The organism is Flavobacterium sp. 245, from assembly GCF_004362055.1.
Taxonomy (GTDB): Bacteria; Bacteroidota; Bacteroidia; order Flavobacteriales; family Flavobacteriaceae; genus Flavobacterium.
The window spans coordinates 403,701-461,371 of sequence record NZ_SNXB01000002.1; the positions used below are offsets into that span (position 1 = coordinate 403,701).

Annotated in this window: 59 protein-coding genes and 1 riboswitch (2 of these 60 cut by a window edge); of the genes, 24 read left to right on the forward strand and 35 right to left on the reverse strand. The window is 34.7% G+C overall.

The features are described 5' to 3' along the window. The 3 genes from EV145_RS05020 to EV145_RS05030 form a co-directional block, all read left to right on the forward strand. Positions 1-1,064 carry the 3' portion of an OmpA family protein gene (locus EV145_RS05020; protein ID WP_133524123.1) on the forward strand. 865 nt of this gene lie to the left of the window's left edge, so 1,064 of the gene's 1,929 nt are visible here — the last part of the coding sequence; the start codon falls outside the window, past its left edge; its stop codon occupies positions 1,062-1,064. Positions 1,065-1,261: 197 nt separating this feature from the next. Further along, positions 1,262-1,837, forward strand: coding sequence for a phospholipid scramblase-related protein (locus EV145_RS05025; RefSeq protein WP_133524124.1), 576 nt, complete (start codon positions 1,262-1,264; stop codon positions 1,835-1,837). A 144-nt stretch (positions 1,838-1,981) separates the two neighbouring features. After that, positions 1,982-2,602, forward strand: a complete 621-nt coding sequence (locus EV145_RS05030; protein ID WP_166638410.1) for a conjugal transfer protein TraF — start codon at positions 1,982-1,984, stop codon at positions 2,600-2,602. A 262-nt stretch (positions 2,603-2,864) separates the two neighbouring features. Here the strand turns inward: EV145_RS05030 and EV145_RS05035 are convergent, their stop codons facing one another. Genes EV145_RS05035 through EV145_RS05055 form a run of 5 tightly spaced genes read right to left on the reverse strand, consistent with a single transcriptional unit; the run spans position 2,865 to position 8,711 of the window. Next, on the reverse strand, positions 2,865-3,959 hold the full coding sequence (locus EV145_RS05035; protein WP_133524125.1) for an AI-2E family transporter: 1,095 nt from the start codon (positions 3,957-3,959) through the stop codon (positions 2,865-2,867). Between the two features lie 36 nt (positions 3,960-3,995). Continuing rightward, positions 3,996-4,688 carry an ion channel gene (locus EV145_RS05040; RefSeq protein WP_133524126.1) on the reverse strand — a complete coding sequence of 231 codons (693 nt, stop codon included), beginning with the start codon at positions 4,686-4,688 and terminating at the stop codon, positions 3,996-3,998. A 40-nt stretch (positions 4,689-4,728) separates the two neighbouring features. Next, positions 4,729-6,300: an MFS transporter gene (locus EV145_RS05045; protein WP_133524127.1), complete on the reverse strand. Its 1,572-nt coding sequence runs from the start codon at positions 6,298-6,300 to the stop codon at positions 4,729-4,731. A 3-nt stretch (positions 6,301-6,303) separates the two neighbouring features. Then, complete coding sequence (locus EV145_RS05050; protein ID WP_133524128.1) at positions 6,304-7,365, reverse strand: HlyD family secretion protein; 1,062 nt, start codon at positions 7,363-7,365, stop codon at positions 6,304-6,306. A gap of 11 nt (positions 7,366-7,376) precedes the next feature. Then, the gene (locus tag EV145_RS05055) at positions 7,377-8,711 is read right to left on the reverse strand and encodes a TolC family protein (RefSeq protein WP_133524129.1); all 1,335 of its coding nucleotides are present in this window, start codon (positions 8,709-8,711) and stop codon (positions 7,377-7,379) included. 245 nt (positions 8,712-8,956) lie between these two features. On the opposite strand from EV145_RS05055, the gene EV145_RS05060 reads away from it, so the two are divergent. Further along, positions 8,957-10,030 carry a BamA/TamA family outer membrane protein gene (locus EV145_RS05060; protein ID WP_133524130.1) on the forward strand — a complete coding sequence of 358 codons (1,074 nt, stop codon included), beginning with the start codon at positions 8,957-8,959 and terminating at the stop codon, positions 10,028-10,030. A 22-nt stretch (positions 10,031-10,052) separates the two neighbouring features. Here EV145_RS05060 and EV145_RS05065 read toward each other — a convergent pair whose 3' ends face one another. From EV145_RS05065 to EV145_RS05080, 4 genes are all read right to left on the reverse strand, one after another. Further along, positions 10,053-10,790, reverse strand: coding sequence for a ZIP family metal transporter (locus EV145_RS05065; RefSeq protein WP_133524131.1), 738 nt, complete (start codon positions 10,788-10,790; stop codon positions 10,053-10,055). A 120-nt stretch (positions 10,791-10,910) separates the two neighbouring features. Beyond that, positions 10,911-11,978: a type II asparaginase gene (locus tag EV145_RS05070; RefSeq protein ID WP_133524132.1), complete on the reverse strand. Its 1,068-nt coding sequence runs from the start codon at positions 11,976-11,978 to the stop codon at positions 10,911-10,913. Positions 11,979-12,002: 24 nt separating this feature from the next. Then, positions 12,003-13,451, reverse strand: coding sequence for an aspartate ammonia-lyase (locus EV145_RS05075; protein ID WP_133524133.1), 1,449 nt, complete (start codon positions 13,449-13,451; stop codon positions 12,003-12,005). 819 nt (positions 13,452-14,270) lie between these two features. Next, positions 14,271-14,522, reverse strand: a complete 252-nt coding sequence (locus tag EV145_RS05080) for a hypothetical protein (protein ID WP_133524134.1) — start codon at positions 14,520-14,522, stop codon at positions 14,271-14,273. Between the two features lie 506 nt (positions 14,523-15,028). Between EV145_RS05080 and EV145_RS05085 the strand changes: the two genes are divergently transcribed. Further along, the gene (locus EV145_RS05085; protein ID WP_133524135.1) at positions 15,029-16,207 is read left to right on the forward strand and encodes a hypothetical protein; all 1,179 of its coding nucleotides are present in this window, start codon (positions 15,029-15,031) and stop codon (positions 16,205-16,207) included. Positions 16,208-16,291: 84 nt separating this feature from the next. Here EV145_RS05085 and metQ read toward each other — a convergent pair whose 3' ends face one another. From metQ to EV145_RS05145, 12 genes are all read right to left on the reverse strand, one after another. Continuing rightward, positions 16,292-17,110 (reverse strand): methionine ABC transporter substrate-binding lipoprotein MetQ, encoded by an 819-nt coding sequence (gene metQ, locus EV145_RS05090; protein ID WP_133524136.1) that lies wholly within the window; start codon positions 17,108-17,110, stop codon positions 16,292-16,294. A 213-nt stretch (positions 17,111-17,323) separates the two neighbouring features. Continuing rightward, positions 17,324-17,977 (reverse strand): methionine ABC transporter permease MetI, encoded by a 654-nt coding sequence (locus EV145_RS05095; RefSeq protein ID WP_133524137.1) that lies wholly within the window; start codon positions 17,975-17,977, stop codon positions 17,324-17,326. After that, entirely contained in the window at positions 17,970-19,001 is a 1,032-nt protein-coding gene (metN, locus tag EV145_RS05100) for a methionine ABC transporter ATP-binding protein MetN (protein ID WP_133524138.1), read from the reverse strand. The genes EV145_RS05095 and metN overlap by 8 nt, the downstream gene beginning before the upstream one ends. Before the next feature lie 257 nt (positions 19,002-19,258). Next, the gene (locus tag EV145_RS05105) at positions 19,259-20,734 is read right to left on the reverse strand and encodes an aminotransferase class V-fold PLP-dependent enzyme (protein WP_133524139.1); all 1,476 of its coding nucleotides are present in this window, start codon (positions 20,732-20,734) and stop codon (positions 19,259-19,261) included. A 226-nt stretch (positions 20,735-20,960) separates the two neighbouring features. Further along, positions 20,961-21,950: a TlpA disulfide reductase family protein gene (locus EV145_RS05110; protein ID WP_133524140.1), complete on the reverse strand. Its 990-nt coding sequence runs from the start codon at positions 21,948-21,950 to the stop codon at positions 20,961-20,963. 287 nt (positions 21,951-22,237) lie between these two features. Beyond that, positions 22,238-22,337, reverse strand: a riboswitch (SAM riboswitch). A gap of 291 nt (positions 22,338-22,628) precedes the next feature. Continuing rightward, the gene (locus tag EV145_RS05115; protein WP_133524141.1) at positions 22,629-23,714 is read right to left on the reverse strand and encodes an NAD(P)H-dependent flavin oxidoreductase; all 1,086 of its coding nucleotides are present in this window, start codon (positions 23,712-23,714) and stop codon (positions 22,629-22,631) included. A gap of 17 nt (positions 23,715-23,731) precedes the next feature. Further along, entirely contained in the window at positions 23,732-24,112 is a 381-nt protein-coding gene (locus EV145_RS05120) for a nuclear transport factor 2 family protein (RefSeq protein ID WP_243739201.1), read from the reverse strand. A 254-nt stretch (positions 24,113-24,366) separates the two neighbouring features. Next, the gene (locus tag EV145_RS05125; protein ID WP_243739202.1) at positions 24,367-25,113 is read right to left on the reverse strand and encodes a type 1 glutamine amidotransferase domain-containing protein; all 747 of its coding nucleotides are present in this window, start codon (positions 25,111-25,113) and stop codon (positions 24,367-24,369) included. An 84-nt stretch (positions 25,114-25,197) separates the two neighbouring features. Then, positions 25,198-25,932, reverse strand: a complete 735-nt coding sequence (locus EV145_RS05130) for an SDR family NAD(P)-dependent oxidoreductase (RefSeq protein WP_133524144.1) — start codon at positions 25,930-25,932, stop codon at positions 25,198-25,200. A 5-nt stretch (positions 25,933-25,937) separates the two neighbouring features. Beyond that, on the reverse strand, positions 25,938-26,156 hold the full coding sequence (locus EV145_RS05135) for a tautomerase family protein (RefSeq protein ID WP_133524145.1): 219 nt from the start codon (positions 26,154-26,156) through the stop codon (positions 25,938-25,940). Positions 26,157-26,160: 4 nt separating this feature from the next. Beyond that, complete coding sequence (locus EV145_RS05140) at positions 26,161-26,715, reverse strand: YceI family protein (RefSeq protein WP_133524146.1); 555 nt, start codon at positions 26,713-26,715, stop codon at positions 26,161-26,163. A 477-nt stretch (positions 26,716-27,192) separates the two neighbouring features. Next, entirely contained in the window at positions 27,193-27,765 is a 573-nt protein-coding gene (locus tag EV145_RS05145) for a Crp/Fnr family transcriptional regulator (protein WP_133524147.1), read from the reverse strand. 207 nt (positions 27,766-27,972) lie between these two features. On the opposite strand from EV145_RS05145, the gene EV145_RS05150 reads away from it, so the two are divergent. After that, a complete protein-coding gene (locus EV145_RS05150) occupies positions 27,973-28,371 on the forward strand; it encodes a DoxX family protein (protein ID WP_133524148.1) in 399 nt (132 codons plus the stop codon). A 203-nt stretch (positions 28,372-28,574) separates the two neighbouring features. Further along, a complete protein-coding gene (locus EV145_RS05155; RefSeq protein ID WP_133524149.1) occupies positions 28,575-30,164 on the forward strand; it encodes an ABC-F family ATP-binding cassette domain-containing protein in 1,590 nt (529 codons plus the stop codon). Between the two features lie 98 nt (positions 30,165-30,262). On the opposite strand, the gene EV145_RS05160 is transcribed toward EV145_RS05155, so the two are convergent. The 8 genes from EV145_RS05160 to EV145_RS05195 all read right to left on the reverse strand — a co-directional run bounded on the left by EV145_RS05160 (position 30,263) and on the right by EV145_RS05195 (position 38,236). Beyond that, positions 30,263-31,030: a LytR/AlgR family response regulator transcription factor gene (locus EV145_RS05160; RefSeq protein WP_133524150.1), complete on the reverse strand. Its 768-nt coding sequence runs from the start codon at positions 31,028-31,030 to the stop codon at positions 30,263-30,265. Next, entirely contained in the window at positions 31,011-32,027 is a 1,017-nt protein-coding gene (locus EV145_RS05165) for a sensor histidine kinase (RefSeq protein WP_133524151.1), read from the reverse strand. The genes EV145_RS05160 and EV145_RS05165 overlap by 20 nt, the downstream gene beginning before the upstream one ends. A gap of 363 nt (positions 32,028-32,390) precedes the next feature. Further along, positions 32,391-33,152 carry a DUF1223 domain-containing protein gene (locus EV145_RS05170; RefSeq protein ID WP_133524152.1) on the reverse strand — a complete coding sequence of 254 codons (762 nt, stop codon included), beginning with the start codon at positions 33,150-33,152 and terminating at the stop codon, positions 32,391-32,393. Positions 33,153-33,271: 119 nt separating this feature from the next. After that, the gene (locus EV145_RS05175; protein ID WP_133524153.1) at positions 33,272-33,682 is read right to left on the reverse strand and encodes an organic hydroperoxide resistance protein; all 411 of its coding nucleotides are present in this window, start codon (positions 33,680-33,682) and stop codon (positions 33,272-33,274) included. 59 nt (positions 33,683-33,741) lie between these two features. Then, positions 33,742-34,746: an alpha/beta fold hydrolase gene (locus EV145_RS05180; RefSeq protein WP_133524154.1), complete on the reverse strand. Its 1,005-nt coding sequence runs from the start codon at positions 34,744-34,746 to the stop codon at positions 33,742-33,744. A 318-nt stretch (positions 34,747-35,064) separates the two neighbouring features. Continuing rightward, positions 35,065-35,478: a cupin domain-containing protein gene (locus EV145_RS05185; protein ID WP_133524155.1), complete on the reverse strand. Its 414-nt coding sequence runs from the start codon at positions 35,476-35,478 to the stop codon at positions 35,065-35,067. A gap of 171 nt (positions 35,479-35,649) precedes the next feature. After that, positions 35,650-36,942, reverse strand: coding sequence for an epoxide hydrolase family protein (locus EV145_RS05190; RefSeq protein ID WP_133524156.1), 1,293 nt, complete (start codon positions 36,940-36,942; stop codon positions 35,650-35,652). Between the two features lie 550 nt (positions 36,943-37,492). Further along, positions 37,493-38,236: an SDR family oxidoreductase gene (locus EV145_RS05195; protein ID WP_133524157.1), complete on the reverse strand. Its 744-nt coding sequence runs from the start codon at positions 38,234-38,236 to the stop codon at positions 37,493-37,495. A gap of 285 nt (positions 38,237-38,521) precedes the next feature. Between EV145_RS05195 and EV145_RS05200 the strand changes: the two genes are divergently transcribed. Together EV145_RS05200 and EV145_RS05205 are read left to right on the forward strand one after the other, a co-directional pair. Next, entirely contained in the window at positions 38,522-38,938 is a 417-nt protein-coding gene (locus tag EV145_RS05200; RefSeq protein WP_133524158.1) for an OsmC family protein, read from the forward strand. A 198-nt stretch (positions 38,939-39,136) separates the two neighbouring features. Further along, positions 39,137-39,901: an alpha/beta hydrolase gene (locus tag EV145_RS05205; protein ID WP_133524159.1), complete on the forward strand. Its 765-nt coding sequence runs from the start codon at positions 39,137-39,139 to the stop codon at positions 39,899-39,901. A gap of 252 nt (positions 39,902-40,153) precedes the next feature. On the opposite strand, the gene EV145_RS05210 is transcribed toward EV145_RS05205, so the two are convergent. The 3 genes from EV145_RS05210 to EV145_RS05220 form a co-directional block, all read right to left on the reverse strand. After that, the gene (locus EV145_RS05210; RefSeq protein WP_133524160.1) at positions 40,154-41,125 is read right to left on the reverse strand and encodes a hydrogen peroxide-inducible genes activator; all 972 of its coding nucleotides are present in this window, start codon (positions 41,123-41,125) and stop codon (positions 40,154-40,156) included. A 269-nt stretch (positions 41,126-41,394) separates the two neighbouring features. Further along, positions 41,395-41,880: a MarR family winged helix-turn-helix transcriptional regulator gene (locus tag EV145_RS05215; protein WP_133524161.1), complete on the reverse strand. Its 486-nt coding sequence runs from the start codon at positions 41,878-41,880 to the stop codon at positions 41,395-41,397. A gap of 2 nt (positions 41,881-41,882) precedes the next feature. After that, positions 41,883-42,374 carry a GNAT family N-acetyltransferase gene (locus tag EV145_RS05220; protein WP_133524162.1) on the reverse strand — a complete coding sequence of 164 codons (492 nt, stop codon included), beginning with the start codon at positions 42,372-42,374 and terminating at the stop codon, positions 41,883-41,885. A gap of 194 nt (positions 42,375-42,568) precedes the next feature. On the opposite strand from EV145_RS05220, the gene EV145_RS05225 reads away from it, so the two are divergent. From EV145_RS05225 to EV145_RS05255, 7 genes are all read left to right on the forward strand, one after another. After that, positions 42,569-42,919, forward strand: coding sequence for a winged helix-turn-helix transcriptional regulator (locus EV145_RS05225; RefSeq protein ID WP_133524163.1), 351 nt, complete (start codon positions 42,569-42,571; stop codon positions 42,917-42,919). A 194-nt stretch (positions 42,920-43,113) separates the two neighbouring features. After that, positions 43,114-43,749 (forward strand): hypothetical protein, encoded by a 636-nt coding sequence (locus EV145_RS05230; protein WP_208110894.1) that lies wholly within the window; start codon positions 43,114-43,116, stop codon positions 43,747-43,749. A 116-nt stretch (positions 43,750-43,865) separates the two neighbouring features. Continuing rightward, positions 43,866-44,456, forward strand: a complete 591-nt coding sequence (locus tag EV145_RS05235) for a TetR/AcrR family transcriptional regulator (RefSeq protein WP_133524164.1) — start codon at positions 43,866-43,868, stop codon at positions 44,454-44,456. A gap of 166 nt (positions 44,457-44,622) precedes the next feature. After that, positions 44,623-45,063, forward strand: coding sequence for a PaaI family thioesterase (locus tag EV145_RS05240; protein WP_133524165.1), 441 nt, complete (start codon positions 44,623-44,625; stop codon positions 45,061-45,063). Positions 45,064-45,181: 118 nt separating this feature from the next. Further along, positions 45,182-46,732: a DHA2 family efflux MFS transporter permease subunit gene (locus EV145_RS05245; protein WP_133524166.1), complete on the forward strand. Its 1,551-nt coding sequence runs from the start codon at positions 45,182-45,184 to the stop codon at positions 46,730-46,732. 157 nt (positions 46,733-46,889) lie between these two features. Next, positions 46,890-47,477 carry a TetR/AcrR family transcriptional regulator gene (locus EV145_RS05250; protein WP_133524167.1) on the forward strand — a complete coding sequence of 196 codons (588 nt, stop codon included), beginning with the start codon at positions 46,890-46,892 and terminating at the stop codon, positions 47,475-47,477. A 107-nt stretch (positions 47,478-47,584) separates the two neighbouring features. Continuing rightward, on the forward strand, positions 47,585-48,397 hold the full coding sequence (locus EV145_RS05255) for an SDR family NAD(P)-dependent oxidoreductase (RefSeq protein ID WP_133524168.1): 813 nt from the start codon (positions 47,585-47,587) through the stop codon (positions 48,395-48,397). 72 nt (positions 48,398-48,469) lie between these two features. Here the strand turns inward: EV145_RS05255 and EV145_RS05260 are convergent, their stop codons facing one another. Then, entirely contained in the window at positions 48,470-49,483 is a 1,014-nt protein-coding gene (locus tag EV145_RS05260) for a zinc-binding alcohol dehydrogenase family protein (RefSeq protein WP_133524169.1), read from the reverse strand. Positions 49,484-49,968: 485 nt separating this feature from the next. Here EV145_RS05260 and EV145_RS05265 point away from each other — a divergent pair, with 485 nt between their 5' ends. The 6 genes from EV145_RS05265 (at position 49,969) to EV145_RS05290 (ending at position 55,206) form a co-directional block, all read left to right on the forward strand. Beyond that, positions 49,969-50,529, forward strand: coding sequence for a GNAT family N-acetyltransferase (locus EV145_RS05265; RefSeq protein ID WP_133524170.1), 561 nt, complete (start codon positions 49,969-49,971; stop codon positions 50,527-50,529). A 94-nt stretch (positions 50,530-50,623) separates the two neighbouring features. Continuing rightward, entirely contained in the window at positions 50,624-51,076 is a 453-nt protein-coding gene (locus tag EV145_RS05270; RefSeq protein ID WP_133524171.1) for a carboxymuconolactone decarboxylase family protein, read from the forward strand. A 266-nt stretch (positions 51,077-51,342) separates the two neighbouring features. Beyond that, positions 51,343-51,681, forward strand: a complete 339-nt coding sequence (locus EV145_RS05275) for a YciI family protein (RefSeq protein ID WP_133524172.1) — start codon at positions 51,343-51,345, stop codon at positions 51,679-51,681. Positions 51,682-51,935: 254 nt separating this feature from the next. Then, complete coding sequence (locus EV145_RS05280; RefSeq protein ID WP_133524173.1) at positions 51,936-53,183, forward strand: RNA polymerase sigma factor; 1,248 nt, start codon at positions 51,936-51,938, stop codon at positions 53,181-53,183. Between the two features lie 21 nt (positions 53,184-53,204). Next, on the forward strand, positions 53,205-54,077 hold the full coding sequence (locus tag EV145_RS05285; RefSeq protein ID WP_133524174.1) for a helix-turn-helix domain-containing protein: 873 nt from the start codon (positions 53,205-53,207) through the stop codon (positions 54,075-54,077). Positions 54,078-54,156: 79 nt separating this feature from the next. Then, the gene (locus tag EV145_RS05290) at positions 54,157-55,206 is read left to right on the forward strand and encodes an alpha/beta hydrolase (protein WP_208110895.1); all 1,050 of its coding nucleotides are present in this window, start codon (positions 54,157-54,159) and stop codon (positions 55,204-55,206) included. 228 nt (positions 55,207-55,434) lie between these two features. Here EV145_RS05290 and EV145_RS05295 read toward each other — a convergent pair whose 3' ends face one another. Continuing rightward, the gene (locus tag EV145_RS05295) at positions 55,435-56,313 is read right to left on the reverse strand and encodes an SDR family oxidoreductase (RefSeq protein WP_133524175.1); all 879 of its coding nucleotides are present in this window, start codon (positions 56,311-56,313) and stop codon (positions 55,435-55,437) included. Between the two features lie 81 nt (positions 56,314-56,394). On the opposite strand from EV145_RS05295, the gene EV145_RS05300 reads away from it, so the two are divergent. Both EV145_RS05300 and EV145_RS05305 read left to right on the forward strand, forming a co-directional pair. Next, positions 56,395-56,760: a winged helix-turn-helix transcriptional regulator gene (locus EV145_RS05300; protein WP_133524176.1), complete on the forward strand. Its 366-nt coding sequence runs from the start codon at positions 56,395-56,397 to the stop codon at positions 56,758-56,760. Positions 56,761-56,801: 41 nt separating this feature from the next. Beyond that, complete coding sequence (locus tag EV145_RS05305; protein WP_133524177.1) at positions 56,802-57,227, forward strand: DoxX family membrane protein; 426 nt, start codon at positions 56,802-56,804, stop codon at positions 57,225-57,227. 174 nt (positions 57,228-57,401) lie between these two features. Here the strand turns inward: EV145_RS05305 and EV145_RS05310 are convergent, their stop codons facing one another. Next, positions 57,402-57,671 carry the 3' end of a DUF5597 domain-containing protein gene (locus EV145_RS05310; RefSeq protein ID WP_133524178.1) on the reverse strand. 1,359 nt of this gene lie beyond the right edge of the window, so the window shows 270 of its 1,629 coding nt (coding positions 1,360-1,629); its start codon lies off the right edge, out of view; its stop codon occupies positions 57,402-57,404.

Genomic DNA, 57,671 nt, shown 5'->3' on the forward strand with positions numbered 1-57,671 from the left:
AGCCAACGGTCAGTAAAGACGGGAAAAAACTCTATTTTGTCTCTGATATGCCAGGAACAATTGGCTCAGCTGATATTTTTGTAGTTGATATTTTAGGAAAAGACAAATATTCTAATCCAAGAAATCTTGGCGAAAAAATAAACACCAGCGGACGAGAAATGTTTCCTTTTATAACAGACAAAGCACTTTATTTTGCTTCAGATGGCTTTTTAGGACTTGGTGGACTAGATGTTTTTGAAAGCCGTTTAAACAATGACGTTTTTGATTCTCCTGTCAATCTCGGCGCGCCTTTAAACAGCAGTATGGATGATTTTGGCTATATTGTAAAAGAAGAAACAAATAAAGGCTTTGTTTGTTCGAATAGAAAAACAGGCAAAGGCGATGATGATATTTATTCTTTCGAAAGAAGCTGCGTTCAATCTATAGACGGTTATGTTTTTGATGCTATTTCAAACAAAAATATTGCCGGAGCGATTGTAACGATTAAAAACAATGAAAACCAAAAACTGCAGGAAACCGTTTCTAGAATTGATGGAAAATTTGAATTTACTGAAAATATTGACTGTCGCACTCCTTACACAATTGAAGCTGCAAAAGATAATTTCACAACCAGCACCAAAGCAATTGTTACACCCGAATATTCTGGTATAACTGAAGTTCCTATTGGGCTTGATCCTGCTCTTATTGAGCGAAAAGACGGTTTGCTGAAAATCAAAATCGGAATCATTTTCTTTGATTTAGATAAATCGGAAGTTCGTTACGATGCTGCAATCGAATTGAATAAAGTAGTCTTATTAATGACGCAATATCCAACGGTTGTCATCAAAATAGAATCTCACACTGATTCTCGTGCGAATGACCAATACAACCTTGAACTTTCTGACCGAAGAGCAAAAGCAACTCGAGATTACATTATTTCGCAAGGAATTGCTTCTGAACGTATAGAAAGCGCTATTGGTTATGGTGAAACACAACTTATCAATAATTGTGCAAACGGAGTTCCGTGTACCGAAGCACAGCATCAAATGAACAGACGAAGCGAATTTATTATCACTAAAATGTAATTTCACTTGTAAAGATTCTTTATAAAAAAAGTTTGCATCTCCCATTTTAATACAATGATTATCAGTGTAGTTATTTTCTTTCAGCACTGCTGTTTATTTTATTTTTTGACATACAAACAGGTATTTATACTTGTTTCTAACTGTAACTTAAATTCTATTTTTGAGCACCAAAAAAAATAACCAACCAGTTCAAAACTATGATTTCAGATTTCTTTGAAACGAATAACTATTTTGTAGACAAAAAAAATGGCTTTCAGGAAAGTTGCCATATTTATAACGATAAAAAAGAAAGGATCGGCCGAATTAAACAAAAATTCAGTTTCCTTCAAAAAATGCTCCCAACGACCATTGGCAAATCAATACTTCCTTTTACTATTGAAATTAGAAGCGCAAATGGCGGTTTAGAAGCTACTATTTCAAAAAGAGGCGGTTTCTTAAAATCCGAAATTGTAATCCAAGATGCTACTGGAAAAAAAATTGGAGCAATAAATCCAAAATTTAGCTTTTCTAAACCTGAATTCAAGATTCTAAATACTTCCAATCATGTTATTGCAGAAATCTGTGATGTCTGGAAAAAATCTAATTTTATTATTAATGATTCTTCCGAAAATCAGATTGGATCAATAAACAACAACTGGAACGGAGCTATGAAAAAAATAACAACAGCTGCAGACAGTTACAGAATAAGTGTCATGCCAAGTTATTCTCAGTATGAAGAAAAGATAGCTGTTTTATCTAGCGCCATTGTTCTAAATATGTGCTTTTTAAGCTAGTAAAATAATATTTTTCTATTCTAAAGACGATTAGGGTTGTAAAATGTCATTCTGCTAGTGGCCTGAAAATTGGCTTAAAAGGCAATAAATGCTTTAATTATATGTTTATACTTATTGAGATAAACAAATTAATTTAAAGAATATATGCATTTATTACAATTGAAAAATAGAATAGGATTTTTGTCTTTAATTCTGGTAATCGGAACTTCGCTTCAAGGATATTCGCAAAAAGAACTGGATAACAAATACAAGCCAATTCCGGCGAAAACTCCAAAAACAAAAGAAGTTGTCCCACCAAAAGAAGAAGCTCCAAAAGTTAATCCGCCTGCGCCTATTGAAAAACCAGATCCTTCGAAAATTAATCCAGAGGAATTGTTCAAGGATACTAATTTGTACAAAACGCCGGCAAATACAGAAGGTATTTTTTACAGACAAAATCAATTTTTGGGGAGTTTTAAAACTTCGACCTTTACCTCTACAATTCGTTATCGTGATGCCGCCTTTGTTGATGGCGATAAAATTAAAGTGTATTTAAACGATAAGGTAATTGAGCCCGAAGTTACAATGAATGGAGAATATCAGGGTTTTAAAATTACTTTGGTTCCCGGAATTAATAAAATCGATTTTGAAGCCTTAAACGAAGGTTCTGCTTCGCCAAATACAGCCGAATTCCAAGTTTATGATGACAAAGGCGCTGTAATTGAATCCAGCCAGTGGAATGTAGGAACTGGTTATAAGGCTACAATTGTTTTGTATAAAGAATAGCTTTAATCCGTTGAGAAAAATTTTTTAACACATAGAAACATAGATTTGGAGTGCTAAAAAAAGGCGTTTCACTTGTTTAAAACAAACATAGTTGGCTATGTGTGAGAAACTAGTTTCTTTCTGATCTCTTTCAGCATAAATAAAATCTATGTTTCTATGTGTTGAATAATGTCCCCAACGAGTCAATTTTATTAGCTAAAATTAAAAATCCCACTTCGGTCAAAAAGTGGGATTTTTCGTTATATACTAATTCAAAACTAACTTACTCTAAAGGTTCTGGAATTTCTAAAGGATCAACCACCGGCTCTTGATTGTCATTTACCCAGGCAATGAACAATTTATACCCAATTGAAAAAACTATTGGTCCTACAAACAGCCCAATAAAACCAGACATAATAAACCCGCCTATAACCCCGAGGAAAATAACCAGCATGGGTACAAGAGCTCCTTTACCCAATAAAAGCGGTTTTAAAACATTATCAGATAAACCGCTGATGATGAAAAATATCGTCCAGAAAATGGCATAGCCTGAATCACCTGTAGAGAACAAATAAACGATGACGCCAATATTTATAATAATTGGCCCAATCTGTAAAATTGAAAATATCAGGCAAATCAAGGTCAAGATTCCGGCATATGGAATATCGGCCAAAAATAATCCTATCGCTTGAATAATCGTTTGAATAACGGCAACTCCTAATATTCCTTTTACAACTTGATAAATTGTCGAAACTGAAATGGTCATGATTTCATCTGCTTCATTTCCAGCAATTTTTTTAAGGAATTTCATAGCAAAAATTTTAGCTCCAGGTGTAACCAACAAAATACCAGCAATTATAACCGATAATATAAATTGCAGAAATGCCATACCTGAACTTAAAATACTGCCCATAATTTTTGCCGAAAAATCTTTTATTTGGTCTTGATATTTAATGACACCTTGCTCCAAGTCTGTCGACATAGTAAGCAAAAATTCATATAGAGGCTTCCCTATTATAGGCCACTCTTTTATAGATTGTCCTGGTGGCGAAATTTTAAGCGTTCCTGCTTCAAAACTGCTTTTCAACTCTAAAAAATTAGCTGTTGCCGCTTTTAAAAAATAAATTAATGGCAGTAACATGATGGCGATAATAACAAGAGTTATGATTATCGAAGCCAATGTTTTTCGCCCTTTTAAAACTTTCTGCAGAAAATCAAATAAGGGAAGAAATACGACCGAAAGTATAACAGCCCAAAGAATTGGCATAAAAAAAGGCAACAACAATTTAAGACAAAATCCGACAATAAGGAAAATGAAAAATAGCTGTAAAATAGTATCAAAGAGCTCTTTGCGTTTATTTGAATTTGAAGTTTCCATGTTTATTTTGATTTAGATATGATTGGTTAAATTTGATTATTCTTGTTTTTTGATAGAAAAGTTGGCATCAGAAACCAATCTTCCTATTAAGATGACGGGATATAAAACTCCTGTGAGAACTTCAATCTGAACTAAAGAGCGTGCCAAAGGATGCAGCGGCACTATTTCACCAAAACCTGTTGAAGTAATACTGATATAACTGAAATACATAAAACTTGCCTGATCGCTATTGCTTTCAAATTGAGATTTGACTATGTTAAAAGAACCCTCGATATGCCTAAACAGAAATAAATACAAGGTGCACCAAAGATGAACCAGCAGCATATAAACCACAACTGATCCTATAATACGATACGTTGTTACAGGTCCGGGCTCTAAAACTTTTCTTAAAACCAGAGAAATTAAAAGTCCCATGACCGCTATAGTCAAAAAGAGGTCTGCAAATAAAATAATAATGTTTCTGTTGAAATAATCAATCCACTGAATGATGACAAACAAAATGGGAATAATTGAAATAACAAGAGCCTGCTTTTTGTGCTTTGAAAGCGAAAAAATTCCCGCAAACAAAAACAGCATCCAGAAAATATTGAGTCCGACCATAAAACGCGGATAACTTCCAAAAAATGGAATGGCAATAAAATGCATTATAAAAAGCAGGATCAGCATACCTCCCAGCCCACTTTCTTCAGCCCATAAGCGATATAAAAAGCGATTCTTTTTTTCCATCATAATAACTCATTTTATTAATTTAAATGCTTTGTGCTAAAACTCAAATTGGTATTGGCTCTACTTCTACTTTTCCTATTGGCCTGCGCCAAAGTTTAAAAAGAAGAATTATAAAAATGGGCAAAAAACAAATTGCCGACATGACGAGATAAATATCTTTATAGGCTAATAATATTGAAGCTTGCGATGTTTGATTTGAAAGGCTTTTTTCTGCTTTTTTTTGGGCCTCAGCATCTGATAATCCCATATATACAAAGTTTCTTTTTGAACTAGCCAGTTGATTTTGTGCCATTTTATTCACTTCTGTCAATTGCTGACTTAAGCCTGTTTTGTGCTGTACATTCATATTCGAAATAAAGGTTGCTAAAACAGCTCCACCTAAAAGTGAGGCAAAAACGGCCTGCGCTATAATACCGCTCATCATTCTTGAAGTACTTAATTGTGGTGGCACTCCTTCAGAAATATATAATAAGGAAACTGGAAAAAGAAATCCCATTCCGATGCCTTTAAAGACTAATGGCAGAAAAAAATCAGAGGAATCTATCCCTGGATAAAATCTAAAAAAGAGCACTATGTGATATAATCCGTAGCAGGCAAAGCCAATAATCCAGATGGTTGCCAGATAAATTCGTTTATATAACAAATAGGTTGAAAGCGGAATCGACAAGCATAAACCAAACAGCAATGCCAAATGCGTCAATGCATTAAGCACAGAATCAAATCCCAAAACATTGGTCATATAACCGGTTACAACACTTCCTGTTCCATTAATTATTCCGATATAAAACATCAAAAAAGCACCAATAACTACATTTTTATGTTTATAAACATCTGGATTGATGATTGGATCAGCTGTAAAACGAACATGAAGCAAGTATATTCCGGCTGTTATAAATAGAAATCCAATTGCCAATGCTATTTTTGGATCGCTTAACCAATTTCTGGTTTGACCTTCGGCACACAAAAAGAGAATAATGATGAAAAATAAAATCATGATCATCCAGCCTCTCCAGTCAAACTGAAATGGTTGTTTCATTGGCGCAACATCTGCTTTATAAAAAAACCAAGCCAAAATAATACAGATTAAAAAGTTGACATTTAAAAAGTAAATTCCGAAAGTCCAATCATGAAGACTGGTAAAATGCGCGCCCAAATATTGATAAAGATGCTGGCTTCCTTTTTGAATAAACTGAAGAATCCCATACAGCAAAGCCATATTAAAAACCGGATTGTACTTTAATAAAATAGGTACCATTGATGCAAATATTCCTATTACCGATATTATAGCCAGAAGCGATCTAAAAAAAACAAACCATTCGATCGTTGATACAAATAATAAAGCCGTATTGAAAATCAGCGACAAAAAACCAGCCGACAAAATCATGGTCCTGATTTTGATTTGCTTTCCTAATTTTAATCCTAAAGGCATAAAGGCAAGCATAGCGAAAATGGGAATGTAAATCGAATAGGTAAAAACCGTCGTCGAAGCTCCAAAATGACCCATAATCTGCGAATTATCATAAGTTGTGATATTCAGTCCATTAAAAAAAGGAATCGTTAGGATATACAATCCTAAAAGGGTAAAAAAAATGCTTCCTTTTTTTCCTGCAATCATCTTTTATTTTTTTACATCGACAGTTACATTCATTCCTGGTCTTACATCTTGCAAGTCTTTTGCAGGATTTTCAAATTCTATTTTTACTGGAATCCGTTGTGTGATTTTTACAAAGTTTCCTGTTGAATTATCTGGTTCTACCATCGAAAACTTCGCGCCCGTTGCGGGAGAAAATCCAGTTACTTTTCCTTTAAACTCTTTTCCATCAAGCGCATCAATTGTAATGGTAACTTCTTGACCGGGTTTTATTTTTTCTATCTGAGTTTCTTTGAAATTGGCTGAGACCCATAATTTTTGATTTAAAACAATAGTTGCTATCGTTTGATTTGTATTAATTAATTCTCCAATAGACAAATTTCGTTCACCTACATATCCGTCTCCCGGCGCAATAACAGCTGTATAGGACAATTGCAGTTTTGCAGCATCAAGATCAGCTTTTTTGCGTGCAACGGTTGCTCTGGACGCTTCGAGATTAATATTGCTTTGTTTAGTTACTGAAGTACTGGCTTCCAAACTTTTTTGACCGGCTTTTACATAAGCTTCTTCCGATTTTAATTTTGAAATTACTTGATCATATTGGTTTCTGGTCACGGCCGAATCAGCATACATATTTTTGAAGCGCTGATAATCTTTTTGCGCTTTTTCAAGACTCGCCATATCGCCCGCCAGTTTCTCTTTTCCCGATGCTTGATTGGATGCCGACGTTGTAATATTTTGTTCCAACGAATGAAGATTTCCTTCGGCTATAGCCAAATCCGCTTCGGCCTGTTTTACTTTTATTATATATTCTGAATCATCAAGAATCACCAGCGTATCGCCTTTATGAACAAACTGATTGGCCTCAAACCTGATTTCTTTAATATGTCCTGTTGCTCTTGCTGCAACACTGTTGATATAAGCTTCAACCTGAGCGTTATTAGTGGTTTCATAAGTACTGAAATCAAAAAACAAACTCAAAATCCACAAACCTCCTGCAATCAAAAAAACAAAAGACAGCACAGTAAGAATGGTATTTCTCTTTTTATCTTTCAGATTGGTTTCATTTTGTGCATTTGCTTCGCTCATAAACGTATATTTTAAAGTTTTCCCATTGCATATTGCAACGAATAATATTGAATTATTAAATCGAGATTGGCATTCACCAATGAAATTCGGGAGTTATTCAATTGTAATTCGGCATCAACTATTTCGCTGATTAATGCAAAATCATTGTCATAACGGCTTTTTACTATTTTATAATTACTCATTGACAGCTCAACATCCTTTTTAAAAGTCTTAATATTTTCTTTGCTTTCGGCATATCTTACATAAGCATTTTTAACCTCTGTACTTATTTGATCTTTAGTTACCTGCAGTGCAATATTGCTTTTATCAATCTCGAGTTTGTCTCCTGAAATGCGGTGTTTTAAATTATAAAAACTTGAAACATCCCAATTTAATGAAACACCCGCCGCCCAATAATTCAGAATATTTACATAACTGGGCCATTGTGCAGGATATTCAGTATTCAAAATCAGATTGGCGTTTATATTTGGCATAAAACCGCTTTTAGTTAAACTCAAAGACGATTCAGATAATTTAATTTTAACTTCGGCTCTTTTTATTTCTTCTCTATTTTGATAAGCTTCAGCTAAACTTTCCTGCAGATTTAGATTTTCTGTCGGCAGCATACTTTCTGTAACTATCGGTCTTAAAATTGTATTCGTTGGAAAACCAATTATAATATCCAGATAATTGCTGATCAATTCTATTGTATTTGTACTTCTAAAAACAGATACTTTAAAATTAGACTGCTGTAATTCAGTTCTTAACAAGTCACTTTTGATGTTTTGTCCATTATCGACACGCGACTTTAACTGTCTGATACGAAGATCAGTATTAATTATATTTTGTTTCGTTACTTCAATTTGCCTGTATAATTTTTCGAGTGTAAAATATTGCTCTGTGATTGCATTTTTAACATCAGCTTCAGTCATTTTTACGACAGACTGTTGCATTTGGCTCAAAAGTTCCTGTTGATCTATTCGTTTATTAATCGCGCTTCCGGCGTAAATTGGCAGTGATGAGATGATATTGGCAAAAGCCTGATGATTATAATAATCTACTGAAATATTGCTCTCATAAAAACCTTTATAAATTTTAGGATCGCCAATATAAGTATAGCCTCCATTTAGGCCAATCCGAGGCATTTTAGCAATTTTTGCCTGACCGACATTTTCATTGGCAATAGCCAAATCGGTGTTGGCCATTTTAAGCTGACGGTTATTTTGGATACCTAATGTTATTGCCTCATCTAATTTTATTGGTTTTGCAGTTCCAAGACTATCCTGCTGGCCAAAACTTAAATTGGCGCAACAGCAGGCAAAAGCCAAAAACTTTAATTTAAAATCTTTTAACGGACAATAATTCATCTAATTTTACGCGTTTAAAACTGATATCACAATATTGATTTGCAACTACATAAACAAAACTCTAAACTTTTTAATTTCTCCTTTATAATAAATAAATGTAGAGAATTCCTAATAAGGAAATTGCAGTAACTTGTTCCATTTTATAAAATGAAACACTTTAAATCGCAGTTGGAAGCCATAAAAAATAAATAGGTTATAAATTAGATGAAAAACAATTTTTGTTTCCTAATTTCATCTCAATCTACATGCAAAAGATCTCAATAATTATAGTTTATATGCTGGTTTCGTTTGCTTCATTGGCACAATCAACAAAAGCCGACACTACTTCTACGGCAAAGGCGCCTCCGAAGAATATTGATTTTAATGTAATGCCTTACATAAGCTACAACAGAACGCTCGATTTTATGTTTGGCGCTATCCCAATGATGATGTACAAAACAAATAAAGCCGATACAATCTCGCCAAAATCATTATCTGGAATCACAGCAATTTATACAACTAACAAATCCTATTTCATTTGTTCTTTTAATAAATGGCATTTTAACGAAGACAAATGGCGCGCACAGCTTTTTTTTATAACTGGAAATCAAAATTCACAATTTTTCATGGATGATTTTGACAATCCAGATTTTTATGATTATTCAACCAAAACAACTCTTATTAGTGTAAGCGGACTCCGAAAAGTATTCAAATCATTTTATGCCGGCGCGGGCTATACATATGCACATTATGATACAACCTATCAAGATGATATTCAGCCTGCCTCTACTACTCATACAAATGGCTTGCAAGTCATTGCGCTTTATGACACTAGAGACGCAGTATACTATCCCACTACGGGAAATAAAATAAGGGCAAGATGGATTAGTTATCCTGAATGGTTTGGCAATGATGTCAATGCCAATAAAATTATTTCGGAGTACAATACTTATTTTCCAATGCGCGATAAAAAAGATGTACTCGCTGCACGTTTTGCTGGTAAATTCGGATTAGGAAATATTTCTTTTGAGCAACAGGTTACAATCGGCAACGATGACATCAGAGGTTATTCTGAAGGAAAATACCGTGGCGATGGACTTATGGCTTTACAAGGCGAATACAGATATAATTTTCACAAAAGAATGGGAGTTGTAGGTTTTGCCGGCGTAGCAACTATTTACGGATCTGACACTCCAAGTTTTGACTGGAAATTATATCCCGGAGCTGGCGTTGGCTATCGCTACAGAGCCTTTAAAAACGAAAAGTTTAATATAGGTTTAGACGGTGCTGTGGGAAAAGGCGACTGGGGAATTTATTTTAGAATTGGAGAAGCTTTCTAGTGCCTTCAAAGGATTACTTTCATCACATATTTTCGTAAACAACCACACAAACCGAAACAAAAAATCCGACCACTGTATAAACTCCTGCTGATTTATGCCCGTGTTCATAAGCTTCCGGGATCATTGAATTTGCCAGCATCATTAGTATCGCGCCTCCTGCAAAAGCCTGAATAAAAGAAAGCCATTCGTTTGACGCATCTCCAAAAATAGAATAACCTGCCAAAGAAGCCAAAGCACATAAAAGTGTAATAAATAGCCAAAGCATGATTATTTTTTTATTGCTCCAATTTCCTTTTTTCATTCCAGATGAACCCGCAATTGCTTCGGGCAGATTCGAAATAAAAACCGCAACCAGCATAGCTAGACTTCCTGTTTGATGTTTGAAAAAACCCAATCCTATAATAATTGATTCTGGAATTCCGTCCAGTATTATAGCGAGCACCATTGGAACAATTAAATTCGATTCTTTGGCTGCTCCGATTTTCAATCTATTTTTAGCACCAAAATGGCCAATAAGACGGTCAGCGCCATAAAATAATAATGCACCACTAAAAAACCCGAAAGTTGGATAATTGCTTCCTCGCCCAAGTTTTACAGCTTCGAAAATTAATTCATAAGAAATGGCCGAAATCAAAGTCCCTGCTCCAAATCCCATAATTTTCCCGATGAGGCTACTGCTTAAATTAAATCGGATAGCAATTATGCCTCCCAGAAGTAAGGAAGACGTTGCTAATAAACCAAATAAAAAAGCATGCAGCATTTAAAATATTTTTAAACAGCTTCATAGGTTTTATTAAACCATATATAATAAAACCTATTCGGCCATCATTAACTAAACCAATTATAAAAAATGAAACCTCTTATCGTTTATTTCAAACTCTTAATATTCCAAGAATATTTTTTGGAGTTCGTCTAGTTTTCTAGGCTTAAGCAATGCCACGGTTAATAGAATTCTAGATTTTTGCGGATTTAATCCATAAGATGCAATAAGTCCTAATTCATCATCATTGCACTCCACATTACGCCCTACAATTCCTGTTGCAACGCGCGAACTTCTTACCACGATAATTCCTTTTTTGCTGGCTCTTGCACAGGCGTCCAGCGATTCTTTATTCATATTTCCATTTCCCACTCCTGCAATTACAATTCCCTTGGCTCCTTTTTCAATCGATGCATCTATCAAATCTGCTTTCATATCAGCGTCAGCATAAATAATATCAACACGCGGAAAAGCGGTAACACCTTTTACATCAAATTCAGACGTTTTCCCATATTTCTGATCAGGATAATGGTAAAAATCATTTATTCCATAAGAAGTTGTTCCAATAAGCCCACGAATTGGCGACATAAAAGTCTGAACGGCCGTAGTGCTTACTTTTGTCAATGCCTGAGCAGAATGTATCCAGTCATTCATCACTAAAAGAACGCCGTGGCCTTTAGCCTTTGGGTCTGCCGCTACCGCAATTGCATTATATAAATTTAAAGGTCCATCGGCACTAATAGCCGTTGAGGGACGCATTGAACCTACAAGCACAACTGGTTTATCTGTTTTCACAACCAGATTTAAAAAATAAGCGGTTTCTTCCATAGTATCAGTTCCATGTGTAATCACAAAACCATCGACATCTTTGCTTGATGCTAGTTCATTAATTCGGTTTGCGACTTTCATCATAATTTCAAACGACATATCCTGAGATCCAACATTCGCAATCTGTTCGCCTTTAATGTCTGCCAATTTCATTGCATCGGGAACAGCATTTACCATAGCGTCAATTGTAACCTGACCTGATGTATATCCAGACTGTACTCCTGTTTTAGCGGCACCTGCAATTGTACCTCCTGTAGCCAAAATAAGGACTTTAGGTTTTGCCTGTCCAAACATGCTGATGCTAAAAGATAACAATACCAGCAAAAGAATTTTCTTAGAAAATATGATATTTAATTTCATGGTTATAAGTTTTTAAGTTGAGAGTTATTTTTGACCTGTTAAGCTAGCTGGATCCAGAAGTTTTTTGATTTGGTCTTCTGTCAGCAGTTTCTTTTCGCGAATAAGCTCCAGAATTCCTTTATTTGTAGCAAGTGCTTCCTTAGCCAGTTCTGTTGTTTTTTCATATCCCAACACCGGATTAAGGGCGGTTACAATACCAACACTTCTTTCCATATAATGATTTAAAACATCTTTGTTTACTGTAATACCGTCAATACAATTTTTTCTGAATAATGGCATTGCTTTAAAAAACAGTCCTTGCGATTCCATCATTGCAATTGCTTCGATTGGTTCATAAGCATTTAATTGCAATAAACCAGACTGAGCGGCAAGAGTTACGGTTAAATCATTTCCTATCACTTTAAAGCAAAGCTGGCCCATAAGTTCTGGCATTACAGGATTGACCTTACCCGGCATGATTGAAGATCCAGGCTGAAGCGCCGGTAAATTAATTTCAAAAATACCCGTACGAGGTCCAGAAGCCAGAATAATAAGATCACTGCTGATTTTTGCTAATGCAACAGCCATACTTTTAAGTGTCGATGAATACATTACAAATCCTTGCTGACTAGTAGTTGCTGCAATAAGGTCTTTACTCATTACAATAGGTTTTCCTGTAATTTTAGCCAAATGTGTCGCTACTTTTTCTGCATAACCTGGTGAAGCTGTAATTCCTGTACCAATCGCTGTAGCTCCCATATTCTGTTCGCATAAAAAGACTTCGACTTTGCGCAAAGCATTAATTTCGGCATCAAGCTGATTTCCAAAAGCATGAAACTCTTGCCCAACTGTCATCGGTACAGCATCCTGACCTTCTGTGCGTCCCATTTTTAATATATCTTTGAATTCATCTCCTTTTTTATGAAATGACTGCGAAAGCAATTGGGCTTCTTTGATAAGTTTATCGTTGTGAAGCAATAATGCCACTTTTATTGCAGTTGGGTAAACATCATTTGTAGATTGTCCCATATTTAAATCATCGTGAGGTTCTATAAATTGATATTCTCCTTTTTTATGACCGCTCATTTCCAGCGCAATATTGGCGAGAACTTCGTTAACGTTCATATTAGCAGATGTGCCCGCACCGCCCTGATACAAATCTACCAGAAACTGATCGTGATATTTTCCGTCTATAACAGCCTGACAGGCTTTTTCGATTGCTGCGAGTCGGTCTTTTTTTAGTCGGCCAACATCAGCATTTGCTCTTGCGGCTGCTAATTTTACCATTGCAAAAGCTCTTACATAATCAGGATAAAATTGTGTTGTCATCCCGCTTATCTGGAAATTCTCTAATGCACGGGCCGTTTGAACGCCATAATAGGCATTATTAGGAATTTGCTTTTCACCCAAAAGATCTTTTTCTGTTCGTGTCTGCGCATTTAGGGAGACAATAAACAAACCGCACAGTATTAAATATTGTATTTTTTTATTCATGGTTTCTATTTTTTTGTTGGTATCTTTTTAGAACTATCGTTTTTTTTTATGCAAATCGGGTATACAATAATTTGTGATTCAGAAGTTTGTCTATTTACAATGAAGCGTAACAATCTCTTTCTCTATCACGGATTTCAATACTTTTTTTACTCCATCATCTCGACCAGGTATGTAGTTTAGGAACAAAAGACAAATTAGAATGGTCAAATACCTTGTCTTGACCATGCTTAAAAACTTTTTTTTCATAATAACTATAGTTTAAAATTCCTTGATTACAAGAAATGAATTCAATTATTGGGACAAAAGTTTGGCTTGTATTTAATGAAAAGAGGCATTTAAGTTCAGATCGTAACGCTACTTGTAGAATGTAATGGCGTATAAATGCGGATAAAAAAAATATGGCGTAGTACTAATCTTAGAAAAAATTGACAGCCCTTTTAAAAGGAAATTCATCTTTTTTGAATTTTATTCTAATTGACCATAAATTTACAAAGTAAACTCAAATAAAAATTCAACTTTTTGTTTCATTTTATAATTTGCAACATCATAAAAAAAGCCGTTATTTATAAGAAATAACCTTGTAAACTATTGCAAATACTGTTATTTTAAAAAAAAACAGCCTTAAACAATCGTTAAAGCTGTTCCTTATTTCATTTTTTTAGGGCTTAATAACAACTTTGATTTGAACAATGAAAAAGATTTTTTCGAATTAAATTTCTCTTTTGGAAAATTGGAAATTCCTAAAAAAAAATCTCATTTATAATAAAATGAGATTCTGTAACTAACAAAACAAATAACTACAACTAACTTTAAAAATATTTATTTTTTATCCCATCCATTTCTAATCAAATAAATTAAAATTTCTTCTTCTAATTCTTTAGCTAAATTTTCAGCTTCCAGTTTATATTGAAAGTATTTCTCAAATTTTTTCTTGTACTTCTCTGTTTTGAGTGTACTTGCGCAGTAATCATCGCAGATTGTTTTAAAATTATCATCTAACAAATACAGAATCTTTAGAGATTCTAAATATTCTGAAAACTTTAAATTATATAACTCTTTGGGAACAGACATACTATACAATTTATAAAATTAAATGAATTCGGATTTTGCCTAAAACAAAAGAAATTTAGAGCTAAATTATTTTATAAAAAACTACATTCCAACAACATACATATTCTAATATTTCATAAAGTTAAGTTACAATAATCCTTAAAAAATATTATTTTGGTGCAAGTCTGTTTCAAATTATAAAATGAAACCGAATGCTTTTGAGCGGCTTAAAATGCATCATTTTTATCAAAAGGATTTTTTTAGATCAAATTTTTTAACATTCGTACGATAATTGCAGATTTACAATTAAAAAGCAACATCAAATTGTTAAAATTGAACCATATTATTTCTTCTTCTGAATAAAAAAAAATAATAAACATTCTTCTAATTATTTTTCTTCATTGCTGTTTCTGTTTTAAAATAAATCCTATTCTGCTACAAAAAAATAGAATTAGCGCTCCCAAACGAACACATCTTACTATATATTTGTTGATATCAAATTTTCAATAATCAATTTCTGCTAAAAAATGAAAGAATATAAAATAGCCAAAGTATGGGCAATTGTAATTTATATATGTGCTCCCCTGCTTATTGCCCTTTTTGTTTTCCTATTGCTAATGCCATTAATACCTGCAACTAAAAATGATCTTGCTCCTGGAGCGTACTGGTTTATGGCTGCGCTTTCAATTTTAATGATTGTGGTGTTTACGTTTGCACTTTTAGATACCATAAAAGGGAAATTTGTAATTGATCGAAATAAAATTTATTCGGTAACCACACTTTCAAATAGGGAATTATTACTTCATGAAATCAAAGGTTATAGAACAAATGACAAATTCATTATTATAGAACCTAAAAACAAGGATAAAAAAAATATCAAAATCAGTACTTATTTTAGCAAAACCCATGAAATAAAGGAATGGCTTTTGACCAATAATTATCCCGACTTAGATTTAAGCCAGGAAATTGAGGACAGAAAAGCCATTTTAAACAATCAGGAATTTGGCTGGAATGAATCAGAACGAGAAAAAAAACTGCTTACGGCGGGCAAAGTTGCAAAAATCGTTAACGTAATTGGATCGGTTGCGGGCGGATGGCTGTTGTTTTTTCCAAAACCATATGAATATGCCATAATTCCTTGTATTATATTCCCTATCCTTTGTTTGATTGTTTTGAGAAATTTCAGAGGCTTGATTAAGATTGATGAAAAAAAGAACAGTGCTTATCCAAGTCTTTTTTGGGGATTTTTTGCCACTGTTATGGCATTGTTTCTACGAAGCTTGATCGACTTTGAAATATTAGATTATGCTCCGGTATGGATACCCATGATTGTTATAGCCTCGATTTTTATTGCACTTTTACTATTTTGCACTCAGGAAAACAAATACGATAAAGCATCAGATTATTTAGGTGCCTTCGGTATTTTGCTAATTTCTTTCTGCTATGCTTACGGTGCTTTTATAACAGTAAATTGTATCTATGACAAATCAGAACCAGAAGTTTTTAATGCCGTAATTTTGGACAAGACGATAAGCTCTGGTAAAAATAAAAGCTATTATTTAGAACTTACGCCTTGGGGACCGCGAAAAGAAAACGAGCGTGCTACTGTTTCTAAGGACTTTTATAATAGTCACCAAGTAAATGAGGAAGTCGAAGTTTATTTAATGAAAGGAAGGTTTGAAGTAGCTTGGTTTGAGGTGAATTAAAAATAATTCATTTCTTTCAACCAAAAAAAAGACAGATACAATCAATTAGTGATCGTATCTGTCTTTTTTTTTAATGCTTTAAAACTACCAGCCTTTTACAGCGCCGCCTTTAAATTCCTGTTCAGCTGCTTTTTCAACTTCTGCAGATTGAAAAGCTTGCAAAAACTGTTTTACTCTCTCATCGTTTTTATTGTCTTCGCGGCTTACAACTAAATTCACATAAGGTGATTCTTTATCTTCAACAAATAAAGCATCACGAGAAGGAACAAGCCCAGCTGCAGAAGCAAACGTATTATTAATAATCGCGATTGAAACATTCGCATCATCTAAAGCGCGTGGCAATTGCGGTGCTTCTAATTCTAAAATTTTTAAGTTTTTAGGATTACTGATAATATCTGTTACTTTAGGTAGCAGACCAACCCCATCTTTCAATTTTAACAAGCCGTTTTTCTGCAAAAGCAATAAAGAACGTCCTCCGTTTGTTGGGTCATTCGGAATAATAATTGTGCTCTCGCTTTTCAATTCCGAAAGGTTTTTTATTTTTTTCGAATAAGCCGCAATTGGATAAACGAATGTTTTTCCGATAATTGCCAATTTATAACCGCGCTGTTTTGATTGTTCGTCTAAATAAGGTTTATGCTGAAAAGCGTTAGCATCAATATCTCCTTGGCTTAAAGCTTCGTTTGGAATAACATAATCATTAAAAGAAACCAACTCAACTTCTAATCCGAATTTTTCTTTTGCTACTTTTTTAGCTGCTTCAGCTACTTTTAATTCTGGCCCAGAAGCAACTCCAACTTTAATAAAATGCGGATCATTATTTTTGCTTTTCCCGCAGTTTGATAAAACTAAAGCCAAAGCCAAAACTCCAGCAGTTTTTAAAATATTTAGTTTATTTTTCATTTATATATTCTTTTTAATTATTTATCTTTCTCTTACTTCTTGCTTCTTGCTTCTTGCTTCTTGCTTCTTTCATCTTTCAACTTTCATCTTTCATCTTTCATCTTTCATCTTTCAACTTTCGACTTTCGACTTTCGACTTTCGACTTTCGACTTTCGACTTTCGACTTTCGACTTTCGACTTTCAACTTTCAACTTTCGACTTTCGACTTAAACCTATCTATGGTCAAATCGCTTTGATAATCTATCTCCCGCAAACTGAATCAGGAATACTAAAATCACCAGCAATGCTAAAACCGAGTTCATTGTTACGGCATCATAACCAATGTATCCGTATTGATAACCAACTTGTCCTAGTCCGCCTGCACCAACAGCTCCTCCCATTGCCGAATAACCAACAAGTGTAATTAAGGTAATTGAAGCCGCATTTATTAAAGAAGGCAAAGCTTCTGGAAGCAAAACTTTATATACAATTTGAAACGGAGTTGCTCCCAAAGCTCTTGCCGCTTCAATTAATCCTGAAGGCAAACTCAGAAGACTGTTTTCTACCAAACGTGCAATAAACGGCGCTGCACCAATACTCAACGGAACCAAAGCTGCACTCACTCCAATTGAAGTTCCAACAATAGCGCGCGTAAATGGAATCATCCAAACGATTAAAATAATGAACGGAATGGAACGAAAAACATTTACCAAAACCGATAAAGTTCTGTTTAAAACCGGCTGTTCTAGAATTTGATTTTTACGAGTCAAGAAAAGTAAAATTCCCGTTGGAAGTCCTAGCAAAAAACCAAAAAAGCCTGAAACAAATGTCATAACAATGGTTTCCCAAGTTCCTTTTAACAATAAATCTATAATTGAATCAGACATAACCTATAATTTCTGTTTTAATGTGTTTTGAATTAAAATATTGAATTGCTGCATCATAATTTTCGCGTTTCCCTGAAAGTTCAATCAGCATAACGCCAAAATTAACCTCGCCTGCCTGATCCATTTGGGCGCTGACAATTTTAAAATCAGTATCGAAAAGTCTTGAAACTTCTGAAATAACAGGTTCATTTACTGATTTTCCTGTCATTTCTAATTTCAATAACGGATTACGATTTCCATTATCTTCTTGTTTTAATTTCTCCTGATAAACCGTCGGAATATCTATATGCAATGAAGAAGAAATAAATTCTCTTGTCAGTTCGTGTTTTGGATCAGCAAAAATTTCGCCCACACTTCCCTGCTCTATTAATTCTCCGTGACTGATAACGGCCACTTCATCACAAATTGATTTTACAACTTCCATTTGGTGCGTAATCAGCAAAATGGTAATATTCAATCGTTTATTAATATCTTTTAATAAGTTCAAAATTGATCTTGTGGTTGCAGGATCAAGTGCACTTGTTGCCTCATCGCATAAAAGCACTTTTGGATTATTAGCCAAAGTTCTCGCAATCGCAACTCTTTGCTTTTGTCCTCCCGAAAGACTTGCCGGATAATCGTTTGCTTTTTCTGCCAAACCAACTAATTGCAGTAATTCGGCAACTCTTGTGTTAATTTTGCTTTTTGAAATTCCAGCTAATTCCAACGGAAAAGCAACATTTTCATAAACCGTTCGAGACGAAAGCAGATTAAAATGCTGAAAAATCATTCCGATTTCTCTTCGTTCAATCGCAAGTTCCCTGTTTGACAACTGCATCAAAGCTTTTCCATCAACAATAATTTCTCCCGAAGTTGGGCGTTCCAATAAATTAACGCAGCGTATCAGCGTACTTTTTCCTGCTCCTGAAGTTCCTATTACGCCAAATATTTTTCCCGGCGGAACTGTAAGCGAAACATCTGAAAGTGCTGTGACAATCCTGTCTTTCTGATGAAAAGTTTTGGTTACATTTTTTAATTCAATCATTCCTTATTCAAGTTTAAAAACAAAAAAGCCTTTCAAATACTCATGAAAGGCTTTAGAAATAAATACTATTATTTTATATAAAAGCCAGATCAACAAAGTGCATTACAACATTACAGCACATTATATTGCTGTTATGATAATTCCTCATATTCTGGTTATTTTTTCTCATTGCGGTTGCAAATTTAAACAGTTAATTTCAATTTTAACGCATAAATCACTAAAACTTTTATTAACCTATCAAAATAATAGACTAAATTTTAATCGAGTTCAAACCATTCGTTCACTTCACGTGCAATTGTATCCGTAATTTGAGGGTTTTCAAATTCATTCGAAGCAGGATTATATAGGTAATCTTTTTGCCATTTCTTATAATGCACAGCCACTTGTTCGATTGCGTCACAAATAAACAACAGCTCTTCATTCGTCATAATGGGATGAAGCGATAAACGAACCCAACCCGGTTTATTGGTTTGATTTTTCTCTGATAATTCACTTGTAATTACATTCGAATGCTTTTCATCAATATTAAAAAGATAATGTGCATATGTACTCGCACACGACCAGCCACCGCGAACCTGAATTCCGAAACGGTCATTTAACAGTCTCACAATTAGATTATAATGAATATCTTCAATTACAAATGAAACACAGCCAATTCTTTTACTTTTTAAATCACCCAAAATAGACAAACCTTGTATTTTTTGAAGTCTGTAAAAACAAATGTCCAATAGTTCTTTTTCTCTTTTGGCAATCTGCTTCACTCCCATTTTTTCTTTTAATTCTAAAGCCAAAGCCGTTCGAATTACCTGTAAAAACCCCGGAGTTCCACCGTCTTCTTTTACCTCGATGACATCACTATACGAATAATTCCCAAACGGATTTGTCCATTTTACGTTTCCTCCGCCCGGATTATCTGGAAATTCAGCGTTGTATAATTTTTCATTAAAAACCAAAACACCGCAAGTTCCCGGTCCGCCCAAAAATTTATGAGGCGAAAAGAAAATAGCATCTAATTGCTCTTCTGGATTTTTAGGATGCATGTCTATTTTAACATAAGGCGCCGAAGCTGCAAAATCAACAAAACAAAATCCACCGTTTTGGTGCATGATTTTGGCCAATTCATGATAAGGCGTAATAATTCCAGTTACGTTTGAACAAGCCGTAAACGAACCTATTTTCAAACTTCTGTCTGCATATTTTTTTATTTCTGAAGAAAGAATTTCTGGATCAACCAAATTGTTTTCATCAGCGGGCAAAATCACAACATCAGCATTGGTTTCATACCACGAAACTTGGTTTGAATGATGTTCCATATGCGTAATAAAAACGACTGGTTTGTCCTTTTCATTTCCATAATTTTTTCTCAAACCTATAATACGCTGCAGTTTTGATAAAGCCGCCGTCATTCCGGTTCCGGCAGTAACTAAAACATCCGATTCATTTGCGTTAACCGATTTTTTAATAATTTCCCTAGCATGCTGATAGGCATAAGTTGACGTTTTTCCTGTCTGACTTGAAAGTGAATGCGTATTGGCAATCATTGGACCAATTTTATTGAGCATTATATCTTCAATCGGAGCGTATAATCTTCCACTGGCAACCCAATCTGCATAAAGCAAATTTTGCTCACCATAAACCGATTCAAAACTATGATTTACTCCTATAGTGTTTTCTCTAAATTTAGAGAAGTAACACTCCAACTCTATTGGCTTGGTTGTCTCAATTGCATTCATTTCCTTATCATTTAAAATTAACTAATTGTATTGTTTAAAGTTCTGTTTGTCATTCCGAGGAATAAAGCTACCCACAATCTTGTCATCTCGACGAAGGAGACTCGAGCGCTAGCGAATAGACGAAGTAGATCCTCGCAAGTAGCTCGACAAAGATTATCGATTATGATTGTGGAGTTTCTTGCGAAGATTCCTCGTTCCTCGGAATGACAAGATTATAGACAACCTTTTAAATCTTTTTCTCTAAAAGCCTTTTAAGTGTTGACTGTAATTCTTCTCCATGAAGATTTTTTGCCACAATGATTCCGTTCGAATCCACTAAATAATTGGCTGGAATTGCTCTTACACCATATAATTTGGCAATCGCACTGTTCCAGAAAAGTAAATCTGAAACCTGAAGCCAATCTAATTTATCGTCTTGAATTCCTTTAATCCAGCTTTCTTTTTTTCTGTCCAAAGAAATACCTATTATATTAAAACCTTTGTCGTGGAATTCTTTGTAGACCGCTACAATATTTGGATTTTCTCTTCGACAAGGACCGCACCATGAAGCCCAAAAATCAACTAAAGTGTATCCTTTCAGGTTTTCTGAGAAACGAACGGGCTTCCCTTCCGGATTATTGGAAGTAAAATCTGGGGCTTTTTTACCAATCGCTAATCCGCTGAGTACGGTCACCAGTTCTTTCAATTCTTTTACGTAAGTAGTACTTTGCAAGCTTTTATCCAATAAAGCAATATTTTGTGTGATTTGCTCCGGAGTCAATCTGTACGACCAGTTTCTGTACAAAACATAAGCAGAAACAATCGACGTTGGATGTTCTGTGATGAATTTGCTGATTTCTGGGTCTTTCTCTTTTTTATATGCTTCAAACAAATCCTGTGAAACTGAACCTGTTACTGTTGAAGTATTGTAATATTTCTTCGGACTTAATTTTACCGTAATTGGCTCTTTTTCAAGGAAAATATACAATGGTGAACTTGCCGAATTTACAGTTAAACCATATAATTCAGGCGTTTGTACTTTCGTTTTAAAACTAAAATTTCCGTCTTTAACTTTTACCGAATCAATCGTAGTAAACATTTTGTTGTGAAACTTCTGCAGATAAACATATTGAACCACTGTATCAGCAACAGTTCCTTTTAACTGCAAATTATTTTCCTGCGCCTGTATTTGCATTAATCCGCACAGTAAGGCAAAACCTAGTAAAATTTTTTTCATTTTTTTTTGATTTTTAGTGAATAGTAAGCTTAATATTTTCATAGTGATTTAAATTTAAATTGGACAAAAGAATTCTAGGGCCAATGTTAAAAGGCCGGAGCAGATGCTGTTAAAATGTGAAATGTGAAAAAAATTAGTGTCTTCGCATTCGGAAAACTTCAAGATTACTTTTTTGAAAGCATAAATTCAAACGATCAGAATGGGCTTGTAATAAAACTGACTTAGTTTTCATTTTTAATAAATTGACTTTAAAATTGATGATCTTATTCAGATTCTAAGCGAAATCTTTCTTATCTGTCCGTTTCCGCGGAAGGATTTAGCACCTTATTTAGCAACAGGTTGCTAAGACTTCATTGGGCCTATTCCCTCAGTCTTTCTGGATAAGTATCATTACAGAAATTTTCTGCGTTACAAATATATATTAATTCTACCGAATTAGTCAAGTTTAAAATTGTTTTTTTTTCAAATTATTTTTGATTGGTTTTAAAACTGGAATTAATAAACTTAAAAACAGACATTTATAAAAATTGTATTTTTTGATTTTACGAACGAAATTGATGTGTTTAATTGGAAAAAAGCGCTAAAAGTAGCGTTCTTAAGCAAAAAAAAAACTCATTCCGGTTCTGAAATGAGTTCTAGTTTGTTATTCCGAAGAAAGAGAAAAGAAAAAAGTTCTTCTTATACTTTCAATCCATCAAAATAAGCTGCAGTTTCTTCAATTAAAGACTCCATAAGTATTCCCGCCTTTCTATGTTTTAAAATAGGCGAAATCTGTCCGCCCCAAAACAATATCATGTCCCATTTTTGCTGATCGAGCGCCGCTTTTCGCAACGGCGACATAAAAGTAGTCTGTAATGGAAATGGCAATATATCCATTTCTTTGCCTGTAATTTCTTTCGCAATTCGGCTGGTGATGCCTCGTCCTAATCTTCCGGTGTAAGCGCGTGATAATGTGGTGTATTTTGAAGCATCTGAAAAAAGCATTTCTCTGTGTATTGGCAATGCGTTTGATTCTTCAGTCGCTAAAAATGCCGTTCCTAATTGTGCTGCACTTGCTCCTAAAGCTAATGCAGCGGCAATTCCTTTTCCGTTGGCAATTCCTCCTGCTGCAATAACAGGAACTTTTACTTTTTCTCTGATCAATTGCAATAAAACAAAAGTTCCGGTTACAGATGATTCAGCAGAAGCCAAAAAAGAAGGTCGGTGCCCACCGGCTTCAAAACCTGAAGCAATAATCATATCAACTCCTGCATTTTCTAAAAATAGAGCTTCATCTAAAGTTGTAGCTGCTCCCACGGTTACAATTCCTAATCTTCGGCATTGCTCTAAAACATCTTGAGACGGAACACCAAACATGAAACTGAAAACTTTTGGACGAATATCTAAAACAACTTCCAGCTGATTTTCGAATCGGGATTGAAAAGATGCTGGTTTTTCGGGCAACGGAATGCCGACTTCGTCAAAATAAGGTTTAAACAGTTCTTTTGCCTTGTTATATTGTTCGTCTGTAATGCCTTCCGGATTCATATCTGAATCGGATACCCAAAGATTTAAATTATAAGGCTTATTCGTTAACGCTTTTATTTGCTTGTCTGCCTCAAGAATTTCCTGCGGGCTCAACGTATAAGCGCCATATCCGCCCAATCCGCCTGCATTTGAAACCGTTGCTACAAGTTCTGCCGATGACAAATTGCCACCAAAAGGCCCTTGCAATATAGGATATTGAATTCCTAACAACTCTGAAGCTTTTGTATTGTACCACATCACTTTAAAATTTAAAATTATTCGCTTAGATTAGTCAGCATTTTATTGACAATGAGCCACTTTCCATCAATCTTATGGAAAGATAAAAAATCCCGATAATTAAAATCATACATTTTCACATTAAGCTCTGCAATCGCAATTGAATTTACGACTTTTATGCTCAATATTTCGCCTTTAAAAGGTTTTCCTGAATCTTTTGGACTTTGTCTATTTTTTACGCCATCTAAATAAAGAGCTTCGGTTTTAAAATAAGGCTGTCCATTAACGTCTCCAAACACAAAGCTTCCCGGATAAAAAATGCTTCCCAAAAGCAGAACATCACCTTCATAAATTCCTTTAAAATAATAGTTTTCAACTGCGTCTGTAATAGCCTCTGTGTCTGAATTATGAGTTTTCATTGTGTTATTGTTTTGTGCTTTTATTCCCCCTGTATTAAAGAGTAGAAAAGCGATTAATAAAATTATTTTTGATACTGACAATTTTGATTTTTGTATTTTCATGATTTTTCAGTTTATAATTACAATACAAATTTCAAAAGAAACAGCGAGATGACTGCGTGATGTACATCACTATTCAATCTTATCATAAACCTATTTAAACTATTAAAAAAAGATCTGGTACAGTTGTCTTTCAAACCGTACCAAATCATTACTTATTTTATTTTTGATAATAATTTAGTCGCTACTTCTTCAGAAGATTGCGGATTTTGACCTGTCAATAATAAGCCATCTTCCACCACATAAGAACTCCAGTCAGAACCTTGAGAAAAGTTACCGCCACGTTCTTTTAATTTATCTTCCAATAAAAAAGGTACCACTTTGGTTAATCCAACGGCTGCTTCTTCATTGTTAGTGAAACCTGTTACTTTTTTTCCGGCAATAAGATATTTTCCACTTTTGTCTTTAACATTTACCAAAGCTGCCGGTGCATGACATACAAAAGCGATTGGTTTGCTATTATTGTAAAAATCCTGAATAAGTTTTATCGAGTTTTTATCACTAGCCAAATCCCACATTGGACCATGACCTCCTGGATAGAAGACTGCGTTGAAATCTTTTTGTTTTACACTGGTAATTTTCACTGTACTTGCCAAGGCATTTTGCGCCTTTTGATCTGCATAAAAGCGTTTAGTTGCCGGAGTTTGAAAGGATGGGTCATTACTTTTTGGATCAATTGGAGCCTGTCCACCATTTGGAGTAGCAATTACGACTTCAATTCCTTTATCTAAAAAGTAAAAATAAGGTGTTGCAAATTCTTCAATCCATGAACCGGTTAATTCCCCAGTGTCACCTAATTTATTGTGTGAAGTTAAAACAAACAATACTTTTGTTTTTTTGTTCTCCTGCGCAATAACTGCAAGATTACTTATTGCAAAAAGAGCAATAAATACTGATTTCATTATATTTTTCATTTTTCTTATTATTTATGCTTCAACACTTTGTATTGCTACAAAGCATCGAAGCAGTTATTATTCTTTTTTTAATTAATTTAAGTTGTGGCCTGCTCCTTTTCCTCCGTCCACATTTATAATTGATCCGGTAATAAAATTGCTTTTTGCAACAGTGTAAACCATTTCGGCCACATCATCAATCTCTCCTACTCTGTTTAATAAATGTAAACCAGCATTTTGATCGGCTTTATCACCGTGCATTGGTGTTCTGATAACGCCTGGGGCAACGGTATTGAAACGAATGTTTTGTTTTCCAAATTCTGCTGCTAGTTGAATTGTCAATGCATGAATAGCACCTTTGCTTGCAACGGGAGCCGAAGCCGGCCATCCGCCCAAACCGTGATTGACCAATGGTGTTCCAATATTAATAACAACACCGCCTTTTTGTTCCAGCATTTGAGGAATCACAGCCTGAGTGGTAAAATAAGTTCCTTTTAAATTGGTTGTCAAAAATTTATCTAAATACGCTTCGTCAACTTCTAAAAAAGGTTTGCTATCAAATATTCCGGCATTGTTAACCAAAACATCTACTGAACCGAATTTTTCGATCGCAATTTTTACTAATTGCTCACCTGTTTGTTTGTTGCTGATATCTCCGGCATACATTGCCAAATTATCCCCTCCGCCAAATTCATTAAAAGCAATTTCTAATGACGCTGGTGTTACTGAATTGATGACAACATTATCTCCTCTGTCCAAGAAGTATTTCGCGATTCCTTTTCCAATACCAGATGCTGCTCCAGTAACGATTATAGTTTGTTTTTTCATGATATTTATTTTTTATCGGCAGTAATGCCTTTTTCTCTTAATACTGATACTTGTTCTCCTGCGTAACCCCAATCATCAAGTTCAACTTCCTGAATTACAATATGGGTTAAGTGCGGATCTTTGTTTAATACTTCTGTAATCAAATTAGTAATACCGCTTATTAATTGCTGTTTTTGCTCACGTGTTACGCCTTCGCGAGTCAATTCTAATTTTACGTAAGGCATGGTTTTAGTTTTTAGATTGTTCTGAAAAAATGGCTTCGGCAGTGATATTGAAATCCAATTCGAAGTCGTTGTAAATTAAGGTGTCTCCCAAATCTTTGAAGAAATTTCCTGAGCGGAATTTGATATCGTATTTGGTACGGTCAATAATCATTTTGCCTGTAAGGGCAATTGCATTTCGATTGTTTTCTAATGTTGCGTCAAAACCTACAACATGCGTAATGTTTTTTATGGTAAGATTACCTTCAAGATGAAAAATGCTGTCCGATACTTCTTTCACTGAAAGAACATCAAAAGCTGCTGTTGGAAATTTTTCGATTGAGAAAAAATCGTCTGAGGCAAGATGACCAGCGAATTGTGTATTTGTTGCCGGATCTGTTACATCCAGAATTTTAATAGAAGCTGTATCAATTACAACTTTCCCTCCTTTTACTTTTCCATCCTCTACGATGAAATTACCTTCTTTGATACCAATTGTACCATTATGTGCACCGGTTACTTTTCTTCCAGTCCATTCTACGTTGCTATTTGAGCTTACGATTTTAAAATTTGTTGTTTCCATTGTGATTGTATTTAAGTGTATTTAAAACTACAGTACAAAGGAACGGCGACTATGGAAATGGGTTACGTGATGTAGATCACATTCTTTTTTTTGAGGTGCTAAGGTGCTAAGATACTAAGGTGCTAAGATTCTAAGATGCTAAGATTCTAAGATGCTAAGGTGCTGAGTTTTTTATGCTGCTATCGAATGAAACATAGCCAGCGGTTTCAACCGCTGGGACGTAATGTTTGAAACGTAAATACATTGCTTGCAATTAAAATCCCTGTGGTTGAAACCACAGGCTATATTTGATTTCACTTCTCATTTTTGTCATTTCGGAGGAACGAGAAATCCTCGCAAGTAACTCAATAAAGTTTGGATTCTCATTGTGGAGCTTCTTGCGGAGATCCCTCGTTCCTCGGGATGACAAACTACACGGAAAAATAGGAACTAATAAAAAATCATATTTAATCCCGTTAATCTGTGCCAAAAAAACCTTTACGAATTATAAAGCCTGCTCAGGGTTTCTCTTGAAACACCTAAATAAGCAGCAATCAAATGTTTTGGGACAAGATTATACAATTGCGGATATAAAGCCAAAAGCTCTTCATAACGTATTTTGACGTTGTTATTCATGAAAGATAAAAGTCTTTTTTGAGAAGCGATGTAACCCTTATTCGTTCTCCAGCGGAAAAAATGTTCCACTTGATGAAACTCCTTGCAAAGTTTTTCGCGGTCCTCGTTTGACAGGCAAAGCACTTCGGCATCGGTGATGCAGTCAACGTTTATGGTTGCTTCCGTTTTATTGTATAAAGCAGTATAATCTGATGCCCACCAAGTTGGCATTGCGAATTGCAGTATGTACATTTTGATTTCATCATTAATAAAAAAAGCCTTCAAACAGCCCGAAATCACAAAATATTCGCAGTTTACTTTATCTCCAGCACCAATAATCGTTTGGCCTTTTTTGAAAGATAAAGGCTTGAAATGAGAAAAAAAGTAATCAAACTCTTTTTCTGTTAATAAGGCGGTTTTTGCAATATGCTGCTGTAAAAGTTCTTTGGCTTCCATTCTTAAAATTGAAATAAAACTGATTCAAAAAGTAATTCTCAAAGTTACAAAATCGATATTACATCTAAACAGATTGCTTTATTGAAAACTTAAAGTCAAGTAATGTCTGATTCAAAGCTTAAAATGTCCGTTTCACTAAAATAGCACTATGTTTTCTGCTGGTTCTAACGCAATTTTGACCTGTTTAACAACTTAAAATTTAAAATCATGAACACAAAAACGACTAAAATTATTTACTGGACGGGAATCATTTTAACTTCATTATGGTTTGGTGCCAGCGGATTTTTTGAACTTACAACCAACAAATTAGTTTGGGAAATTACACAGCAATTGGGTTATCCAGCACATTTCATTTACATTCTTGGCGTAATGAAAATCTCAGGCGTAATCACATTATTGATTCCGAATAAATTATTGCGATTGAAAGAATGGGTCTTTGCAGGGATTTTCTTTGACATCATTTTTGCTTTCTTCTCAAAATTAGTTGTATTAGGGTTTCCTGCCACAATTGATGCCATTATTGCTTTTGCAATGGTCAGCATTACGTATGCCATGTTTAGAGAATTATACACAGCAAATTACAGCCAAAATGCAATTGTAAGCTAATCCTAAAGCTTTTTATAAAAATAAAGCGTCTGGAGAAATTTTTCCCAGACGCTTTTGATTTGTTTTACTTTTAAAACATTTCTTATCTTTGTACTTTCAAATAAAATACTTCCTGTAAATGTGAATAAATAATTTCTTTCAGATATAGAGACAGCAAGCCAGACTTTGGTTTTGCTCATTTATTAATGCTTAAGAAAGAGATTATGATCATTCTACAAAACATTTCATATACACATTCTAATAAAGAACTGCTGTTCAACGCGATCAGTTTAACAGTAAACACAGCCAATAAAATTGCCTTAACAGGCCATAATGGTGCTGGAAAATCAACTTTGCTTAAAATTATTGCAAAAGAATTATTTCCGTCAAGCGGCACAATCGAAGTCGAGGCCGAACCGTATTATATTCCGCAAATTTTCGGACAATACAATCATCTGACTATTGCTGCCGCTTTGCAGATTGACCAAAAGCTTGCCGCTTTTCATGAAATTCTGAACGGAAATGTCAGTGAAACCAATTTAAACCTGCTCAACGACGACTGGACAATTGAAGAACGCTGTAATGAAGCTTTATATTACTGGAAATTAAATGATTTTGATTTAAATCAGAAAATGGAATCTTTGAGTGGAGGCCAGAAAACAAAAGTATTTCTCGCCGGAATTGCCATTCATCAGCCAAAACTTGTTTTACTTGACGAACCCAGCAATCATCTTGATATTGAAGGAAGAAATTTATTATACCAATTCATTAAATCTTCAACAAGCACAATGCTGATTGTAAGTCACGACCGAAAACTACTGAATTTACTCGATACAACCTGCGAATTAAAGTCAAACGGAATTAAAACCTACGGAGGCAATTATGATTTTTATTTAGAGCAGAAGAACATCGAAAAAAATGCTTTAACGCAGGATATTCATTCCAAAGAAAAAGCACTCCAGAAAGCCAAAGAAAAACAGCGAGAAACAATCGAAAGACAGCAAAAACTGGATGCGAAAGGCAAAAAGAAACAAGAAAAAGCCGGAGTTGCCAGGATCATGATGAATACTTTAAAAAATAAGGCGGAAAACAGTTCATCAAAAGCCAAAAGTGTTCATGACGAAAAAATTGGCGGTATATCTCAAGAATTGCGCGATTTACGCGAGGGAGTTTCGAGTTTAGATAAAATGAAATTTGGCCTTGACAATTCACGCCTGCACAAAGGAAAAATAATCGTTACAGCTGAGTCGCTGAATTACATCTATAAAGACGAAGCGATTTGGAAAACCAATTTGAATTTCCAGATACTTTCTGGCGAAAGAATCGCTTTAAAAGGAAATAACGGCTCAGGAAAAACAACACTGATCAAATTGATTTTAAACGAAATAAAGCCAAAATCAGGAATTCTGAAAATTGCAGATTGCGAAAGCGTTTACATCGATCAGGATTATTCGCTTATCAATAATGCAATGACCGTTTATGAACAGGCGCAGCAATATAATGCTTCGGGTTTTGAAGAACATGATATTAAAATGAGACTGAACCGTTTTCTTTTTGGCAAATCTGATTGGGATAAACCTTGTCAGTTTTTAAGCGGAGGTGAAAGAATGCGCTTACTGCTTTGCGGTCTGACAATCGCAAATCAGGCACCCGATTTAATCATTTTAGATGAGCCTACAAACAATCTTGATTTGCAGAATATCGAAATTCTGACCAATGCTTTAAACGAATATCAAGGTACACTGATTGTAGTTTCACACGATGAAACATTTTTAAAAGAAATAAATATAAGTAACAGTATTACTTTAATTTAGAGTGTTTTATATAAACAAAAACTTGAGATTTAATTAAAACCTAATCTCAAGTTTTTTTCAATTTATTAATCAACAATTTATAATTAACAATTAATAATTCATCTGTTTTCCAGCCAGCTTAAAAAAGCGGTTGCTTTTTCTTTTCCAACCAATAATTTTTCTTCTGTCGGGATGCTTAATTTGATCAGGAGCTTTCGCGAAAAATAGTGCTCCGCTTCTCTTATTGCCGAAAAATTCACTAGATATTGTCTGTTCATTCTAAAAAACTGAATAGGCGACAATAACTTATGAACCTCGTCTAGCGATTGCGTAATTTGATATTCTGCTTTTTCAAAAGTCATAATCGTAGGCGTTTCGTTTTTGATGTAGAAAAATGCAATATTCTCGGTTTGAATCGTTTGGTATTTATTATTTTTAAAAACCAAAAAACTGCTTTTACCTGTATTTTCGCCAGTTCTTGTCAAAAGATAATCAAAATCTGGCATCATTTTTTTATTTCTTTGGAAGAAATTCTTCAGCTCGCCTGCTTTTTTGATAGCCTGTGAAATACTGTCTCGTGAAAACGGCTTTAAAACATAATCTATTCCGTTTGACTTAAAAGCCTCAATCGCATAATCATCAAAAGCAGTACAGAATATGACCGGAGACAATACCTCAACATTTTTAAAAATCTCAAAACAAAGTCCGTCCGCCAGCTGAATATCCATAAAAATAAGATCGGGCTGATCATTTTCTAAAAGATAACTCACAGCGCCGTCTATGCTCTGAATGTACGATAAAATCTGAGCATCAGGCCTGATGCTCAATATAAGCTGACCAAGTGCTTTGGCCGTTTTTACTTCATCTTCAATTATTATGATATTCATAAATAAGTGGTATTTTGACTTTAAAAGTAGTTTCGTTTTTATCAATTTCGATTTCCTTGTGAACCAAATGCATAAAACGCTGATTAATATTATCCAGGCCAACACCAGTCGATAAAGCACCGCGTTTCAGCTGAATTGGATTCTCAATAACCAAAAAATCATCTTCGGTATACAATTTAATTCGCAATGGCTTATCTAAAGAAACAATATTGTGCTTGATACAGTTTTCAATCAGCAGCTGCAACGAAAATGGCGGAATTGCACAATCATATTGTTTTTGATCTATCTTATTCTGTACTTCAAATCCGTCTTCAAAACGCGCTTTCAGCAAATAAACATAAGAATCCAGGATCTGAATTTCCTCTTTTAAAGGTATCAAGTCAAGCTTTCGGCTCTCTAGTGTAAAGCGGTAAAAATCAGATAATTTCAAAATAAAATCTGAGCTCTGCGGATCCTGAATATCAACCATCGATTTTAGCGTATTCAGACTATTAAATAAAAAGTGCGGATTAACCTGCTGTTTCAAAAGCTCGTATTGCGCACCTAAATTTAAAGCTTTGCTTCGCTCGAGTTCCACTCCTATTTGTTGGGTTTGATAATTCTGAAAAAGCAAATGCAAAAACATATATACAATCAAATTAATCAAAACGCCGCGCAGCTCAAACATAATTGGCGCATCCATTTTAGAAACTTGAAAAAGCTCCTGATGCGCGACTACCAGAATCACCATCAGCAAAATCCCCATTACAACACTCAGCAACAACTTCCAGTTAAACAAACTTTTAGCCATATGATGGGCTGAAAATTTCGGCAAACTGTAAATATTGTAATACCAAATAAAAAGAGAAAACAAAAGCGTAATCGAAGAGTTGATTACGATATCGCCAGGCGTTGAAGCCATGTCAAACAATTTTGGTATCGAAGCAAGAATTGCAAGTGCCACAGAACTTCCCCAAATAACGCGGCGGGAAACCTGAAAGCGTTTTACTTTTTCCATAGATTTTTTTGTTTCAAGTTGTAGGTTTCAAGTTTCGAGTTTGATATATTTCATCAAAGATAACAATAAAATAATGCGGTTTTTATCGTAAAAAACAGAATTACAAACTTAAACCTTACACTATTTCTCTTAGAAGACATTATTAACTTTAAACTTTATATAATGTATATAAAAATATTGGTATTCAATAACTTAATAATTTAAAAATATCAATACTGACATTTCGTCAGAGTTAAAAACGAGCTGTTTTTGAATCAAATTCTGGAGAAAATAGCTGGTTTTCAATTAAGCAGAAAAATTCAATTATCATCTTAAAGAAAAATCAGAGATCTTAATCAAAAACCATTTTGCCTCTCCTCTATTCTACAATATATTTTGTGTAAAAACTGCTCGATCAGCGGTCAAAATAATTCCTGAATTCATGTTTTGTACAAACCCGATTACTTCAAAATCTTTTGTATTAAAATCTTTTGGCAAAGCCAAAGAAGCAGTTCCTTTTGAATTTCCAACCAAAGCAAAACTATTCAGACTTCGGACAATTTGAAAATGTGATAAAATACGATTGGCATTCTCTCCTCTTTTCACATTGCTTTTTGCCGATTTCTGAACAACCGCAATAAATAAACGATTGTTTTTTAGAACTTTATTAAAACTGTAATTTACATTTAGTTTATTATCCTGTGTACTGGCTTCTAAATTAATGTCGGTATTTGCAGGTTTTGAAAGTGCTGCGCCTATTCCGTTTTGAACAGCCGTTTCCTGTGAACCTATATAATCGATTTTTCCGTTGATAATAAGCTGTGGCGTATAAATTGGCTCTTTTTGCATAAATTTTGCATAATCGTATTGTCTTTTGGTGTTTGAAGCACTGCTAAAAATGTCTTTCCAGCCCTGCTTATCCCAGTAATCAACATGATAGGACAAAACATATACATTGCTGTCTTTATATTCTTTTTGAATTTTACCCAGCAATTCATCCGCCGGAGGACAGCTCGAACAGCCTTCAGAAGTATATAATTCTAAAAGAGCAAAACCTTTTTTATCTTGATTGTTTTGGCTGAAAATGGTGTTTCCAATTAAGAGAAACAGCATTATAAAAACGCTTATTATTTTTAAATTTTTCATGATTCCTATTTTATTTCCTGCAAGGTTTTTAAAACCTTGTAGGTATATTTTTTTATTTAGAAAGTCTATATGTTAAACCTACAAGGTTTTAAAAACCTTGCAGGTTGACAACTTAGAAATTAAAGAATATTTAGCTCAACGTTTATATTTCCTCTTGTAGCTTTTGAGTAAGGACAAGTTTGGTGCGCTTGTGCCGCCAAAGCTTCTACAGTTTCACGATCAATTCCCGGAAGACTGATATTTAAACGTGCCTGTAGGGAATATTCCCCTTCTGTTACACATAAATCAACCTCAGCATCTACCGCAGTATCAACTGGAAGTTTAATTCCTTGTTTTGAGGCAGCAATTCCCAAAGCGCCAATAAAACAAGCCGACCAGCCCGCTGCAAATAACTCCTCCGGATTTGTGCCTGGACGTGATGATCCCGGAGAACTTAATTTGATATTCAATTGATCATCTGAACTTTGAGAAGCTCCTTCTCTACCACCTGTTGTGTGTGTTTTTCCTGTGTATAAGATTTTTGTTTCCATGTTTAAAAAAAATTTAGATTGTTGATTTTAAATTTTAGATTATTTCTAATTTTTAGTTTTTAATTCTTGAAACCGTCTACGTCAATTATCGCTTGAGCAAATGATTTTGGATCTTCTTGCGGAACGTCGTGCCCTATTCCTTTTAAGATTCTGTGTTCGTATTTTCCTGTGAATTTACTAGCGTATGCTTTTCCATCTGCAAAAGCACCGTCAAAATCACTTCCTATTGTAATTGTTGGGACTTTAATTACTGGTTTTGAAGCCAGACGTTTTTCCAAATTGTCGTATTTTGATTCGCCAGCCTCTAACGATTGTCTCCATCTGTAATTGTGAATTACAATTGCTACGTGATCTGGATTGTCAAAAGATTGCGCCGTTTGATCGTAAGTTGTTTTGTCGAAATTCCATAACGGAGAAGCGATTTTCCAGATCAGTTTGTTGAAATCGTACGTATTTTGAGTGTAACCTTGTTTTCCTCTTTCGGTTGCAAAATAATATTGGTACCACCAACCTAATTCGGCTGTTGGCGGAAGCGGTTTTAAATTCGCTTCTAAATTCACCACCAAATAACCGCTTACTGACACTAAGCCTTTCACGCGTTCTGGCCAAAGCGCCGCTGTAACAACCGCCGTTCTTGCTCCCCAATCAAAACCACCAATTACAGCTTTATCTATTTTCAGCGCATCCATAAAAGCGATAAGATCACTCGCTAATGCCGCTTGCTGTCCGTTTCTGAAAGTTTCTTTTGAAAGAAAGGTTGTTGTGCCAAAACCTCTTAAATAAGGCGTAAAAACATGATATCCTTTTGCAACTAAAATCGGAACGACTTCATTGTAACTGTGAATGTCATAAGGCCAGCCGTGAAGCAAAATAACTGGAGTTCCATTTGAGGGACCGGCTTCAGTATAGCCAACATTTAGTAATCCGGCGTTGATTTGTTTTAAAGCCCCTAGTGAACCCTCTTGTTTTCCTGTCTGTGCAATGGATACTGCATTTACTAAAAGAAAAGCAATTAAAAGAACTGCATTAGTAAAACTGTTTTTGATTTTTAATATCGTTTTCATAATTTTTATTTTTTGATTAGTTGATTATCAGTTAATTTCTTCGTCAAAGGTATCTTGACAATGCTTGTTTTAAAAGAAGAAAAAAGGTGAAGTGGACAAAGTTTGAGGTGAAATGGACAGCCTTTGAGTTATGAATTATGAGTTATGAATTATGAGTTATGAATTATGAGTTATGAATTATGAATTATGAGTTATTGAATGCTGGTGATTTAACCGCAGATACTGAATAAAACTTTGCGCCCTTTGCGTATATCTTTGCGAACTTTGCGGTTAAACTATTCGCATTTCAACCTGAAACTTGAAACTTGAAACTTTAAACTATTTCTTCAAAACCAAAATAGGCTTTCCTTTTTCTACAATGTAAGTTGCCAATTCTGAAGCTTTTGAATCTGTATTATTTCGTGCCGAGTGAATAACTCCAGCTGGAATAAAAAGCACTTCTCCGGCTTTTAAAGTAATTGGTGCTTGCCCTTCTACTTCATATTCCAACGAACCATCTAATACATAAATAATTTCTTCACCCGGATGCGAATGTTTCCCAAAAGCCGAATGTGCTTCAAAATCTATTCTAGCCTGAACCGCTTCGCGTCCTGGAACGCTTAAATCGTGTTTTTGTAGATCAGTACGTTTTATTCCGGTTTGCGCTGCAATTTGATTCGGAATCAAAAAGGCGATAATTCCTAAAATGATGATTGCGATTATTACCCAAGTTTTTTGTTTTTTAGTTTCCATGATTTTACTGTTTAGTTTTTATTTAAACACATAGAAACATAGCTTTTCTTTGTCTGTAAAGGCGTTTCACTTGTTTTGAACAAACATAGCTAGGTATGAAAATTTAAATTTTTCAAGCACCTTTTACTACGCTTTAAACCTATGTCTCTATGTGTTTAAAAAAATATTAGATTATTTTCTCAATGATTTAAAAGCCGCACGAAGTTCAACTGAAAACAGTTGTGGTTCTTCCCAAGAAGCAAAATGGCCACCTTTGTTTACTTCTTTAAAATAAATCAGGTTTTTATATGCTTTTTCGGCCCAAGTTTTTGGTGCCTGATATATTTCACCTGGGAAAACGGTTATCGCAACCGGAATCTTGATTTCAGCCGTTCTTTGTTCTACTGCATTGAAGTTATTATTGTTGTTCTCCCAATATAAATTAGCAGATGAATTCGCTGTATTCGTAAACCAGTAAAGCGAAATATCATCCAGCATTTCCTCTTTAGTAAGCGATTTTTCGGCATTTCCTGCGCTGTAGGTCCATTCGTTGAATTTATCTAAGAAAAACGAAGCCAAACCAACAGGAGAATCTGTAAGCCCGTAACCTAAAGTCTGCGGACGCGTCACCATCATTCCGGCATAACCACCTCCTTTTGTGTATAATTTATTAAGAGAATTAAAAGCTGCATTTTCTTTAACCGATAATCCTTTTGGTGCCGGATCTCCGTCTTTAAGTGCTTTGGCAACATCAGCCGGAACCGTTGCAGGCATGTTTACGTGAATTCCCAATAAACCTTCAGGAGCTTGGCGCGCCATCGCATCGGCAATTACAGAACCCCAGTCACCACCTTGCGAAACATAGTGTTTGTAACCCAAACGTTTCATTAAAACATCCCAGGCATTACCAATTTTCTCTGGTCCCCAGCCTGTTCCTTTTGGCTTTTCAGAAAAGCCATAACCCGGCATTGAAGGAATAACCAAATCAAAAGCATCTTCCGCTTTTCCGCCATACGCTGTTGGATCTGTCAATGGGCCAATTACTTTTAAAAGTTCAAAAAAGGAACCCGGCCATCCGTGAGTAATAATTAACGGTAAAGCATTTTTATGTTTTGATTTGATGTGAATGAATTGAATATCCAATCCGTCGATGTTAGTTATAAACTGAGGCAGTGCATTTAGTTTGTTTTCTGTTTTATGCCAGTCATAATCAGTTCCCCAATATGTAACCAGATTCTGAATCTGTTCTAGTTTTACTCCTTGTGATTGATCTGTTACTGTTTCTTTCTCTGGCCATCTGGTCGCATTGACACGATTGCGAAGTTCTGTAATGGCTTCCTGCGAAACGCTGATGTGATAAGGACGAATTAAATCCGATTCGGTTTTAGTATTATTCTGTGCAAATGATATTGCAGAAGCCAAAATAAAAGTTCCGGTTGCAATAGCATTAAAAAAACTATTCTTGTTTTGTTGAAGTGTTTTCATTTTTTTGATTTTTAAATTATTTGAATATCAGTTAATTTCTTCATCAAAAGTATTTCGATAACCCTTCTTGCGAAATGAGAAAATAGCCCAAACGGACGAAGTTTGAGGTGAACTGGACAGGCTTGGGGTTAGGAGTTATGAATTATGAATTATGAGTTATGAGTTATGAGTTATGAATTATGAGTTATGAGTTATGAATTATGAGTTATGAATTATGAGTTATGAATTATGAGTTTTTGAATGCTGGTGATTTAACCGCAAAGCACGCAAAGGTTTGGCTCTTGAGGCTTTATAAAAACGCAAAGATCGCAAAGCTATGTGTGTAATAACTTTGCGACCTTTGCGTATTTTTTTTTGCCACAGATTGAAAGGATTAAAATGATTCTCTTCCGCAGATTCTGCGTAAAACAAAAAAACTTTGCAACTTCGCGACTTTGCGAGATTAAAAAAAATTAGCGTTCCGAGGCTTCGGGATTACGCAAACCTAGCGCCCTTTGCGGTTAAATCATCAACTTTCCAATTTGAAACTTGAAACCTGAAACAAACTAAATTAAGCCAAAACCATTCCTCCATCCATAATAAAATCAGCTCCGGTGATGAATTTTGCTGCGTCACTGCTTAAATACGAAACCATTTTAGCAACATCTTCTGATTTTCCCATTTGTTTTAGTGGAATATTATCTACAATTGCATCCATAAGTGTTTTAACTTCTTCTTCATTTAAACCTATCTTTTTCATTATTTCCGTTTCCGTTGGGCCTGGGCTAACTGAATTTACTCTGATTTTTTTTGAAGCTAACTCCAAAGCAGCAATTTTCACAACTGCATTAAGAGCAGTTTTACCAGACGAATAAATTGAGGTGCCTGCATAGCTCATGTTTGCAGTATTAGAAGAAAGGAACACAACTGATGCACCGTCCTTTAAAATTGGTATAAATTTGCTTAAGGTAAAATAAGCTCCTTTAAAATTAATATTGATTATACTATCAAATAAAGCTTCTGTAGCTTGCTCAATTGTTCCTTTGTCTGTAATTCCGGCATTGATAAAAAGAATATCGACTTGACCAAAATCTTCTTTTACTTTTGATGCCAAACTTTCAATATCAGAAACACTTGATTGATCTGCCGTAATTGCTGTAACGCCCAATTCTAGTGCTGCTTTTTCAATTGCTTCTTTTCGTCTTCCGGTAATAACAACCGTTGCTCCCTGCTCTTTTAATTGTTTTGCTGTGGCATAACCAATACCGCTGTTTCCGCCTGTAATTACGGCTACTTTATCTTTTAAATTGTCCATTATTTTATGTTTTAAAATTAATGGGACAAAGTTAGATTAGAAAAGAGGTTGCTTTTTTGATGGTATCATGGAGTATACTGGATTAAAAAATAACTTGCTTTTTATTTAAAAGCAGTATTGATGGTTTACATAATTAAAAGGCTGTAATCTCAATAATTATAAATAAATTTTATAAACAATAAAAATTATTAATTTGATTAATAAATACCTTCCCTATACCTTTGTCTCATCAAAATCAAAGAAATGATTTGATCATCTTAAAAAATAATTTAAAATATAGAAATCATGAAATTTACAAGAAGAGCAAACGCAAACTGGAAAGGTACAGGAATGGAAGGAAAAGGAACCATTAGTACACAAAGCACAACTTTAGATAATGCGCAATTATCATTTAAGACTCGTTTTGAGCAAGGTGTAGGAACTAATCCTGAAGAATTAATCGCAGCAGCACATTCAGGCTGTTTTACAATGCAATTGAGCTTTTTATTATCTGAAGCAGGATTTGTTCCAGAAGATTTAGATACAGTGGCTAAAGTAACTTTTGAAGACGGAACTATTACTTTAATTCAGTTAGAACTTACTGGAAAAGTTCCTGGAATCTCTGAAGAAGATTTTCAAAAAGCAGCTCAAAAAGCAAAAGAAATTTGTCCAATTTCTAAGTTATTGAATACTGAAATTACTTTAGCTGTTACATTAAATTAATTTCTAATAACAATAATTTCAACACAATCTTGTCATTCCGAGGAACGAGGAATCTCCACGAGAAACTCTACAAAGATTGGCGACATACCTGACGGAGCAACTTGCGAAGATTTCTCCTCGGTCGAAATGACAAGATTGTGTTGACCTTTCAAATAAACAACACAACAATTAAAATCAATAATCTAAAATTTAATAAAAATGAAAACAATTAAAAGTTATTTAGCATTCGCAGCAATAATCTTTGGTTTGGTATTTACTTCAACAGTAAACGCGCAGACTCCACCTCAAATTAAAAACGTAGTATTGGTACACGGCGCTTTCGCAGATGGTTCTGGATGGAAAGGCTTATATCAGATTTTGACCAAAAAAGGGTATAATGTAACCATCGTTCAAAATCCGTTAAGCTCTTTGGCAGATGATGTTAGAGCAACAAATTTAGCTTTAGACAAACAAGACGGGCCAACTATTTTAGTGGGACATTCTTGGGGCGGAACGGTAATTACTGAAGCCGGAAATCATCCTAAAGTTGCCGCTTTGGTTTATGTAGCTGCTTTACAGCCTGACAGTGGAGAAAATTCTATTCAATGGTTGCAAACTGCTCCTCCAGCTCCTGAAAATGGTGTATTGCCTCCAGATGACAAAGGGATTGCTTATTATGATAAAGCGAAATTCCACGCTGGTTTTGCGGGTGATTTAAGCAAAGAAGATGCTGATTTTATGTTTGCTTCGCAAGGTGCTTTCTATGCAAACGGTTTTGGTACACCAATCACAAAAGCGGCTTGGAAAACTAAACCATCATACGGAATTGTAGCCACTGAAGATAAAAGCATTAATCCTGATATTGAACGCGCTATGTACAAACGTTCAAATACTAAAATCACTGAAATAAAAGGAAGCCATGTGGTTTTTATTTCGCAGCCACAGAAAGTCGCTAATGTAATTATTGAAGCATCTAAAAAATAATTATTAATTATCAATTCAATATAAGCTTGGTATTTCGACGGAGGAGACTCGAGCGCTAGCGAATAGACGAAGTAAATCCCCGCGAGAAACTCTACAAAGATTGGAAACATTCTGTGCGGAGCTACTTGCGAGGATTTCTCGTTCGAAATGACAAGATTGCGCACACATAACTATGTGTGTAAAAAACAAGTGAAACGCCTTTCTGCACAAAGAAAAGCTATGTTTCTATGTGTTTAAAAACTCAAAATAGTACTACATAAACTTGCTTACCGCTTTCACAAAATAAGGCGAATCGTTCCAGCGTATTTTTTTGTAGGCGAAGTCTTTTTTTAATGAATCTGGCAGGCAGTTCCAGATGGCTTCGTTCATTTTTTCGAGCAAAAGTTTCTTAGAAAACGAATCGGAAACTACTAAACTGATTTCCCTTACTGGAATAGGTTCTTTAAAAGGTTTAAAAAGTGGTGATTGCGCTTCGTTTAAAATAGACAATTGCGGAATAATAGCAAATCCCAAATGCGCGCGAACCAAATTTTTTAAAGTTTCGATCGAATTGATGTCGTAGGTAAACTGCTCTTTTATTTTATCTGACGTTTTTAATCCGCAGATATCTAAAAGCTGTGCGTTGTAGCAATATTCGTGGTGAAGCAGTAATAATTCGGTTTTATCAGTGGGCTGAAGCTCATAAAATTCCTCATTTGCCAAAGGATGCGCCTGATTCAAATAAGCTACAAAAGGTTCTTTAAAAATAACATGCTCTATTAAATTGGGACTTCCGGTTGGTGTCGCCATAATCGCAACGTCAATGGCACCGGTTTCTAAATCCTTCATCAATTGTCCGGTATAGGCTTCTTTAATAATGAAATGCACTTTTGGAGCTACTTCTTTCATTGCCTGAATAAATAGCGGAATTAGATAAGGTGACAAAGTCGAAATAATTCCGAGTTTCAGTTCTCCTTCAAGAAGATTTTTTTCGTTTATCACAAAATTCCGAATCTCATCAACTTCACGCAGAATTTTTTTGGCCTTATTGATAATTTCAATTCCTAATATCGTTGGTGTGAGCGGTACTTTATTTCGGTCAAAAATCTTAATTCCAATTTCTTCTTCCAGATTTTTTAGCTGAATTGTAAGTCCAGGCTGTGTTACCATACAAACTTCAGCGGCTCTTGCAAAATGACGTTCTTCGTCTAAAGCCACAATATATTTTAACTGCTGAATGGTCATGATTATAATTTTATTTTATAAAGATACATAAATATCAATTTATCTTATAAACTAAAATTTAGAAGATGTTAAAGTTTTACAAAAACAGCAAATTTTCAAAACCAGAAACATACACTTTATCGTACATATGAATATCGGTATTTGGGGAGTGTGGTGAATTTGAATGGAGTAGTTTTTGGAGCATATCGAACTTTATCACATTATCCTGATTATCATTTTCTAAACCAATTATATATAAAAAAGCGATCCTAAAAAGATCGCTTTTGCTATTATTTCTCTCCTTCACTCTTTAACTGCAAAGCCCGTTGTAAAAAACTTTGATGCAAAATTTTATTTTCGGCTTCTTCAATAGCTTTAAGTAGGTTGTTTTGGTTGGTTGTAATTTCGGATAAAGCACTTTTCATGACTTCCCAAACGGGTTTCATTTGCGCAATCAGCTCCTGCCCTTTTGCTGTAAGCTGAATAAGCCTTTTGCGTTCGTCAACTTTGTCTTTTTTAGAGCGAATCAGTTTTTGTTTTTCAAGTTCTTTAAGCAGACTTATTGTTGATGGATGCGTATAGCCGATTTCATTGGCAATTTCGACCACACTCAACGTTTCTTTATAATGAAGCGTGTAAATAACCGGAAACCATTTGGGTTCAAAATCAATTCCGTATGATTTATAAACTAATGCGCCGTCCTTTCGCAATTGCTCGCTTAAACGCTGTAATCGTGTCGAAATAGCTAAAATTCCTGATTCATCTATAATATTCATCTTTATTTCTTTAAAGTTAAATGGCAGAAAACATTATCCGGAGTCATTAAAGGAAATTTCTCTGGAAGTGATTCTTTTTCAATTCGCACAAAATCATTCTTTTCATAAAATCGCAATGCCGCTTCTAAAATCGAAACGGTTCCCAAATATAAATCATCGATTCTGTTTTCTCTACAATAGGCTATCAAAGTCTCAAGAAGTTTCTGCGCAATCGAGAATTCTTTTCCTCTAAATTCTTTCTTTACAAACATCTTTCTTATTGCTCCAGCATTTTCATCAAACTTAACCAAAGCTATCGTTCCCACTACTTCATCATTAATAAAAGCGCCCCAGAATCCGCCACCTCCAGCATAATAAAAATTCTGAATATTGAATAAATCAGGCTGATCTTCTCTTGTAATCGGTACATTAAATTCTTTTATCTGAATGTTTAATATTAAATCGGCAATGGCATTTTCGTGCTTGTTATCTATTGGAATAATTATAGGTTTCATTTTTCTAAAAATTTTATAACACAAAACTACGTAGTTAAATACATAAATAAAAATATTTTTTCCTTTTTATGATTTCTTTTATACTTTTGTTAATACGACTTCCGATAGTCATTGGAATAAAGAATTAAAATGACTTTGCAAGATTTATACAAAAACTAAAATTATCTTATAGAACTTATAAGGTTTAAAAAATTATGGCAAGAAATCAAAAAGAAGAGTTTCAGGCACTTCAGGATACCATATATGTTTTGGGAGGAAAATGGAAACTTCCTATAATTAATTCTATTTGTAACGGAAACAATCGTTTTAAAGACATCAAGGAAAGTATTCCGGGCATTACTTCTCGAATGTTATCCAAAGAATTAAAAGATATGGAGCTGAATAATTTGGTAAAAAGAACCGAAGACCGTGATGCCTTAGTACCAATTCTTTATGAATCTACATCGTATTGTCAGTCATTTGGACCCATAATTTCTGAAATGATTAAATGGGGAATTTCACATCGAAATCATATCAAAAACAGCCAAACCGCGGCCGAGAAATGATTTTTTTATTCCTGAGTTTTACCGCTTTTTAAATGTTTTGCACGCAATCTTAAAAATTCGGGCGTTATTCCGAGATATGTAATGAATTCAACGGATGCCGATATTGAATATTTTCTTTGGATAAAAGGAAAAGAATCAAAAATTACCAGCGCATTTAATTGCAACTTTATAAGTTCAATAATAAATCCAATTCTATGAAAGCACTTTTAACATTGACTATTGTTTTAATGAGTTGTTCAGCCTCTATCGCACAAACTTCAAAAGCATTAAAACCGCAACAAATTCCGGGTAAAGTTGAATGCGAACTTTATGATCAAGGAGGTGAAGGTATTGCTTATCACGACACCGATGCGGTCAATAACGGCAGCGGAAAACTGAATCCGGTAAATGGAAATCCGCTGAATGAATTCAGAATAAACGAAGGTGTAGATATTTCGTATTCTAAAGCAGATGATATTGACAATAATCCTTTTAATAAAGTCAAAAGAAGTATTGGACAGCTTTATGTAGGCTGGACAGTACCGACTGAATGGATTAATTATACTGTCGAAGTCAAAAAAGCAGGAACCTATAAAATTGGTTTGTTGTATACTGCAAACGGCGATGGAGAAATCAGTATTGATGTAAACGGAAAAGATGCAACCGGAAACATGAAAATTACTTCGACTCATGATGACAAAGATCCTGTAGATTGGAGACAATGGCACCATTGGAACAGTTCTGAAAATATCGGAACGATTAAACTCCAAAAAGGAAAACAACTATTGCGATTGCATATTGTTTCAAATGGTAATATGAATTTTGATTATCTGACTTTTACTGCCCAATAATTTAGCTTATATTTTTTTGATAAATTGTCTTTTCCTGCTCATTTAAAATAAATCAAAAAAATGTTTAAAAATAATACCGATTGGTATATATTTGCAGTATCAAAATGATTTTTATCATGAGCAAAGCAGAGAGAACCAAACAGTTTATTATCGAACAAACCGCACCCATCTTTAACATGAAAGGCTACAGCGGCACCTCTATGAGTGATATTACGGACGCTACCGGACTTACAAAAGGAAGTATTTATGGCAATTTCGAAAATAAAGATGAAGTTGCTATTGCGGCTTTTAAATTCAATGTCAAAAAACTTCAGGATGCTTTTTCAAGAGAAATTGATAAGGAAACTACTTTTAAAGGCAAATTATTAGCGTATCCAAAGCTTTATTCTCAATATGCTAATTTAAAAGTTACCAAAGGCGGCTGTCCTATTTTGAATACTGCAACAGAATCTGATGATACGCATCCGATTCTGAAAAAATATGCCGAAAGAACACTCACTTATTGGAAAGAAAAAATCATTTATTTCATTGATCAGGGAATCCTTAACGGGGAATTCAAAGCAAAATCAATTGACACCGAAAGAACTGCATTAACTATAATCGCTTTAATTGAAGGTTCAGTAATGATCAGCAAACTAACCGGAAATTTAAAAGATTTATCGAATGTAATGTGCTCCGTAACTAAAATCATAGAAGACTTAGAATAAAAGCAATACTAGAAATTATTGCTTTTTTTTTAAATCAAAAATATACCAATAGGTATTATTTTAATTATAAATTATGAGTTTTGAATTATGAGTTGAAAGTTAGCCTACACAAAACTCATAACTCAAAACTCAAAACTCATAACTCATAACTCATAACTCAAATAAAATGACACGATTACAAGTACTACAAAATCACATTGACAGAGAATTTACAGCATCTCCATCGCCTTTTATGCTTTGGATGCGACCAATAGTTTTAGCTGCTGAAGATGGCAGTGTTACTTTTCAATATCTTGTTAGAGAAGAAATGTCAAATCCGGTAAAATCACTTCACGGCGGCGTTATCGCTGCTATTGCTGATGATTGTATTGGTGCGACGATGTTCTCCTTAAATGAAGAAAACTTTTATACCACCATAAATTTAAATGTCGATTATTTCGCTCCCGCTCGTGTTGGCGATACTATTATAGCCAGAACTTCTATAATCAAAAAAGGGAGACAGTTTGTGAATGCACAATGCGAAATTTGGAATGAACCTCAAACCCGATTGATTGCTACGGCATATTCTAATCTTTTTAAAACTAATATTGTTAAGCAAGAATTATAGGTTTTTAGTTTCAGGTTTCAGGTTTCAAGTTTCAAGTTTTGGGTTGAAAATCAAACTTGAAAAAATAACTATTGCTTTTTTTTAATCAAAAATATACCAATTGGTATAATTAAATATTATGAATCCATTACAACGCAAACTTTTAATAATCACCGTCATTTTGGCTGCGATTATGGAGCTTATTGATATTTCGATTGTCAATGTTGCACTTTCGCATATGAGCGGTAATCTGGGCGCAACGCTGGAAGATACTTCTTGGGTAATTACGGCATACGCCATCGCCAATGTCATTATCATTCCGATTACGAGTTTTTTAAGCGCTAATCTGGGGCGACGCAATTATTATATTGGTTCTGTAATTCTATTTACGTTCTGTTCTTTCATGTGCGGACATTCATCAAATATTTGGATGCTTGTTTTTTTCAGGTTTTTCCAGGGAATTGGTGGTGGAGCTTTGCTCTCGATTTCACAGGTTGTTGTATTTGAACTTTTTCCAAAAGACAAACAATCAACCGCAGGTGCTATTTTTGGAGCCGGTATTTTTATTGGGCCGACAATTGGACCAACGCTTGGTGGATATATTACCGAAAACTACGATTGGCCTTGGATCTTTTTGATTAATATTCCGATAGGAATTCTGGTTGCTATTTCCTGCTTTTTTCTGCTAAAAGAACCGCCTGTAGAACCCGAAATCGCAAAAGTTGATTGGATTGGCATTGCATTATTAGCGATTGGAGTTGGCGCGCTTCAAACTGTTTTAGAACGAGGTGAAGTCGAAGATTGGTTTGAAACCCGCTATATTATTGTTCTAACTATTATTGCAACAATTGCTTTATTAACCTTTATTTATTGGGAATTGACAGTTGATAAACCTGTTGTAAATCTTAAAGTTCTTAAAAGCAAATCCTTGAGTATTGCAGCTATTCTGACATTTGTAACCGGATTCGGAATGTTTATTTCTATTTATATCAGTCCGGTTGTGGCACAGCGCCTTCTAAGCTTTTCTCCTTATCAAACTGGTTTACTGCTTCTTCCGGGTGCATTATTTGCGCTTGTTGCCTTAAAACTCTGCGGTACTTTACTGCAAAAAGGTGTTTCGCCGGTTATTATTATTGCAGCAGGATTTATGTTATTCATTTATTTTAATTGGAGAATGTCTGAAATAACCTTAGACACTAGTGCTTTTGAAGTAGCAACAGCGCTTGTTTTTCGCGCTTTAGGTATGGCTTTATTAACGGTTCCGCTTACAATGCTTGCAGTTTCCTCACTTGATGATAAAGATGTTGGCCAAGGAGCAGCGCTAAATAATATGATGCGTCAATTAGGAGGTTCTTTTGGCGTATCGATAATAAACACCTATATCGCACATCGTTTTGCCGAACACCGCAATGTTTTGATTTCAAACGTAACTTTAGATAATGTAAAAGCAATGAATCGACTGAATGGGTACATTAATTATTTTCAACATCGCGGTTTTGCTTATAATGAAGCAAGATCAAAAGCACTGAAATTAATGGAAAATATAGTGATGAGACAATCTTCTTTATTGAGCTATAGAGATGCATTTCTTTTTGTAGGCTTATTTTTTGTGCTCACACTTCCCCTATTATTGCTGGTAATGAGCAAATCTAAAAAGCCAAAAACAAATGTTATTCTTTCTGATCATTAACTTTTTACCACAGATTGCACAGATTTAAGGATTAGTTTCTATACGATTAAATAGCCACGTATTCGCGAATGATTGCGTGCCATTTCACAAATAAATCATAAAAAATTTGCATATATGACCAATCGGTCATATATTTGTACCGTAAATAAAAGCTATCATGGCAAAGGGAGAAGAAACCAGACAATTTATCATCGAAAAAGCAGCACCTATTTTTAATACAAAAGGGATTGCAGCAACTTCTATGAGCGATATTATGGAGGCTACTAAATTGTCTAAAGGAAGCATGTACGTTCATTTTGAAAATAAAGAAGTTCTGGCCTGCGCTGCGGTTGATCATAATATGAAAATATTAGGCGATAAACTGGTTTCTGAAGTCAGTAAAAGCAAAACAGCAAAAGAAGAATTATTTACTTATATCGATTTTTTTAGTAATGCCGTGAATCCGCCCTTAACAGGAGGCTGTCCGTTATTGAATTTCGGAACTGAAGCGGACGACACCAACCCTATTGTAAAAGAAAAGATTAATAAAGGCTGTAATGCCAATCAACAATTATTAGCCAGCAGCGTCAACAAAGGAATAGCCAACGGTGAATTTAAACCAAACTGGAACGCCGAGGAATTTGCACTGATCATGTTTGCCATGATGGAAGGCGGACACTTAATTGCAAGAATGTCAGGCAATAACGATAAAATGAAAATCATTGCTAAAACCCTCAAAAATATAATAGAGGAAAACAGCCTCTAATTTTTTTTATCAAAAAAATGACCGATTGGTCATAAAATAAGATTCACAACTCATATTTTACAAATAACAATTTATAACTCATCATTAACGATTAACAATTAGAAAACATGTCAAAAACAATTTTAATTTCAGGAGCGTCAAAAGGATTCGGAAGAGCCTGGACAGAAGCATTTTTAGCAAAAGGATACAAGGTAGCTGCAACAGCCAGAAATATTGATACCCTAGCCGATTTAAAAGCACAATACGGTGAGGCAATTTTACCTCTTAAACTAGATGTAAACAACCGTTCAGAGTCATTTGAAGTAGTAGAAAAAGTACAACAGCATTTCGGGACAATAGATATCCTGATCAACAATGCGGGTTACGCTTTAAACGGAGCCGTAGAAGAAGCTTCAGAACAAGAAGCTAGAGCACAATTCGAAACCAATTTCTTTGGTACGCTTTGGTTAACACAAGCCGTTTTACCGATTATGAGAAAACAACAAAGTGGCCATATTATTCAGGTTTCTTCTATTTTAGGAATCGCTACGCTACCAATAATTGGTTTATACAACGCTTCAAAATTTGCCGTTGAAGGTCTTACTGAAACGCTTGCTTCAGAAGTAAAACAATTCGGAATTAACGTTACTTTGGTTGAGCCAAACGGTTATGTTACCGATATCTGGGGTAATGGAATCATTAGCGAAAGCATCGATGCTTATGACGGAATCAAAAAAGCAATTACAGAAGGACATGATCCTGATACTTTCGGAAAAACAAGCGCTACTGTTCCGGCTATCATTAAATTAGTCGAAGCCGAAAATCCTCCTCTACGCCTATTTTTAGGAAAGGTAGCCTTGCCATTCGCCAAACAAACCTATGAACAAAAGATAAAAACCTGGGAAGAATGGGCAGACGTTTCTGTCGCAGCTCACGGTTAATTTGATTTCTGATTTTAATTGAAAAAGCGAGACGATTCTTTTGAATTATCTCGCTTTTTTTATGCTAAAAAATTAAAACTTAATAGCAATTTTTCCAATCGTTCTCCCCGATTCTAAAAGCTGATGTGCTTTTTTCAAATTGTCGGCTGTAAGTCCGATTAAGGTTTGATTTAAAGTTGTTTTTAAAATACCTTCATCTAATAAATCGGCAACTTTATTTAAAATATGATGCTGTTCAATCATATCTTCAGTCTGAAACATCGAGCGCGTGTACATCAATTCCCAAGAAAATGAAACACTTTTACTTTTGAGTTTGTTAAGTGCAACTGGTTCACTGCTTCCTGTAATCGACGCAATATGTCCTTGAGGCTTAATCAGTTCTGCCATCGTATCCCAATACGCATTTGTATCGACAAAATCCAAAATAAAATCAACTGTTTCAAAACCAGCTTCTTTAACTGATCCAATCAAGTTTTTATGATCCACAACATAATCAGCTCCTTGTTTTTTGCACCAATCAATAGTTTCAGGACGCGACGCTGTTGCAATAACTGTTAATCCTGCAATTTTTTTGGCCAATTGAATCGCAATTGAACCTACTCCACCAGCGCCTCCAATAATTAAAATTGATTTTCCTTTGTCTTTTTCAGCATTAATTCTGATTCGGTCAAACAAAATTTCCCAAGCTGTCAAAGCCGTTAACGGAATCACCGCTGCTTCTTCAATACTTAATGATTTTGGTTTTCTTCCTACAATTCTTTCATCAATAATTTGATATTCAGCATTGCTTCCTTGCCTTGTAATATCTCCGGCATAATAAACCAGATCGCCCACTTCAAACAAAGTTACTTTTTCTCCAACTGCCTGTACAATTCCAACGGCATCCCAGCCAATGATTTTTGGCGTTTCAAGGACGGTATCTTTTGCACTGCTCTGACGAATCTTAAAATCGACTGGATTTACTGAAATCGCTTCAATTTTCACTAATAAATCATGTACTCCGGGCACAGGTTTTACAGCTTCAAATTCTATAAAACTTTCCTTTTCTTCTATGTTTAATGATGTTTTAAATCCTATTGCTTTCATTTTTATTTAATTTTTAATTAAAATACAATAACAAAGATACGAGCCGTTTGAACTATTGAACTGGTATATTTTTATCCAATATCTGTACAAATTCTTCAGTTTTTTTTAAACACATAGAAACATAGATTCTTATGCGCCGAAAAAGGTGAATTTTAAAAAAAACTCGTTTTCTCACATATAGTTTTGCGCGTTTCTTTGCGAAGAACTTTCATAAATTTTACGCTATGTTTTTGTTTAAACAAGAGAAACGCCTTTTACAGACAAAGTAAAGCTATGTTTCTATGTGTTTAAATAAAGCCTTAATCTGTACAAATTCTTTAGTTTTTTTACTCATAGCTTTGCATATTTCTTTGCGAAGAACTTTTATAAAGTTTTACGCTATGTTTTTTGTTTAAACAAGTGAAACACCTTTTACAGACAAAGTAAAGCTATGTTTCTATGTGTTTAAATAAAGCCTTAAATTTGCTAAATCTAACTTTCTCAAAATGAATATCAGAAAAGCCAAAATTTCCGACTCTGAACAAATTGCGCCAATACTATTACTGGCAATGGAGGATATCATTTATAAGTTTATTAAAAAAGATGATTATGCTGTCGCGAAAAATTTCCTCCAGTATTTCATCGGAAAAGAAAACAATCAATATTCGTATCAAAATTGTTTTGTTGCTGAAGCTGATAATGAAATAATTGGAGCCGTTGATATTTATAATGGCGCTGATTTAAAAGCTTTACGAAATCCGATTATTGAATATGTCCGAACTCATTTTAATCCAGAATTTGATCCTGAATTAGAAACAAAAGCCGGTGAATTTTATATTGATTCCTTAGGTGTCAATCCAAAACATCAAGGAAAAGGTATTGGTTCAAAATTACTTACGTTTTTGATTGAAGAATTTGTTGCCAAAAACAATCAGACTTTAGGTTTATTGGTTGAAGAGGATAATCCAAATGCAAAAAAACTTTATTTAAACCTCGGATTCCAATCCGTGGGAGAAAAAACTTTGGTCGGAAAAACATTGGAACACCTTCAAATAAGCCCAAAATAGAAGGTTTTTACTTTTTTTATTTTTTTTTCAAAAAATTGTCCAATTATGAAACTTCAGTTGTCATTAGAGTATAAACAATTAAAATTTATACAAAATGGAAACTAGAATTAATGTATTCGAAAAAGGTCAAAAAGCAATCTCAACATTATTTGGCGTAAGCGGTTATTTGAAAAAATCAGGACTTGAAAAATCTCTTTTAGAATTAGTAGATTTTAGAGTATCACAAATTAATAATTGTGCGTACTGTTTAGACATGCATTCAAAAGAAGCAATTGCAAATGGCGAAACAACACAACGTTTGTTTGGTTTAAGTGCTTGGAGAGAAACTCCCTATTTTACTGAGCGCGAAAGAGCAGCGCTTGCTTATGCAGAAGCTGTAAATGCGTGTGATGTTCCTGATGAAGTTTACAATATTGCAAAAGCTTCATTTTCTGAAGAAGAATTAATTGATCTTACGCTTGCTATAGGGGCCATCAACATCTGGAACCGTATTAATATTGCTTTTGCTAACACTCCTGGCGCATACAGAGTTGGGCAATTTGGATAAATAATCCGAGCTGTTTTTATTTTTGGTAAAAACACTAAATTTATAACATTAAACATTGTACAAAATTAATTTTAACACATAGAAACATAGATTTTGTATTCTCAAAAAGGCGTTTCACTTGTTTTAAACAAACATAGTCTTCACAATCTTGTCATTCCGAGGAACGAAGGCACGAGTGTTAGCGGAGATTCATCGTTCCTCGGAATGACAAACTTTGAGAACAACGAGTTACTGCTTCTTTTTATAAAACACTAAAATGTATCAAAATGAATGAATTCATATTAATTTTCAGAAGAGATTTTTCTACAAAAGAACTGCAGCCTTCACCAGAAGAATTGCAACAGCATTTACAGCAATGGCAAAACTGGTTTGGAGGATTGGCAGCGCAAGATAAACTGGCAAGGCCTTTACAACGCTGGGACGGAAAAGGAAAACTGGTCACTTCCAATAAAGGAATCACAGACGGACCTTTTGTTGAAATCAAAGAATCTATTGGCGGATTAATCGTTATCAAAGCCAAAGATTATGACGAAGCGGCGACGATTGCCCAAGGCTGTCCAGTTCTAGATTTTGGAGGTAATGTCGAGATTAGAATGGCGGTTTAAATAGTTTAGAAGCAAGAAGCAAGAAGCAAGAAGCAAGAAGCAAGAAGCAAGAGGAAAGAAGAAAGAGGAAAGAAGAAAGAGGAAAGAAGAAAGAGGAAAGAGGAAAGAAGAAAAAAGAAAGAAGAAAAAAGAAAGAAGAAAGAGGAAATATCTAAAATTTGAGTTTTTTTAATTCTTAATTTTTTCTTGCATCTTGCTTCTTGCATCTTGCATCTTGCTTCTTTTCCCACCCTACAATTCAAAACTCAAAAAATTTGGAAAATAAAGAACTTATACCCAATTTATTCAGAACCGAATATCAAAAGATTGTTTCGGTGCTTTGCAGTCTGTTTGGCATTCATCATATTGAAATTGCCGAAGATATTGTGAGCGACACTTTCTTGGCGGCTTCTGAAGCTTGGGCTATAAAGGGAATTCCAGAAAATCCGACAGCCTGGCTTTATAAAGTTGCAAAAAATAAAACCAAAAATCATTTTAAGAGAACTGATATTTTCGAAAAAAAAATTGTCTCTGAAATCAAATACAATGCGCAGCTGCATAATCCGGAAATCGAAATTGACTTATCAGAACAAAATATTGCCGATAGTCAGCTGGCGATGATTTTTGCTGTCTGTAATCCTTGTAATTCAAATGAAGCGCAAATTGCATTGGCATTGAATTTATTGTGCGGATTTGGAATAAGCGAAATCTCCGATGCTTTTCTGTCAAATAAAGAAGTGATTTACAAACGTATAAATCGCGCCAAAGAAAAACTTAAAGAGGAAAATATTAAAATTCAAAGCCCGAGTTCAACTGAAATCTCGGAAAGAATTGATACGGTTTTGAAAACCATTTATCTTCTTTATTCTGAAGGCTACTACTCCACTTCACAAAATACCACGCTTCGCAAAGATTTATGTGCCGAAGCCATGCGCTTGACCTATTTATTGATTCAGAATAAAACAACTAATATTCCCGAGGCAAATGCTTTAATGGCGCTGATGTGTTTTCACTCGTCCCGATTTGATGCACGTACCTCAGAAAGCGGTGAAGTTATTTTGTATCAAGATCAGGATGAAACGCTCTGGAACCAAGAATTAATTGATCGTGGCACTTATTTTTTGGGTAAATCTTCTGTTGGAAATATACTTTCAAAATACCATCTTGAAGCCGGAATCGCTTATTGGCACACATTGAAAAGTGATACTTTGGAAAAATGGAAACATATTCTGGAATTGTATAATCATTTGATTATTCTAGAATATTCTCCAATTGTGGCTTTAAACAGAACTTTTGCCTTATCAAAAGTTATTGGCAAACAAGAAGCTGTAATTGAAGCAGAAAAGTTAAATTTGACTGATAATCATTTCTATTATTCGCTGCTTGGGAATTTATATACCGATAGTGACAATTTAAAAGCACTTCATCATTTTGAAACCGCTCTTAAACTGGCTAAAACTGTTTCGGATAAAAATATTATCAGCAAAAACATTTTGGAACTTTCATCCAAAACAAAGAATTAAAAATAAAAAACAACTTCGCCAATGCTTAACCATAAATTTTTTGAATCTAATTATAAAAAGCTGGGCTTCTTTGCCTTGAATGAAGATTTTATTGAAGAAATTAATGGAGATTTGTACAAATCATATATTAAAGTCCTTTATCTTCCTGAAGGATATTCTATTACAATAGATTTTAAGCATTATCAAACTTCCAGTCCTTCCCTATTTTTTATCAACAGCAATCAGTATCTGCAAATTGACAAAGAAGGAAAAAAGCAAGGTTATTTTATGTATTATAACCGCGATTTTTATTGTGTACAAATTCATGATGCCGAAGTGGCCTGCGACGGATTATTATTCAATAATATTTTTGAAATGCCAATGACTGCTTTGCCTGAAAAAGAGGTTTTATTTATTGATGGGATCTACGCACAATTGCAGCAGGAATTTGATTCACCCGATTCTTCTCAGGAAGAAATGATCCGAACGTATTTAAAACAGCTGATTATAAAAGCAACCCGAATTTGGAAAATACAGCAGTTAGGAGTCTTGAATGATGAACCTTCAAAAGAAATGGATTTCTTCAGAGACTTCAGCCGATTGGTTGAAATTCATTTCAGAACCAAACATACTGTTGCCGATTATGCTGACATTCTTGGTGTTGCTCCAAAAACACTTTCTAACAAATTCAATCGATTAGAACTTCAGCAACCAAATGATATTATTAAAGACCGAATTATTCTCGAAGCAAAACGGCTTTTGGGCTATTCTTCATTAAGCGTAAAAGAGATTGCTTATCAGCTTGGATATGAAGATCCGGCCTATTTTAACCGACTTTTTACCAATAAAGTTGGCGACACTCCTTCAAATTTCAAGAAAAAATACCTTCAAGGGAAAAATGTACAATTAGAATAGACTTTTATCTATTTTTAGAGCTTTACAACCGCCATATCTTTGTCCTATCAAATTATAAACAATTAAAAAGATAAAAGATATGAAAACTATTAAAGTATTACAACAGAGTTTATTTATTGCAGCATTGTTAATTGCAAATACAGTTGCATCAGCACAAGAAAGACCTTATAAAGGACAAAATGACCCGGAAATATTTACAGAAGTCAGAGGCTTTTTAAACGCATTAAATTCAGGTGACGGAAAACCCCTTGAACAATTAGCTGTTACTGACGCTCGCAACGTTTTAGTTGGTGCACAAAAATCAGTTGAAGTTGATTATTCTGGTATTGAAGAATCAGAAAAAGTAATTTCACAAAACGGTTTAAAAGTAAAAATTCATATTACAAAACCAAAAGGCGCAAAAGCAAATGCTCCGGTATTTATCTTTATTCACGGTGGTGGCTGGGTTTTGGGCGATTACCCAACTCATAGAAGATTAGTAAGAGATCTTGTTGTTGAAAGTGGTGCTGTTGCAGTTTTTCCTGACTACACCCCTTCTCCAGAAGCCAAATATCCTGTTGCAATAAATGAAATTTATGCCGCCACACAATGGGTAGCCGAAAATGGAAAAGAAATTGGCGTTGACGGTAAAAACCTTGCCGTTGTTGGAAACAGCGTTGGAGGTAATATGGCCGCTTCAATTACTTTGATGGCAAAAGATAAAAAAGGGCCGCATATTAAACTTCAAGTGTTACTTTGGCCCGTAACCGATGCTAATTTTGAAACTGAATCTTATAATTTATATGCAAACGGACGTTTCTTGACTAAAAATATGATGAAATGGTTTTGGGATAATTACCTGCCAGAAACTTCAAAAAGAACTGAAAAATACGCTTCTCCACTTCAAGCTAGTTTAGCAGAACTTAAAGATTTGCCTCCTGCTTTAGTTCAAACTGCTGAAAATGATGTTTTAAGAGATGAAGGTGAAGCTTATGCCAGAAAATTAAACGAAGCTGGAGTTCCTGTAACCTTGACAAGATACAACGGATTGATTCACGATTACGGACTTTTAAATCCAATTTCAAATGTTCCAGCCATTCAAACTGCTATTCAGCAAGCTGCAATTGTAATTAAAACTACATTGAAATAAGAATCAAATCAAAAAAATAAAAAATGGGCAGCATAATTTCTGCCCATTTTTTATTGCTCAAAAAAATTAAAATTTGGAAACTGGCTAATAAAAAATATCTTCATTAAATAATCCTTATTTTATTTTCAAGGCTACTATCAAAAAAAAATCCTGTGGCACAAATAGCAAGTCTTAAAACAGAAAAAACCTCTATAAATAGTGATTTTTCGTTTTGGATTTTTTTAATTTTTAGAAATTCGAAGCAAACTCTCTTGCAAAATCTTCCAATTTGATTTTTCCGTCGACAGCAGTTTTATTTTTCAGAAAATCCTCGGCAATTGCTCCGCTTCTCAAGCCTGTTCCCATTTCAGTATACAAACCTGCAAATTCTTCTGGCAATCCAGCCTGAATCATTCCGTTTAAAGATTGTTCATCAGTAAATTCAATCCATGGCAATTCTGGCTTTTCAATTGTGGTACCCAATATTTTTGCAACCTCACCTGGCGTACGCACATCACTTACAATATAACGAATATTTTTTCCTGATCCTGCTTTCATTAATTCCTCTGCGACCGCAGTTGCGATATCTGCTGGATGCACATAAGGAATCAAAGTTGATGCAGGATAATTAGCTCCCATAATTCCGGCGCCCTTTATCATTGGAACATCATTATAAAAATTAGTATAGAAAAATCCAGCTCGTAAGAACGTTACCGACGAATTTTCTAATTTTTCATATATTTTTTCAATGTTATAAAGTCCTGCAATAGGACCAGTACCATTTGGCAAGTCAGCTCCAATACTGCTCAACATTACAACCCTATTAATTTGAGCACCAGCAATTGCTTTAGCAAAAGCATGGCCGGCATCTGTAGTATTTGCTATAACATTATTGCCTCCCATGTTTGGCGGTGTCATTGCAAAAATCGCATCTTCTCCTTCGAATGTTTTCTGTAAAAAAACAGCATCACTGACAGAGCCTATTGCTGCTGTTGCTCCTAAGGCTTCGATTGCTTCGCTTCGATCTGAATTGCTGGTGATTACTGTTACCTGATGTCCCGCATCAATAAGTTTTTTGGCTAATGGTTTCCCGATGTTCCCTAACGAACCTGATATTGTAATTTTCATGACTGTATATTTTTTTATTATCTGAAACAAAGGTATATTTGTACTTACTTTTACACAAGTACTTACCCTAAAGTATGCACTATGACAGCAATTAAAGAATCTTCAACAATTCAGGAAAATAAACAGTACGCCTTAGAAAAATGCCCTGTTACTTATGTAATGGAAAAAATTGGAGGGTATTGGAAACCTATTATTCTTTATCATCTTTCAGGAGGAAGCAGACGCTATAGCGAATTAAAAAGAGCTATTCCTGCCGTAAGCGAGAAAATGCTCATCCAGCATCTAAAACAGCTTGAAGCTGATAATCTCGTTATCAGAGAAGCTAAACCTGTCGTTCCTCCTTTTGTAACTTACCGCTTGAGCCCAGCCGGTAATGGTTTGATGCCTGTAATTCATGCAATGGCAGAATGGGCTTTTAAAGATAAAGAAAATGGTTTTGCTTCTTAATTTACCCAACATCTTTTTACTTTACATAAAAATTGTCCAAAATGAAAAACATATCATTATCAAATGCCGGTTTTATTTTAAGAATCTTTTTAGGGATAACCATGCTTTCTGCAGTTGCTGACCGTTTTGGCTTTTGGGGCGCACCAGGAGCACCAGGAGTAGCGTGGGGAAATTGGAATAATTTTATTGCTTATACCCAAACACTTAATTCTTTTGCGAGCAAATCTGTAGCTGGAATCTTGGGTGCATTAGCCACTTTTTTCGAAATTAGTTTTGGCCTGTTTTTAATTATTGGTTTTAAAACCAAATATGCCGCTCTTGGAACAGCTGGCTTAATGTTGCTTTTTGCCTTGACGATGACTTTTTCAATTTCTATTAAAGCACCATTAGACTATTCTGTTTTTACCAGTTTTGCAGCTGCATTGACACTTTCTGCAATTGATAAAACTTCTTTTTCTTTAGATTAGTTGCAAAAGGGACAAAGGTTCAGAGGAACAAAGGGACAAAGGTTTTTAGCCATTAAACCATAAACCCGACAGGTTTTTAAAACTTGTCGGGTTTGCTTTATGGATAAAGTTTAGAAACCTCTGTTGCTCTGAACCTCTGTTCCTCTGAACCTTTGTCCCTTTGCCCCATAAAATTTATTCATAAGAATACAATTTTACCTTCTGGATTTCATAATCATCAACGGCAATTCTTACATGTCGGCCTTGATGTGTTTGATCTCCGTTGAAGTGCCTAATGGTTTTCCAGACTCCGTTTTCAAAAATTCCTTGATCTGTTTTTAAGATTCCTGCGTTTAGTTCTTTATTTTTTAAAAGCTTAAAAGTAACTACAATTCCAGAGCCGGAAATATAGAATTCATCTGGAGCAATTTCAATTATAATGGCGCTTGTCATTGGCCAAACTGC

What these genes read in the sequence shown, in the direction of transcription:
- EV145_RS05080 (WP_133524134.1), bottom strand. Translation starts at nt 14,522, where the DNA reads ATGTCTGTTCCCAAAGAGTTATATAATTTAAAGTTTTCAGAATATTTA.
- EV145_RS05240 (WP_133524165.1), top strand. Translation starts at nt 44,623, where the DNA reads ATGACACGATTACAAGTACTACAAAATCACATTGACAGAGAATTTACA.
- EV145_RS05220 (WP_133524162.1), bottom strand. Translation starts at nt 42,374, where the DNA reads ATGAAACCTATAATTATTCCAATAGATAACAAGCACGAAAATGCCATT.
- EV145_RS05285 (WP_133524174.1), top strand. Translation starts at nt 53,205, where the DNA reads ATGCTTAACCATAAATTTTTTGAATCTAATTATAAAAAGCTGGGCTTC.
- EV145_RS05235 (WP_133524164.1), top strand. Translation starts at nt 43,866, where the DNA reads ATGAGCAAAGCAGAGAGAACCAAACAGTTTATTATCGAACAAACCGCA.
- EV145_RS05160 (WP_133524150.1), bottom strand. Translation starts at nt 31,030, where the DNA reads ATGAATATCATAATAATTGAAGATGAAGTAAAAACGGCCAAAGCACTT.
- EV145_RS05085 (WP_133524135.1), top strand. Translation starts at nt 15,029, where the DNA reads ATGAAAGAATATAAAATAGCCAAAGTATGGGCAATTGTAATTTATATA.
- EV145_RS05055 (WP_133524129.1), bottom strand. Translation starts at nt 8,711, where the DNA reads ATGAATTATTGTCCGTTAAAAGATTTTAAATTAAAGTTTTTGGCTTTT.
- EV145_RS05245 (WP_133524166.1), top strand. Translation starts at nt 45,182, where the DNA reads ATGAATCCATTACAACGCAAACTTTTAATAATCACCGTCATTTTGGCT.
- EV145_RS05225 (WP_133524163.1), top strand. Translation starts at nt 42,569, where the DNA reads ATGGCAAGAAATCAAAAAGAAGAGTTTCAGGCACTTCAGGATACCATA.
- EV145_RS05200 (WP_133524158.1), top strand. Translation starts at nt 38,522, where the DNA reads ATGAAATTTACAAGAAGAGCAAACGCAAACTGGAAAGGTACAGGAATG.
- EV145_RS05150 (WP_133524148.1), top strand. Translation starts at nt 27,973, where the DNA reads ATGAACACAAAAACGACTAAAATTATTTACTGGACGGGAATCATTTTA.
- EV145_RS05215 (WP_133524161.1), bottom strand. Translation starts at nt 41,880, where the DNA reads ATGAATATTATAGATGAATCAGGAATTTTAGCTATTTCGACACGATTA.
- EV145_RS05115 (WP_133524141.1), bottom strand. Translation starts at nt 23,714, where the DNA reads ATGTGGTACAATACAAAAGCTTCAGAGTTGTTAGGAATTCAATATCCT.
- EV145_RS05260 (WP_133524169.1), bottom strand. Translation starts at nt 49,483, where the DNA reads ATGAAAGCAATAGGATTTAAAACATCATTAAACATAGAAGAAAAGGAA.
- EV145_RS05195 (WP_133524157.1), bottom strand. Translation starts at nt 38,236, where the DNA reads ATGGACAATTTAAAAGATAAAGTAGCCGTAATTACAGGCGGAAACAGC.
- EV145_RS05030 (WP_166638410.1), top strand. Translation starts at nt 1,982, where the DNA reads ATGCATTTATTACAATTGAAAAATAGAATAGGATTTTTGTCTTTAATT.
- EV145_RS05140 (WP_133524146.1), bottom strand. Translation starts at nt 26,715, where the DNA reads ATGGAAACAACAAATTTTAAAATCGTAAGCTCAAATAGCAACGTAGAA.
- metQ (WP_133524136.1), bottom strand. Translation starts at nt 17,110, where the DNA reads ATGAAAAATAAACTAAATATTTTAAAAACTGCTGGAGTTTTGGCTTTG.
- EV145_RS05230 (WP_208110894.1), top strand. Translation starts at nt 43,114, where the DNA reads ATGAAAGCACTTTTAACATTGACTATTGTTTTAATGAGTTGTTCAGCC.
- EV145_RS05145 (WP_133524147.1), bottom strand. Translation starts at nt 27,765, where the DNA reads ATGGAAGCCAAAGAACTTTTACAGCAGCATATTGCAAAAACCGCCTTA.
- EV145_RS05170 (WP_133524152.1), bottom strand. Translation starts at nt 33,152, where the DNA reads ATGAAAAATTTAAAAATAATAAGCGTTTTTATAATGCTGTTTCTCTTA.
- EV145_RS05180 (WP_133524154.1), bottom strand. Translation starts at nt 34,746, where the DNA reads ATGAAAACGATATTAAAAATCAAAAACAGTTTTACTAATGCAGTTCTT.
- EV145_RS05190 (WP_133524156.1), bottom strand. Translation starts at nt 36,942, where the DNA reads ATGAAAACACTTCAACAAAACAAGAATAGTTTTTTTAATGCTATTGCA.
- EV145_RS05295 (WP_133524175.1), bottom strand. Translation starts at nt 56,313, where the DNA reads ATGAAAATTACAATATCAGGTTCGTTAGGGAACATCGGGAAACCATTA.
- EV145_RS05155 (WP_133524149.1), top strand. Translation starts at nt 28,575, where the DNA reads ATGATCATTCTACAAAACATTTCATATACACATTCTAATAAAGAACTG.
- EV145_RS05120 (WP_243739201.1), bottom strand. Translation starts at nt 24,112, where the DNA reads ATGAAAACTCATAATTCAGACACAGAGGCTATTACAGACGCAGTTGAA.
- EV145_RS05105 (WP_133524139.1), bottom strand. Translation starts at nt 20,734, where the DNA reads ATGAATGCAATTGAGACAACCAAGCCAATAGAGTTGGAGTGTTACTTC.
- EV145_RS05035 (WP_133524125.1), bottom strand. Translation starts at nt 3,959, where the DNA reads ATGGAAACTTCAAATTCAAATAAACGCAAAGAGCTCTTTGATACTATT.
- EV145_RS05070 (WP_133524132.1), bottom strand. Translation starts at nt 11,978, where the DNA reads ATGAAATTAAATATCATATTTTCTAAGAAAATTCTTTTGCTGGTATTG.
- EV145_RS05175 (WP_133524153.1), bottom strand. Translation starts at nt 33,682, where the DNA reads ATGGAAACAAAAATCTTATACACAGGAAAAACACACACAACAGGTGGT.
- EV145_RS05250 (WP_133524167.1), top strand. Translation starts at nt 46,890, where the DNA reads ATGGCAAAGGGAGAAGAAACCAGACAATTTATCATCGAAAAAGCAGCA.
- EV145_RS05265 (WP_133524170.1), top strand. Translation starts at nt 49,969, where the DNA reads ATGAATATCAGAAAAGCCAAAATTTCCGACTCTGAACAAATTGCGCCA.
- EV145_RS05060 (WP_133524130.1), top strand. Translation starts at nt 8,957, where the DNA reads ATGCAAAAGATCTCAATAATTATAGTTTATATGCTGGTTTCGTTTGCT.
- EV145_RS05130 (WP_133524144.1), bottom strand. Translation starts at nt 25,932, where the DNA reads ATGAAAAAACAAACTATAATCGTTACTGGAGCAGCATCTGGTATTGGA.
- EV145_RS05185 (WP_133524155.1), bottom strand. Translation starts at nt 35,478, where the DNA reads ATGGAAACTAAAAAACAAAAAACTTGGGTAATAATCGCAATCATCATT.
- EV145_RS05065 (WP_133524131.1), bottom strand. Translation starts at nt 10,790, where the DNA reads ATGCTGCATGCTTTTTTATTTGGTTTATTAGCAACGTCTTCCTTACTT.
- EV145_RS05045 (WP_133524127.1), bottom strand. Translation starts at nt 6,300, where the DNA reads ATGATTGCAGGAAAAAAAGGAAGCATTTTTTTTACCCTTTTAGGATTG.
- EV145_RS05025 (WP_133524124.1), top strand. Translation starts at nt 1,262, where the DNA reads ATGATTTCAGATTTCTTTGAAACGAATAACTATTTTGTAGACAAAAAA.
- EV145_RS05075 (WP_133524133.1), bottom strand. Translation starts at nt 13,451, where the DNA reads ATGAATAAAAAAATACAATATTTAATACTGTGCGGTTTGTTTATTGTC.
- EV145_RS05095 (WP_133524137.1), bottom strand. Translation starts at nt 17,977, where the DNA reads ATGTCTGATTCAATTATAGATTTATTGTTAAAAGGAACTTGGGAAACC.
- EV145_RS05125 (WP_243739202.1), bottom strand. Translation starts at nt 25,113, where the DNA reads ATGAAATCAGTATTTATTGCTCTTTTTGCAATAAGTAATCTTGCAGTT.
- EV145_RS05300 (WP_133524176.1), top strand. Translation starts at nt 56,395, where the DNA reads ATGACAGCAATTAAAGAATCTTCAACAATTCAGGAAAATAAACAGTAC.
- EV145_RS05270 (WP_133524171.1), top strand. Translation starts at nt 50,624, where the DNA reads ATGGAAACTAGAATTAATGTATTCGAAAAAGGTCAAAAAGCAATCTCA.
- EV145_RS05210 (WP_133524160.1), bottom strand. Translation starts at nt 41,125, where the DNA reads ATGACCATTCAGCAGTTAAAATATATTGTGGCTTTAGACGAAGAACGT.
- EV145_RS05135 (WP_133524145.1), bottom strand. Translation starts at nt 26,156, where the DNA reads ATGCCTTACGTAAAATTAGAATTGACTCGCGAAGGCGTAACACGTGAG.
- EV145_RS05305 (WP_133524177.1), top strand. Translation starts at nt 56,802, where the DNA reads ATGAAAAACATATCATTATCAAATGCCGGTTTTATTTTAAGAATCTTT.
- EV145_RS05110 (WP_133524140.1), bottom strand. Translation starts at nt 21,950, where the DNA reads ATGAAAAAAATTTTACTAGGTTTTGCCTTACTGTGCGGATTAATGCAA.
- EV145_RS05255 (WP_133524168.1), top strand. Translation starts at nt 47,585, where the DNA reads ATGTCAAAAACAATTTTAATTTCAGGAGCGTCAAAAGGATTCGGAAGA.
- EV145_RS05050 (WP_133524128.1), bottom strand. Translation starts at nt 7,365, where the DNA reads ATGAGCGAAGCAAATGCACAAAATGAAACCAATCTGAAAGATAAAAAG.
- EV145_RS05205 (WP_133524159.1), top strand. Translation starts at nt 39,137, where the DNA reads ATGAAAACAATTAAAAGTTATTTAGCATTCGCAGCAATAATCTTTGGT.
- EV145_RS05040 (WP_133524126.1), bottom strand. Translation starts at nt 4,688, where the DNA reads ATGATGGAAAAAAAGAATCGCTTTTTATATCGCTTATGGGCTGAAGAA.
- EV145_RS05275 (WP_133524172.1), top strand. Translation starts at nt 51,343, where the DNA reads ATGAATGAATTCATATTAATTTTCAGAAGAGATTTTTCTACAAAAGAA.
- metN (WP_133524138.1), bottom strand. Translation starts at nt 19,001, where the DNA reads ATGATTGAATTAAAAAATGTAACCAAAACTTTTCATCAGAAAGACAGG.
- EV145_RS05290 (WP_208110895.1), top strand. Translation starts at nt 54,157, where the DNA reads ATGAAAACTATTAAAGTATTACAACAGAGTTTATTTATTGCAGCATTG.
- EV145_RS05165 (WP_133524151.1), bottom strand. Translation starts at nt 32,027, where the DNA reads ATGGAAAAAGTAAAACGCTTTCAGGTTTCCCGCCGCGTTATTTGGGGA.